This window comes from Methanoculleus sp. (assembly GCF_036677455.1).
GTDB lineage: Archaea > Halobacteriota > Methanomicrobia > Methanomicrobiales > Methanoculleaceae > Methanoculleus.
Map to the genome: position 1 here is coordinate 1 of NZ_JAVBWL010000044.1, position 47,567 is coordinate 47,567.

At 63.4% G+C, this 47,567-nt stretch carries 47 protein-coding genes; 16 read left to right on the forward strand and 31 right to left on the reverse strand.

Annotated elements, in window-relative coordinates; translation table 11 throughout:
- Together V6K60_RS10440 and V6K60_RS10445 are read right to left on the reverse strand one after the other, a co-directional pair.
- Positions 1 to 300: DUF7287 family protein (locus V6K60_RS10440; RefSeq protein WP_442919569.1), on the reverse strand; the 300-nt coding region annotated here is incomplete at its 3' end.
- A gap of 17 nt (positions 301 to 317) precedes the next feature.
- The gene (locus V6K60_RS10445; RefSeq protein WP_332450462.1) at positions 318 to 965 is read right to left on the reverse strand and encodes a hypothetical protein; all 648 of its coding nucleotides are present in this window, start codon (positions 963 to 965) and stop codon (positions 318 to 320) included.
- A gap of 299 nt (positions 966 to 1,264) precedes the next feature.
- Here V6K60_RS10445 and V6K60_RS10450 point away from each other — a divergent pair, with 299 nt between their 5' ends.
- Positions 1,265 to 1,906 (forward strand): FmdE family protein, encoded by a 642-nt coding sequence (locus V6K60_RS10450; RefSeq protein WP_332450463.1) that lies wholly within the window; start codon positions 1,265 to 1,267, stop codon positions 1,904 to 1,906.
- A gap of 11 nt (positions 1,907 to 1,917) precedes the next feature.
- On the opposite strand, the gene hisG is transcribed toward V6K60_RS10450, so the two are convergent.
- Together hisG and V6K60_RS10460 are read right to left on the reverse strand one after the other, a co-directional pair.
- Complete coding sequence (gene hisG / locus V6K60_RS10455; RefSeq protein ID WP_332450464.1) at positions 1,918 to 2,790, reverse strand: ATP phosphoribosyltransferase; 873 nt, start codon at positions 2,788 to 2,790, stop codon at positions 1,918 to 1,920.
- A 48-nt stretch (positions 2,791 to 2,838) separates the two neighbouring features.
- A complete protein-coding gene (locus V6K60_RS10460; RefSeq protein ID WP_332450465.1) occupies positions 2,839 to 4,101 on the reverse strand; it encodes a DUF1015 domain-containing protein in 1,263 nt (420 codons plus the stop codon).
- Positions 4,102 to 4,187: 86 nt separating this feature from the next.
- On the opposite strand from V6K60_RS10460, the gene rimI reads away from it, so the two are divergent.
- Positions 4,188 to 4,652 carry a ribosomal protein S18-alanine N-acetyltransferase gene (gene rimI, locus V6K60_RS10465; protein ID WP_332450466.1) on the forward strand — a complete coding sequence of 155 codons (465 nt, stop codon included), beginning with the start codon at positions 4,188 to 4,190 and terminating at the stop codon, positions 4,650 to 4,652.
- A gap of 22 nt (positions 4,653 to 4,674) precedes the next feature.
- On the opposite strand, the gene hmgA is transcribed toward rimI, so the two are convergent.
- Positions 4,675 to 5,883 carry a hydroxymethylglutaryl-CoA reductase (NADPH) gene (gene hmgA / locus V6K60_RS10470; protein WP_332450467.1) on the reverse strand — a complete coding sequence of 403 codons (1,209 nt, stop codon included), beginning with the start codon at positions 5,881 to 5,883 and terminating at the stop codon, positions 4,675 to 4,677.
- A gap of 43 nt (positions 5,884 to 5,926) precedes the next feature.
- Between hmgA and V6K60_RS10475 the strand changes: the two genes are divergently transcribed.
- Positions 5,927 to 6,850 carry a class I SAM-dependent methyltransferase gene (locus V6K60_RS10475; protein WP_332450507.1) on the forward strand — a complete coding sequence of 308 codons (924 nt, stop codon included), beginning with the start codon at positions 5,927 to 5,929 and terminating at the stop codon, positions 6,848 to 6,850.
- Between the two features lie 108 nt (positions 6,851 to 6,958).
- Here the strand turns inward: V6K60_RS10475 and V6K60_RS10480 are convergent, their stop codons facing one another.
- The 4 genes from V6K60_RS10480 to V6K60_RS10495 are packed head-to-tail and all read right to left on the reverse strand — an operon-like array spanning position 6,959 to position 10,267.
- Positions 6,959 to 7,351 carry a Zn-ribbon domain-containing OB-fold protein gene (locus V6K60_RS10480; RefSeq protein WP_332450468.1) on the reverse strand — a complete coding sequence of 131 codons (393 nt, stop codon included), beginning with the start codon at positions 7,349 to 7,351 and terminating at the stop codon, positions 6,959 to 6,961.
- Positions 7,352 to 7,353: 2 nt separating this feature from the next.
- Positions 7,354 to 8,514, reverse strand: a complete 1,161-nt coding sequence (locus V6K60_RS10485; protein ID WP_332450469.1) for a thiolase domain-containing protein — start codon at positions 8,512 to 8,514, stop codon at positions 7,354 to 7,356.
- Positions 8,511 to 9,563: a hydroxymethylglutaryl-CoA synthase gene (locus V6K60_RS10490; protein ID WP_332450470.1), complete on the reverse strand. Its 1,053-nt coding sequence runs from the start codon at positions 9,561 to 9,563 to the stop codon at positions 8,511 to 8,513. The genes V6K60_RS10485 and V6K60_RS10490 overlap by 4 nt, the downstream gene beginning before the upstream one ends.
- Positions 9,557 to 10,267, reverse strand: a complete 711-nt coding sequence (locus V6K60_RS10495) for a helix-turn-helix domain-containing protein (RefSeq protein ID WP_332450471.1) — start codon at positions 10,265 to 10,267, stop codon at positions 9,557 to 9,559. The genes V6K60_RS10490 and V6K60_RS10495 overlap by 7 nt, the downstream gene beginning before the upstream one ends.
- Before the next feature lie 122 nt (positions 10,268 to 10,389).
- Between V6K60_RS10495 and V6K60_RS10500 the strand changes: the two genes are divergently transcribed.
- From V6K60_RS10500 to V6K60_RS10510, 3 genes are all read left to right on the forward strand, one after another.
- Entirely contained in the window at positions 10,390 to 11,058 is a 669-nt protein-coding gene (locus V6K60_RS10500; protein ID WP_332450472.1) for a DUF120 domain-containing protein, read from the forward strand.
- Positions 11,051 to 11,728, forward strand: a complete 678-nt coding sequence (gene ribB / locus V6K60_RS10505) for a 3,4-dihydroxy-2-butanone-4-phosphate synthase (RefSeq protein WP_332450473.1) — start codon at positions 11,051 to 11,053, stop codon at positions 11,726 to 11,728. Before V6K60_RS10500 ends, ribB begins: the two co-directional genes overlap by 8 nt.
- 179 nt (positions 11,729 to 11,907) lie before the next feature.
- The gene (locus tag V6K60_RS10510; protein ID WP_332450474.1) at positions 11,908 to 12,558 is read left to right on the forward strand and encodes a recombinase family protein; all 651 of its coding nucleotides are present in this window, start codon (positions 11,908 to 11,910) and stop codon (positions 12,556 to 12,558) included.
- 109 nt (positions 12,559 to 12,667) lie between these two features.
- Here V6K60_RS10510 and V6K60_RS10515 read toward each other — a convergent pair whose 3' ends face one another.
- A complete protein-coding gene (locus tag V6K60_RS10515) occupies positions 12,668 to 13,234 on the reverse strand; it encodes an RPA family protein (protein WP_332450475.1) in 567 nt (188 codons plus the stop codon).
- On the reverse strand, positions 13,231 to 14,457 hold the full coding sequence (locus V6K60_RS10520; RefSeq protein ID WP_332450476.1) for a nucleotide-binding protein: 1,227 nt from the start codon (positions 14,455 to 14,457) through the stop codon (positions 13,231 to 13,233). Before V6K60_RS10520 ends, V6K60_RS10515 begins: the two co-directional genes overlap by 4 nt.
- A gap of 328 nt (positions 14,458 to 14,785) precedes the next feature.
- Between V6K60_RS10520 and V6K60_RS10525 the strand changes: the two genes are divergently transcribed.
- Positions 14,786 to 14,980 (forward strand): DUF1858 domain-containing protein, encoded by a 195-nt coding sequence (locus V6K60_RS10525; protein ID WP_332450477.1) that lies wholly within the window; start codon positions 14,786 to 14,788, stop codon positions 14,978 to 14,980.
- An 8-nt stretch (positions 14,981 to 14,988) separates the two neighbouring features.
- Here the strand turns inward: V6K60_RS10525 and V6K60_RS10530 are convergent, their stop codons facing one another.
- From V6K60_RS10530 to V6K60_RS10550, 5 genes are all read right to left on the reverse strand, one after another.
- Positions 14,989 to 15,963: an adenosylcobinamide amidohydrolase gene (locus V6K60_RS10530; RefSeq protein WP_332450478.1), complete on the reverse strand. Its 975-nt coding sequence runs from the start codon at positions 15,961 to 15,963 to the stop codon at positions 14,989 to 14,991.
- Positions 15,960 to 16,322 (reverse strand): anaerobic ribonucleoside-triphosphate reductase, encoded by a 363-nt coding sequence (gene nrdD / locus V6K60_RS10535; RefSeq protein WP_332450479.1) that lies wholly within the window; start codon positions 16,320 to 16,322, stop codon positions 15,960 to 15,962. Before nrdD ends, V6K60_RS10530 begins: the two co-directional genes overlap by 4 nt.
- Before the next feature lie 113 nt (positions 16,323 to 16,435).
- Positions 16,436 to 17,071 (reverse strand): orotidine-5'-phosphate decarboxylase, encoded by a 636-nt coding sequence (pyrF, locus tag V6K60_RS10540; RefSeq protein WP_332450480.1) that lies wholly within the window; start codon positions 17,069 to 17,071, stop codon positions 16,436 to 16,438.
- Complete coding sequence (locus V6K60_RS10545) at positions 17,068 to 18,003, reverse strand: deoxyhypusine synthase (RefSeq protein WP_332450481.1); 936 nt, start codon at positions 18,001 to 18,003, stop codon at positions 17,068 to 17,070. The genes pyrF and V6K60_RS10545 overlap by 4 nt, the downstream gene beginning before the upstream one ends.
- A gap of 460 nt (positions 18,004 to 18,463) precedes the next feature.
- Positions 18,464 to 19,738, reverse strand: coding sequence for a tRNA(Ile)(2)-agmatinylcytidine synthase (locus V6K60_RS10550; protein WP_332450482.1), 1,275 nt, complete (start codon positions 19,736 to 19,738; stop codon positions 18,464 to 18,466).
- Positions 19,739 to 19,785: 47 nt separating this feature from the next.
- Between V6K60_RS10550 and V6K60_RS10555 the strand changes: the two genes are divergently transcribed.
- From V6K60_RS10555 to V6K60_RS10575, 5 genes are all read left to right on the forward strand, one after another.
- Entirely contained in the window at positions 19,786 to 20,700 is a 915-nt protein-coding gene (locus tag V6K60_RS10555; RefSeq protein ID WP_332450483.1) for a transcriptional regulator, read from the forward strand.
- A gap of 57 nt (positions 20,701 to 20,757) precedes the next feature.
- On the forward strand, positions 20,758 to 22,425 hold the full coding sequence (gene thsA, locus V6K60_RS10560) for a thermosome subunit alpha (protein WP_332450484.1): 1,668 nt from the start codon (positions 20,758 to 20,760) through the stop codon (positions 22,423 to 22,425).
- Positions 22,426 to 22,685: 260 nt separating this feature from the next.
- Positions 22,686 to 24,566 carry a sensor histidine kinase gene (locus V6K60_RS10565; protein WP_332450485.1) on the forward strand — a complete coding sequence of 627 codons (1,881 nt, stop codon included), beginning with the start codon at positions 22,686 to 22,688 and terminating at the stop codon, positions 24,564 to 24,566.
- The gene (locus V6K60_RS10570; protein WP_332450486.1) at positions 24,563 to 26,437 is read left to right on the forward strand and encodes a sensor histidine kinase; all 1,875 of its coding nucleotides are present in this window, start codon (positions 24,563 to 24,565) and stop codon (positions 26,435 to 26,437) included. Before V6K60_RS10565 ends, V6K60_RS10570 begins: the two co-directional genes overlap by 4 nt.
- A 208-nt stretch (positions 26,438 to 26,645) precedes the next feature.
- A complete protein-coding gene (locus V6K60_RS10575) occupies positions 26,646 to 28,499 on the forward strand; it encodes a HAMP domain-containing sensor histidine kinase (RefSeq protein WP_332450487.1) in 1,854 nt (617 codons plus the stop codon).
- A 6-nt stretch (positions 28,500 to 28,505) separates the two neighbouring features.
- Here the strand turns inward: V6K60_RS10575 and V6K60_RS10580 are convergent, their stop codons facing one another.
- Positions 28,506 to 28,700, reverse strand: coding sequence for a YwbE family protein (locus V6K60_RS10580; RefSeq protein WP_332450488.1), 195 nt, complete (start codon positions 28,698 to 28,700; stop codon positions 28,506 to 28,508).
- A 16-nt stretch (positions 28,701 to 28,716) separates the two neighbouring features.
- On the reverse strand, positions 28,717 to 30,243 hold the full coding sequence (lysS, locus tag V6K60_RS10585; protein WP_332450489.1) for a lysine--tRNA ligase: 1,527 nt from the start codon (positions 30,241 to 30,243) through the stop codon (positions 28,717 to 28,719).
- Between the two features lie 348 nt (positions 30,244 to 30,591).
- Between lysS and udg the strand changes: the two genes are divergently transcribed.
- A complete protein-coding gene (gene udg, locus V6K60_RS10590) occupies positions 30,592 to 31,209 on the forward strand; it encodes a type-4 uracil-DNA glycosylase (RefSeq protein ID WP_332450490.1) in 618 nt (205 codons plus the stop codon).
- Between the two features lie 7 nt (positions 31,210 to 31,216).
- Positions 31,217 to 31,648, forward strand: a complete 432-nt coding sequence (locus V6K60_RS10595; RefSeq protein ID WP_332450491.1) for a bis(5'-nucleosyl)-tetraphosphatase — start codon at positions 31,217 to 31,219, stop codon at positions 31,646 to 31,648.
- A 9-nt stretch (positions 31,649 to 31,657) separates the two neighbouring features.
- Here the strand turns inward: V6K60_RS10595 and V6K60_RS10600 are convergent, their stop codons facing one another.
- The 4 genes from V6K60_RS10600 to V6K60_RS10615 all read right to left on the reverse strand — a co-directional run bounded on the left by V6K60_RS10600 (position 31,658) and on the right by V6K60_RS10615 (position 35,115).
- Positions 31,658 to 31,990, reverse strand: a complete 333-nt coding sequence (locus V6K60_RS10600; protein WP_332450492.1) for a DUF1622 domain-containing protein — start codon at positions 31,988 to 31,990, stop codon at positions 31,658 to 31,660.
- Positions 31,991 to 32,059: 69 nt separating this feature from the next.
- The gene (locus V6K60_RS10605) at positions 32,060 to 32,827 is read right to left on the reverse strand and encodes an ABC transporter ATP-binding protein (RefSeq protein ID WP_332450493.1); all 768 of its coding nucleotides are present in this window, start codon (positions 32,825 to 32,827) and stop codon (positions 32,060 to 32,062) included.
- Positions 32,824 to 33,936: a FecCD family ABC transporter permease gene (locus V6K60_RS10610; RefSeq protein ID WP_332450494.1), complete on the reverse strand. Its 1,113-nt coding sequence runs from the start codon at positions 33,934 to 33,936 to the stop codon at positions 32,824 to 32,826. The genes V6K60_RS10605 and V6K60_RS10610 overlap by 4 nt, the downstream gene beginning before the upstream one ends.
- A 30-nt stretch (positions 33,937 to 33,966) precedes the next feature.
- The gene (locus V6K60_RS10615; protein WP_332450495.1) at positions 33,967 to 35,115 is read right to left on the reverse strand and encodes an iron ABC transporter substrate-binding protein; all 1,149 of its coding nucleotides are present in this window, start codon (positions 35,113 to 35,115) and stop codon (positions 33,967 to 33,969) included.
- A 343-nt stretch (positions 35,116 to 35,458) separates the two neighbouring features.
- Between V6K60_RS10615 and V6K60_RS10620 the strand changes: the two genes are divergently transcribed.
- Together V6K60_RS10620 and V6K60_RS10625 are read left to right on the forward strand one after the other, a co-directional pair.
- Positions 35,459 to 37,555, forward strand: coding sequence for an acetate--CoA ligase family protein (locus tag V6K60_RS10620; RefSeq protein ID WP_332450496.1), 2,097 nt, complete (start codon positions 35,459 to 35,461; stop codon positions 37,553 to 37,555).
- Between the two features lie 99 nt (positions 37,556 to 37,654).
- Complete coding sequence (locus tag V6K60_RS10625; protein WP_332450497.1) at positions 37,655 to 39,055, forward strand: MBL fold metallo-hydrolase; 1,401 nt, start codon at positions 37,655 to 37,657, stop codon at positions 39,053 to 39,055.
- A 27-nt stretch (positions 39,056 to 39,082) separates the two neighbouring features.
- Here the strand turns inward: V6K60_RS10625 and V6K60_RS10630 are convergent, their stop codons facing one another.
- The 9 genes from V6K60_RS10630 to V6K60_RS10670 form a co-directional block, all read right to left on the reverse strand.
- Positions 39,083 to 39,655 carry an OsmC family protein gene (locus V6K60_RS10630; RefSeq protein ID WP_332450498.1) on the reverse strand — a complete coding sequence of 191 codons (573 nt, stop codon included), beginning with the start codon at positions 39,653 to 39,655 and terminating at the stop codon, positions 39,083 to 39,085.
- A gap of 30 nt (positions 39,656 to 39,685) precedes the next feature.
- Positions 39,686 to 41,851 (reverse strand): thioredoxin domain-containing protein, encoded by a 2,166-nt coding sequence (locus V6K60_RS10635; RefSeq protein ID WP_332450499.1) that lies wholly within the window; start codon positions 41,849 to 41,851, stop codon positions 39,686 to 39,688.
- Positions 41,852 to 42,007: 156 nt separating this feature from the next.
- A complete protein-coding gene (locus tag V6K60_RS10640; RefSeq protein ID WP_332450500.1) occupies positions 42,008 to 42,310 on the reverse strand; it encodes an Hsp20/alpha crystallin family protein in 303 nt (100 codons plus the stop codon).
- A gap of 154 nt (positions 42,311 to 42,464) precedes the next feature.
- Positions 42,465 to 42,710: a 4Fe-4S binding protein gene (locus V6K60_RS10645; RefSeq protein WP_332450501.1), complete on the reverse strand. Its 246-nt coding sequence runs from the start codon at positions 42,708 to 42,710 to the stop codon at positions 42,465 to 42,467.
- On the reverse strand, positions 42,707 to 43,234 hold the full coding sequence (locus V6K60_RS10650) for a 2-oxoacid:acceptor oxidoreductase family protein (RefSeq protein WP_332450502.1): 528 nt from the start codon (positions 43,232 to 43,234) through the stop codon (positions 42,707 to 42,709). The genes V6K60_RS10645 and V6K60_RS10650 overlap by 4 nt, the downstream gene beginning before the upstream one ends.
- On the reverse strand, positions 43,227 to 44,339 hold the full coding sequence (locus tag V6K60_RS10655) for a transketolase C-terminal domain-containing protein (protein WP_332450503.1): 1,113 nt from the start codon (positions 44,337 to 44,339) through the stop codon (positions 43,227 to 43,229). Before V6K60_RS10655 ends, V6K60_RS10650 begins: the two co-directional genes overlap by 8 nt.
- Positions 44,333 to 45,214, reverse strand: coding sequence for a thiamine pyrophosphate-dependent enzyme (locus V6K60_RS10660; protein ID WP_332450504.1), 882 nt, complete (start codon positions 45,212 to 45,214; stop codon positions 44,333 to 44,335). The genes V6K60_RS10655 and V6K60_RS10660 overlap by 7 nt, the downstream gene beginning before the upstream one ends.
- A 212-nt stretch (positions 45,215 to 45,426) precedes the next feature.
- A complete protein-coding gene (locus V6K60_RS10665; RefSeq protein ID WP_332450505.1) occupies positions 45,427 to 46,539 on the reverse strand; it encodes a CapA family protein in 1,113 nt (370 codons plus the stop codon).
- Positions 46,540 to 46,545: 6 nt separating this feature from the next.
- Positions 46,546 to 47,567, reverse strand: a 1,022-nt coding sequence (locus V6K60_RS10670; protein ID WP_332450506.1) for a phenylacetate--CoA ligase family protein, incomplete at its 5' end; no start/stop codon positions are given.

A 47,567-nucleotide genomic window follows, 5' to 3' on the forward strand; every position in this document is an offset into this window, starting at 1 on the left:
GAACGATCCATCAAAGAACTTCTCCACCTTCGTCGAGAGGAGGATGTTCGGGGTCTCCTTCGAGACCGCAAGGCCGATCCGTTCGATCTCATCCTTATGGCCCGGACCATTCATCTCCCAGGGCGGATAGACCGGCCAGCCGGGGTCCTCTACCAGGATCACCCCGGTCCGGTAGGCGACGGCGTCGTAGTCGATCCCGCTGCTCTCGAGGCCGGCAAGGAGCCCCGGCACCATGCTCACCACCATGATCAGGGCGAGCATGAAGATTGTGAACCCCACGAGAAAGTCAAGCGAGAGCACCCCGTCATCCGCTGTCCTTATACGACCACCTCCCCGGTATCCGCCCGGAACGCGAGGGTCTCCATCCCCGCATCCGAGCGGACGGTGACGGTGTAGACCCCCTCCGCGAGCGCGAGATCGACTGTATCGGCACCGAGTTCCGTCATCGCGGCCGAGAGGGTCTCATCCGCGAGAAGTTCCTCCGGGGCGAGAACCCCGGTGAGGTTCACCTCCTCCGCGGGCAGGGGAGCCCGGAGCGATATTTCCTTCCAGCCCGTGATACCGAACGTGACCCAGCGGATCTCCTCCCCGTCCCGGAGGCCGAGCGCCCAGGTGGCGGCCTGGCCGTCAGGACCAACGCCGGTCCCGAGAACCTGGTGCGTCGTGGTGCCGGTGAGGTTGAGGCCGCCTTCGGCCTCGAGGAGGTCCAGTTCCGCGAGAGCATCGGAGAGGGTGGAGGTCCCCGGCGGTTCCGGCAGGTCGACGGGGGTGATGCCGCCGCCCGACGGTGACGGGGACGCACCGAGGCAGCCGCAGACGGTGCAGAAGATGCAGAGTGCGGCAAGAAGGGCCAGAACGCCCCCCGGGGCCCGTATCGTCTCAAAGCAGGGGACCTCCCGACCGATACGGGCAAGGCTGATATCGCTGACCTTCGTGCGAACTGCATCGGACCATTGTGGGGACATCCAGGACTCCTTCATGCCACGAGCCGCCGGATTCAACCGACGGCTGTTGAGGTAGAGCAGTCATTATACACGATGGTGTATATATAACCATCTCACTTACCCCGTCAACGTTCTGCCGTTCGGGCCGGATATGGGAAACGTGCGGGTACCCGGCGGCAAAAACATTTCGCCCGGTGTGCGCTTTCTCGGCCCGGGACGCCCCGGTCTATATATACTGGAGAGGCCGGCCCGCGGCCTCCGCCGTGGTTTCGTAAGATTTAACCGCAAGTTCGTAACAACAGATTGTGCAGGATAAACATATGTGTACTACCACACCCCCCGGCACACCGGGAGAAGGACACAGGCGGTTCGCCGAAGCGGCCGCCTTCCACGGTCATGTCTGCCCCGGTCTCGCGCTGGGGTACCGGGCGGCCGAGACCGCCCTTGAGCGGCTCCGTTCCGGCCGGGCCGAGGACGAGGAACTCGTCACCATCGCCGAGACCGACGCCTGCGGCGTCGACGCCATCCAGGTCCTGACGGGATGCACCGTCGGGAAAGGAAACCTCTTCTTCAAGGACCACGGCAAGCACGCCTTTACGTTCATCAATCGCCAGACCGGCAAAGCGGTCCGCATCGCCGGACACCCGTCGTTTAACACCGACTCTCTCGACCCCGCCCTCGCCCCACTCCGGGCGCGGGTGATGCAGGGCCGGGTCCCCGACGAGGAGTGGGCCGAGTTCCGCAAGCGGACGGACCGGGTCGTCGAGGCGATCCTCGACCTGCCCGCCGAGCAACTCTTCACCATCCAGGCGGTCGACGTCGATATCCCGGAGCGGGCCCGGATCTTCCGGTCGGTGCCGTGCGCACGATGCGGCGAGCTGACCGCCGAGTCCCGTCTCCGGGTCGAAGACGGCGAACTCGTCTGTTACGCCTGCTCGACGGAGTACTCCCGGCGCTGCTGAGGGGCTCCTCCTCACCGCACTATTTTTGTGATCGGGATCTCAAGGATATCCTCGGCGCCTGCGGCCTTGAGCGACGGGATAAGGCCGTTGACGAGCCCTTTCTGGACCACCGTCTGGATGCTGAAGTAGTCGATGCCGTGCAGCCTGCTGACGGTGGGCTTCTTCATCGCGGGGAGGACCTCGATGACGCGGTCGAGCACGCTCGAGGGCACGTTCATCGTCAGGAGCACCTGGTGGCGTGCCTCGATCACCCCGAGGAGAAGGGTCGTGATCTCCTCGATCTCCCGGCGCTTCTCCGGGTCCCGGAGTGACTCATGGTTTGCGAGGAGCGCGGTATGGGACTCCATGATCTGCCCGATGATCTTCAACCCGTTCTTCCTGAGCGTGCTCCCGGTCTCGGTGAGATCGACGACGACGTCCATCAGGTCGGGAACCTTCGCTTCCGAGGCGCCGTAGGAGGGGAAGAGCCTGACCGGGACCCCGAGATCCCCAAAGAACCGTTCCGTGAGCCGGGGATACTCGGTCGTCACCCGGCTCCCCGGCCGGATGGCGGCGACGCCGTCGATCGGCTCGTCGCGGTGGACCGCCACCACGATCTTCACGTTCCCGTCGCCGGTCTTGCTGTAGGAGAGGTTCGCAACCTCGGCGACGTCGGCGCCGCTCTCCTGCACCCAGTCGAGCCCTGATATGCCGAGGTCGAAGTAGCCCATCTGGACGTAGAGCGGAATCTCCTGCGGCCGGAGGATCTTCACCTTCCCGAACCGGGGGTCGTTGATCCGGGGGTTGTAGTCGCGGTCGGTCCGCCGAACCTCGAGGTCCGCCTCCTTGAAGAGCTGGAGCGTCTGGGCTTCGAGACTCCCCTTCGGGAGAGCGATCGTTATCATGAAGAGGTGATCGGGCGGAAAAAGGGTTAAATGTGGTGATATAGTTTTTCAGTCGATGGTGTGGATGACGAGCCCCGAGAGGAGTTTCGGCTCGAACCAGGTTGATTTCGGGGGCATGACGCCGTTTGCATCGGCTATCGCGAGCACCGTCTCGACCCGGACCGGCTGCATGGCCACGGCAAAGGCGTACTTCCCGGAGTCCACGAGTCTCTCAAGGGCGGAGAGCGGTTTCGCCCCGCCCATGTAGTGGAGCCTCGGGTCGCCCCGGGGGTCGGCGATGCCGAGCATCCCCTCGAGGACGTCCTTCTGCAGCACCGAGACATCGAGCGACCCGATCAGGTCGGTGGGGTCGGCGACCGGCCGGGAGACCTCGTACCAGGTCCCTTGCAGGTAGAAATGCATGACGTGCATCGGTTCATCCCCGGTCGTGAGCGGCGTGATCTGGTACCCGGAAGCGTCGACCTTCCCGTACGGGCGGATCTCCCAGCCCGCCGTGAAGAGCGCGTCGACGAGGCCCGGGAGGGTGTAGTCGCCGAGGTCCGTGACGAGCCTGCTGTAGCCGTGGATGCGGACCCGGTCGTGGGCGAAGAGGACCACCATGAACTTCCCCGCCTCTTCGGAGAACCTTCCCTCGCTCTGCCGCCGTTCCGCCACGTTCACCGCCGACTTGGCCCGGTGGTGCCCGTCTGCGATGTAGGTCTCCGGAACGTTCGCAAAGAGGTCTTCGAGGCGGGAGAGGGCCGCATCGTCGGTGACCCGGTAGACCTGGTGGAGCACGCCCGAGGCGGTCGTGGTGCTCCCGTCCGGCCCCGCCCCGCCGATGAGGGAGTGGACGTAGGGGAAGATCTCGCCGGGGTCGCGGTAGAGCAGGAAGACGAGGCCGGTGTTGGCGCTGACCGCGTCGATATGCCGGGTCCGGTCCTCCTCCTTGTCGTACCGGGTGAGTTCATGCCGCCGGATCCGCCGGTTCTCGTAGTCCTCTGTTCCCACGCAACAGACCAGCCCCACGAACTCCTCGCCGTCCTGGACGGCCCGGTAGACGTACATCCCGGGCTCGGGATCCCGCTCCATCAGACCGTCTTCGAGCATGCCGTCGAAGACCTCCCGCGCCCGCTGGTAGACCCGGTCGTCGTGCGGGGGGAGGTCGGGGAGTTCGGCGTCGGGCCGGCTGACCCGCAGGAAACTCAGAGGGTTCTTCTCGATACACTCCCGGGCCTCCTCTGCCGTCACCACATCGTAGGGCACGGAAGGGATCTCTTCGGCGTATTGCTGCCCCGGACGGACCGCCGCAAAACGATATAGTTGAACCATAATATACCACCAGTCGTAGGTGCCTACTATTTTGTCTCTTGAGACTATATTAGATAAGGCACTCCATGAGGGAGCGATCGGTAACGATGATGCCGCTTCAACTCACCATTCACCGGGCGCAACCCGTAGATATTCCGCAGATAGTTGCCGTCGAGAAGGTGGCGTTCGTCGATCCCTGGGACGAACGGACGTTCCGGGAAGCGCTTGCATACTACCCGGAGACGTTCTTTGTGGCCAGAAATAACGGAGACCTGGCCGGGTTCGTCGCAGGAGGCATCGAGGACACCGGGGAAGAGGTCTACGGGCACATCATGAACCTCGCAGTCACCCCGGGATACCGGCGCCAGGGGATCGGGCAGCACCTCATCCACCGCCTGGAACAGGAGTATGCCGTCTTAGGCGCGAGCGCCGTCCAGCTCGAGGTCCGGGTCACCAACACCGGCGCCCAGGCGTTTTACTGCCGTCTCGGTTACCAGGCGGTCTTCCAGATCACCGGTTACTACGCAAACGAGGAGGATGCCATCGTCATGATGAAGTGGTTCCGGTTCTGACAACCGGAACCGCATTCTCTTCTTATCCCCTACCGTGCTCCTGGTGAGCCCGGGCCAGGTGCTGCGCCGCGAGGGCGCCGAGGAGGGAGAGTTCCCCGGCGAGCACCCCGGCGGCGACGATCTCCGCAAACTTCTTCGCATGGGCTCCCGGCGGGTCGCCGCCCCCGGCGACGCCGAGCATCGCAAGGCACTCGTGCTGGGTATCGACCCCCGTGCCGCCGCCGACCGTCCCGACCGGGAGCGACGGGAGGGTGACCGAGACGTAGACCCCGCCGTCGACCCGGTCGGCGGTGGTGATCGCGGAACTCCCCTCGACGACGTGCGCCGCGTCCTGCCCGCAGGCGATGAAGACAGCGGCGACGACGTTTGCCGCGTGGGCGTTGAACCCGAACGAGGCCGCCCGCGCCGAGCCCACCAGGTTCTTCCTGTAGTTGACCTCGATGAGGGTCGCCGCATCGGTCTTCAGGAGGTCGGCGATCATCGCGTCGGTGAGCCGGACGCCCGCGACCACGGTCTTCCCCCGGCCCCGGACCAGGTTGATCGCCGCCGGTTTCTTGTCCGCGCACATGTTCCCGGAGAGGGCGACGAGCCGGGCGCCGGTCTCCCGTTCGATCAGTTCGCCGACCTTCTGGCCTGCGATCGTCACCATGTTCATGCCCATGGCGTCCCCGGTCTCGAACTCGAGCCGGACGAAGACGCTGGTGCCCGCGACGTAGGTCCCGGCGTCGAGGAACCGCCCGTGTTTCGTGGTGCTCTCCGCGGCCGCCCGGATCTCTCTCGCGTGCTCCTCCACCCAGGCAGCCACATCATGGGCGTGGCCGACGTCGCGGGCGGCGAAGACCGGCGCCCGGGTCATCCCGTCCCGCATGATCCGCACATCCGCACCCCCTGCCCGGGTGATGAGCGAGCACCCGCGGTTCACCGAGGCGACGAGCGCCCCTTCGGTCGTGGCGAGCGGGAGGTAGTAGGACCCGGCGGCATACTCGCCCTTCACCTGGAGCGGCCCCGCGACACCGAGCGGCACCTGCACCGTGCCGATCATGTTCTCGATGTTGCGCTTCACGACCCGGTCGATATCGATAGAAAACGATCCGACCTTCGGGAGGGCGGCGCCGGTCTCGCCCTCGATGAACGTCCGCCGCACCCGGACCGCTTCTTCCGGCGGAAGTTCCTTCTCGAGCGCGTAGAGTTTGAGGGAGCCGTCGTTCAGCCTCCTGACGTAATCATCCATGAATAGTATGAGGACGCATACCTAAAGATGGCTGGTGGTCGATCTGGATGGGGAACAGTGGTGCCTTGCGGTGCCGAAGCGAGAGGCCGAAGCGAGACGGCGCCGGCTGCTTGAGGAGGGGCTCCTCGACCGGCGCTACAAGCCGCGCCCCGAGGGGGAGACCATCCTCTTCCCGGTGACCGAAGAGGTTCCCGGCGCCACACGGTGCGAGTTCGAGGCCGTGCCGGAGCGTGCAGAACTTCCCCGCCACGAGCTGGTGGGCGGGATCGCCATCATGCAGGAGAACGACCCGGGGGGCGCAGAGCGATTGCTCGCCTCCCGCCCCTCCCTCGAGACGGTCCTCTTCCCGGCAGGCCCGGTCGAGGGGGAGTACCGCACCCGCCGGTTCGCCGTCCTCGCCGGGGTTCCGTCCACCCGCACGCGGGTGACCGAATACGGGTTCTCCTTCGACGTGGACCTCGCCCTCGCCTACTTCTCGGCCCGGCTCTCGACCGAGCGGCAACGGGTCCTCGAGACGATGGCGGAAGGGGAGCGGGTGCTCGATATGTTCGCCGGCGTCGGGCCGTTCGCGATCACCCTCTCCCGCCGGGCGGGACTCGTCGTCGCCGCAGACCTCAACCCCGCCGCGGTCCACCTCCTGGTCCACAACATCGCGCTCAACCGGGCAACAAACGTCATCCCGGTGCTCGCGGACGCCGTCCACCTCGCCCGGCTCGGGTTTCGCCCCTTCGACCGGATCGTCATGAACCTCCCCCTGGCCGCGCCGCAGTTCCTCGCGACGGCAGCGGCGCTCTGCCGGGACGGCGGGACGATCCACCTTTACGCGCTCGAGGAACGAGAGGGCGAATTCCTCCCCCTGATCCGTGCGGTCACCGGCGGAAAGGTCGCCGAGCGGCGGGTCAGGACCTACTCGCCGGGGAAGTGGCACGCCGTGTATGATATTGTGGTGGAAAAAGAGGAGCGGTAAGGGGTTTTTGCTCCGGGGTTTTTATGTGACTCTTTTGGGTCCCCGGCTTTGCCTGATTCGGAGGGTATAGAGCGTGATCTCGCGCAAAGCCGGGGAAAGAATGAAGGGTTACTCCACCGGCACGAACTTCGTGCCGTAGTGGATGGTGCCGCTCTCGCCGTCCGCCGCCACCCGGCGGAAGACGCTTCTCACCCGCATCCCGATCCTCGCCTCTTCGGGGAGGCAGGCCACCTGGGTGGTGAGCCTCGGCCCCTCGTCGAGTTCGACGATCGCAAGGACGAAGGGGGTGGTGTGCTCGAACTGGTCGCTTGCCGACCGGATCACCGTGTAGGTGACGACCGTCCCCTCGCCGTTGAACCGGTGGTCGACGATCTTGCCGCTCCTCCGGCAGTCGGGGCAGAGCGACCGGGGCGGGAAGAAGTACCGCCCGCAGGTCGTGCACTCTGTCCCGACCAGGTTGTAGCGCTGTGGGATCTTTCTCCAGAACCGTGAAACCGACATCTTCAGGCCCCCAGGATGTGCACGACGACCGTCGCACCGGTGCCGCCGACGTTGTGGGTCATACCGACCTCCGCGTCAATCTGCCGGCCCGTGGCCTCGCCGCGGAGCTGGGTGACGACCTCGCAGATCTGCTTGATCCCCGTCGCACCGACCGGGTGGCCGCAGGCCTTCAGGCCGCCGCTCGTGTTCACCGGGATCTCCCCGCCGAGGGCTGTCGCTCCCTCTGCGGTGAGCCTCCCCGCCTCGCCCTTCTTGCAGAACCCGAGGTCCTCGATCGCGCAGATCTCGGCGATCGTGAAGCAGTCGTGGACCTCGACGAGGTCGATATCCTTGTGGACAAGGCCGGACTGGGCAAACGCCCGCTTCCCTGCCGCCACGGTGGCGTCCAGGGTCGAGATGTCCCGCCGGTCGTGGAGCGCGATGGTGTCGCTCGCCTGGGCGCTTGCAAGCACCCGCACCGGTGAGTCGGTGAACTCACGGGCGCGGTCGAGCGGCACCACGACGACAGCCGCCGCACCGTCGGTGATCGGCGAGCAGTCGAAGAGCCGCAGGGGATCGGCGACGAGCGAGGAGTTGAGGACCGTATCGACGGTGATGCGGTTCCGGAACTGGGCAATCGGGTTTCTCGCGCCGTTCTCGTGGTTCTTGACTGCAACCTGGGCAAGTTGCTCCCGGGTGAGCGGGTAACGGTGCATGTAATCGTTTGCGATCATCGCGTAGAGCCCGGGGAAGGTCGCCCCGGCGAACCCCTCCCACTCACGGTCGGCGGCGCTCGCGAGCATATCCACGCTCGCCCCGGTCCCGACATCGGTCATCTTCTCGACGCCCGCAGCGACCACGATATCTTCCATGCCGCTTGCGACCGCGATCACCGCCTGCCGGAAGGCAAGCCCGCCGGAGGCGCAGGCCGCCTCGACCCTCGTCGAAGCGGTGTGGTTCGTTGCAAGCCCCGCGTAATCCGCGATCAGTGCACCGATGTGCTCCTGCTCGACGAATCTTCCTGCGCTCATGTTCCCCACGTAGAGTGCGTCGAGGGTCTCGCCGGAGAGCCCGGCATCCTCAAGCGCCAGCGCCCCTGCCTTGACGAAGAGGTCGCGGAACGAGGTGCTCCAGTGCTCCCCGAACTCCGTGCACCCTACACCGATTACTGCTACATCTCTCATTTCTGCATCACGATCTTTCCCTTGTGTTTGGCATACAGTGCATAGTCGAGGTAGATCGGGTTCGCGAGGAGTTTCTCCACCGTCGGCGCCGCCGTCCGGTCGAACTCCGCGGAGTCGATGGTATCGTTGACCGTGATATCGAAGGCGTCGCTCCCGGCCCCCGAGCCGAAGGAGGTGACGAAGATCCGGTCGCCCGGCTTTGCCACATCCAGCGTCGCCGCAAGCCCGATCATCGATGCCCCCGAGTAGGTGTTCCCGAGCCGCGGGACGACGAGGCCGGGCCGGATCTGCTCGTCGGTAAAGCCGAGCATCTTTGCCACCCGTTGCGGGAACTTCGCGTTGGGCTGGTGGAAGACGGCGTAGTCGTAGTCCTTCGGGTCCGTCCCCACCTTCTCGAACATCAGCCGTGCGGCGCCCTGGACGTGCTTGAAGTAGCCCGGGTCACCGGTGAACCGACCGCCGTGGCGGGGGTAGTTCTGCCCTTCGCGCCGCCAGAAATCGGGTGTGTCGGTGGTGAAGGAGCAGGTCTCGTTGATATCGGCGATGGTGTTCTCGTCGCCGATGACGAACGCAGCCCCGCCGGCCGCCGCCGTGTACTCGAGCGCGTCCCCGGGAGCGCCCTGCGCCACGTCGGCGCCGATGGCGAGTCCGAACGGGATCATCCTGCTCTTGACCATGCCCATGCAGGTCTGGATGCCTGCAGTCCCCGCTTTGCACGCGAACTCGTAGTCCGCGGCGGTCATGTTCGGGGTCGCCCCGATCGCCTCGCCGACCGTGCAGGCCGTGGGCTTGACCGCGTAGGGGTGGGACTCGCTTCCCACGTAAACGGCCCCGATCGCCTCGGGGTCGATGGTCCTCCGGCGCATGGCGGCGCGGGCCGCCTCGACGGCGATCGTTGCGGTATCCTCATCGAGATCGGGGACGGACTTCTCAAAGACCCCGAGACCTCTCATGACGTCGTTTGCATTGCCGCCCCATACCCGCGTGATCTCCGGGATCTTTATCCGGTAGCGCGGGATGTAGACGCCGTATGAATAGATGCCTACCATAACTTTCCTCGTAGTGAACTGATGATCGTCTGGACATCCATCTGTGTGCAGAGGACGGTGATCCGGTCGCGCTCGGCAAGCCCCGGGATCAGTGGGTGGACCTCTCCCGGGCTGATGCCCTGCAGCACCACGCAGCGGGGTTTGAACGGTGTGACACGGATCGCCACCATGGGAGACTTCCCGGTTGAGACCTCGGTGAAGATGAGAGCACGTTCCGTGCTCCAGCCGTAGATGCGGTTGAACTCGCTCGAAGAGAGCTGGAGAATCGCATTGAGGCTGTTGATCACCGTATACCCATAGACCGTCTGGTCCATCGGGCCGCAGAGTGTCGTGGCGCCGATGGCCTCGGCAAACTCGGCAAGGCTCACGGGGGAGGCATACTCGTGGATGTCGTAGATGACATCTTCGTCGAATTCGCTGTACAGGATCTTTGCAAATTTGTTGATGAACCGACCACCGTTGTCCTCGTCGATCGCGAGGATCGTGTCGACAATCTTGCCGACGATGGCGGTTCCCGGACTTTTTCGTCGCCCACTTTCGTAATCGCTGATAACTGAAGGTGAGACCTCAAGGCGCTCGGCGAGCACTCCCGGAGGAATGTTGAAACTCTGCCGCCACTTCTTGAGGGCCTGACCCGGTGAGTCCGAGAGCGTGATCTCTCCTGCCATTTTCTCGGCGAGTTGATGCCGCACTCCGGATTTCATACTGGTAGTGTTACCACTCTGACTTAATAAATTAGCGTATACCGCTTCGACATTTCACGAAGTCGGTCCCGGCCGGGATCGTTGCACAACCCGTATATAGTATGCATCTCAATTATGGTATAATGGTTGAAGCGGAAGACCTGCAGTCCTTAAAGACGATCGCCCTGCTCGGCGGGTGCCGGGGCCCGATCTGGCTCTCATCGCAGTCGCTCGGAAACGAACTCGGCATCAGTCCACAGACCGCATCCCGGCGGTTGATCGCGCTTGAGCGGCAGCAGTTCATCATCCGGTCGATGAAACCCGACGGCCAGTATGTCGCCGTCACCCGGGAGGGTGAACAGGCGTTGAAACGGGAATACACGGATTATGTCAGGATATTCAACCCGGAGCAGAGGCAGTACGTCCTCACCGGGGCCGTGATCAGCGGCCTCGGCGAGGGGCGCTACTACATGAGCATCCCCCACTACAAGGAGCAGTTCGGCGGATGCCTCGGGTTCGAACCCTTCCCCGGCACCCTGAACATCCGGCTCGATGCGGCGAGCGTCCAGGCCCGGAAGCATCTCGACCACGCCGGGTGGATCGACGTTCCGGGTTTTACTGCCGATGAGCGGACGTTCGGCGGCGCAAGGGTCCTTCCCTGCCGTATCGACGGCCGGAGATGCGCGATCGTCGAGCCGTCCCGCACGCACTACCCGGAAGACATCATCGAGGTGATCGCCGGGTGCGAACTCCGTAAAGTCCTGAACCTCAACGATAACGATACGATCGAGGTGGAGATTAGCCATGATTGATGCAGCCATACAGGCCCTCGCGAGGGGCGAATTCGTCCTGTTATACGACTTTGACAACCGGGAGCGCGAGACCGATTTTGCTATCCGGTCGGATGCCGTCACCCCTGCCCACATCCGGCAGATGCGTAAAGACGGCGGCGGGCTGATCTGCACGGCGGTGCACCCCGAGGCGGCAAAAAGGCTCGGTCTGCCGTTTGCGCACGATGTCCTGCGGGCCTGCAGTCTCGTCGAGAAGGACGGCGAGGTCCCCTATGACCCGAAGAACCACTCGTCGTTCTCCCTCTGGGTGAACCACCGGGAGACCTATACGGGGGTCACGGACCGCGACCGTGCCCTGACGGTCACCGCCATCGCAGAAGAGGTGAGGAAGTCGCTCAACGGCGGAGGCCACGACTTTGCCGCGCACTTCCGGACGCCGGGCCATATGGCGCTCCTCCGGGCCGCCGACCGGCTGCTCGACGAGCGGCGGGGGCAGACCGAGCTCTCGATCGCGCTTGCGGCCATGGCGAACATCACTCCGGCAGTCACGATATGCGAGATGCTGGATGACGAGACGGGATTTGCCCTCAAGAAGGAGGATGCGGCTGAGTATGCACGCAGGCACGGGCTCGTCTTCGTCGAGGGGCAGGACGTCCTGGACCGCTGGGAGTCTCGAAAGCCAGAGATCTGACCCCCTTTTCCCACTCAAACCTCGTGGTTCCTCCCTCCCGAAATGTTTTGGGAGGGCCTTTTTTGCACATCCCCGGGATGGTGTCGAAATAAGCATGAGACTCCTCCGGGATGCCGTAAGACAGTGCCGTTCGTGCGTTTCCAAAAATACTATATACAATTATACGGCATCATAAACGGATGAAAAGAGATGCCGTGGCATACTTGAATACGAAAAAGAAGGGGGATTTCACAGCACAAAAGAGTGAAGTCGAGAATTATTGTAAATATCGATTTCAGATTCTCAATATCTTCCATGACCACCGGGCAAATGCAGCGCCTCCCGAGAAGCGGAAGGGCTTTGTCGAGATGCTGGAGTATTGCGCCGAAAATAACTGCCCTGAGATCGTCATCTACGACCTTGCGGATCTTGCGAGGGACATGGATCTCGGGCTTGCGGCCCTCAAAATCCTGAACGACCACTATACGGTTTACTGCGTGAACAACGATTTCTTCGGGTTCCGCGACGATCCGGAGCAGAGGAGGGAGGCCATCGGCAATTTTATTGGGTATATGGACCGGTACCGGGAGAGCGCCCGGAAGGCTGCCCCGCCGGTGGCAAAGAAGGCGGAGAAAGGGGGCGGGCGGCCAATAGGAAGACCGAGAGCCCTCAACGAGGGTCAGGTCGAGGCCCTCCTCACGGTACGGCAGGCCGGGACAAGCATCAGCCAGATCTGCCGGATGTTCGACGTCAGCAGGAGCACGGTCAGCAAGATCCTGGCAAACTATCCTGAACTGAAGGGCGAGTGGAAGGGGGGGCGGCAGGGGTCGGCGGAAGGACCGGTGGAGTAAGTCCCGGGATCAGACTGCAAGCAGGAATGTGCGGCTCCCGAATCGGGTAAAGCAGGCCTCTTTTTCGGATCGGCCCTATAAAAAAAGTTTTTGGAGTAAGAACGTGCCTCTACAGTTGCACCTGGGAGAGAGCGTCGTAGACGATCTTCCGGTAGACGTCGGGCTGCGTCCCGTACTCCTCCTGGGCCTTTCTTGAGTCGTCGGTGGTCCCGAAGGCGTCGAGCCGGTCCAGGGTCTCGCGTGCGGTATCGAGCACCCAGAGGTCGCGGGTCTCGTGGTCCACGACCGAGATCGACTCCGCACGGACCGAGACCAGGCAGGTCCCGTCGGGAGTCGTGTAGAGGTTCGGTTTCCCCACGACGGCGACGAAGGCGGGCGGCTCGATCCGGGCGAGCTGCTGCATCGCCTCAGGCTGGTAGGACCCGGCCATGATGAAGAACGTCCCCGTCGGGTCGACCACCCGTCCGCGGTAGAAGATGTTCTGGTCTCCCTGCCGCTGCTTCTCCGTGAGGGTCCCGACGATGAAGATGCGGTTGCTCCGGATGCCGCTCGGGAGGAGGACATAGGTCGGGCTTTTCTCGTCCTCGCCCTCCTTGAACTGGACACGGGTCTCCCGGAGTTCGTTTGCAAAGACCCGCCGGGCCGGCTCGCGTTCGAATGCGCTCTGGGGTTTCATGCCGCCTCACCCCCGGCGCGGTTCAGCAGGCCAGCCAGTTCCTCGGGCTTGAACGTGGCCGGGCTGCAGGAGTCGACGAGCAGCCTGCCGCCGAACTCGTTTCCGCTGCAGGTGTAGTAGCGTCCGAGCACCGCGTTCCTGATGCGATAGAAGATCTCGTCCATACCAAGCGGGTTCGTCTCTGCGATCCCGACGGCTTCGTCGAGGGTGATCCCCGCGAGCCGCTCGACGACCTCGCGCTGCATCAGGATGTTCTTCGCCTGTATGCCGTCGTCCAGGACCGCCTTCAGGCGGAGATCGTAGCGGAACTCGGGCTGGATCTCGTGCACCGGGCAGTAGTTCTGCCGGGAGAGGGTCCGGTTGCAGCCCTCGACGGGACAGCGCTTGATCAGGCCCGAGCCGGGAGCGATATGGACGAGCGCACCCTGGATCTCGGTCTCGTTTCGCCCGACCTCGATGTCCCCCTCGTCGGATATGTACATCGCGGTGTTCAGGGCGAGGGAGAGCCTGCCGTTGTACTCGTCGACGGTGGCGTAGAAGATATTGTACACCGTATCAAGTTCCAGTTTATCCTTCCCTTCTTCCTTCCAGATAACGAACTTGATGGTGCCGGTCTCGTCGCCGAGGAGCCCCGTCTGGAGCATCCGGTCGTGGGAGACCTCCCAGTTCTGGATGACCTTGGCCCGCACGCTCCCGACACCGGGCTTCAGTTCCGCGATCGGCGTGATCGAGGGGAGGAGCGGCGCATCCTTCTCCATCCGGGCGATGGTGGTCCCTGAGTGGATCTTCAGGTTCGGTGCACCTTTGTACTCGTCGACGACCGCGGACTCGATCCGGTACCAGTGGCCGTACTCCATTGCAGGGGGGTCCCCCCGGGCCCAGGCGACGAAGCGCATGGCGCCGCTCGAATCGGCGATGATCCCGTTCTGCGCGATCGAGGGTGAGAGTGACGGGGTCAGTGCAACAATCTTTCCCTCGATCGTCACCCACTCGCCGGGGACGATCTCGCTCATCTGCCGGAGCTCGGTGGAGGTGCTCCCAACCCCGGTGAGGTTATACTCGCGGGCGAGATCACCCGTCACCGTCCGTTCGGCCTCGGCGGTGTTGACGCCGAACTCCTCGACAAGACGGCGGAGGCGTGATTCGATCTTCTGCCGATCGGGCTGTGCGCCTTTCGCTTCAAGTTTCCGGGAGATTCTTTCAGTTACCTCTGATAGGCTCATACATACATCTCCAGCCTATACTCTGACGCGTTGGGGTATTAATCCTCGGCGCGCGGTGTGAAAGTGAAACCGTCTCCCTCTTGAAAAGCCCGCTGGCGCGGTTGATGGGCAAAGAGCGCGCCGCAGGCGTTCCAACTCCCACTTCCTCCTCGTGCGCACGGGGCAGAAGAACCAGGAGGCATCTCCTCGCCGAAGAGAGAGTGCTGTCCTGCCCGGTTGAGGGATCCACGCCCGGTCAGGCGCGTAGTTTCACGGTCTGCGTCAGGATCGTGCGCTCTGATCGCCCGCTCCTTCAACGTTAAATAGGGGCAGGGACAACATCAGCTGCATGGCAGTAACTGCGGACAGTACAATCGCGGACCTCCTTCGGGAGAAGCCCGAGTCAGCACAGGTTCTCTTCCGGTTCGGAATGGGTTGCCTTGGCTGTGCAATCGCAAACAACGAGACGATCCGTGAAGCCGCCCAGGCACACGGCGTCCCGCTCGAAGAGATGCTCTCCGCCCTCGGCATCGCCGAGGCGTGAACCGCACCCTACACCCGATCCCTGAGGCGCTTGAGCTCGACGAGAGTGGCCTCAGGATTTCTTTTTACGTAATCTGCAATCTCCGGGACGTGCAGGAGCGTACACCCCGTGCATGCCCAGACCCTGCCGCCGTTTGAACTCTCGACCCACTCTCCAAGTTCTTCGTCAACGCAGGGGTAGCAGGGGCAGTAGCAGTAATCGCACCGCTGGCCCGGAAAATGACAGGGGTAGTACGGGCAGCCCTCCTTCTGCCACTCCACCCAGTGTTCCCCGCCGTAGCGGCTGTAGATGAAGAACGACGGATCGCTCCGGCGGACCTTCCCCTGTTGCCGTGCGAGGGCCTCCGGGAGACCGTGCAGGACGGCCGCATGGACACGTCGTCCGACCTCGGTCAGGGGCCCGGCGTAAGTGTGTACCGGACGATGTCCTGAAAGGACGGAGTTCGAGCACCGAAGGTGCGAAGTTCGAAGGGCCGCAGGGCCTGAGCAAGAGCACCGAAGGTGCGAAGCGGGGGCGTCACGTTCGCAGGCGACGACGACCGCATCCGTGGTGGTGCCGGGGAAGTCGTAGCCGAGGGTGTGGAGCGCCTGGGCCTTCGCCCCGGTCGCGGTGACGATCGCTTCAAGAAGCGCCGCATCGGTCATCCCCTCCCGGCTGTGGACGATGATGTTGATGGTCCGCGGGGCGGTTGCAGCCCCGGTCGGGTTCGTCACCCCGGCGGTGATGAAGACCGTGATGAAGTCATACTGGAGGATGCAGAGGTGCCGCATATCGACGGCGGTTATAAGCCCGAAGTAGTCGCGGAAAAAACCGTGCCGGGCGACGAGCTGGTCAAGGTAGCGCGGCGGGTCGTCCTTGAAATCGTGCGGCACCGTGTGGTTCAGGATTGTCGTGACGTTGGAAAGGCCGCCGTTGATGCCGGTGCTCGCCGCCCGGAACCGGCCGCGCAGGAAAAGAGTAGTATCCCCGCCAAAATACCTCATACGACCGTGTAGTGAACCCGGTCTTTCAGCTCCTGCTGTTTGCCTGCGTTCCAGCCGGCAACATCCTGGAGGTATCCGGTGACCCTGCTGATCTGCACGACGTCGTGGCTCCCGCACTCCGGGCAGACGGGGTGGCCGCAAAGCGGGCAGTAGTCGATCGTCTCGACGATGGAGTGGTGGCAGTCGCAGTGGTCAAGCGGGCACATGATCTCAAGCGTTGTCTCACCGCAGTGGGGGCAGGGTGTCTCGTCCACGACGAAGTGGCAGGTGTGGCACTTGTACCGCCGCTCTTCCGTGGGGATTTCGTCGAGGCTCCGGTATTTCTCCGCCAGTTTCTGCTGTTCGTGGCTCCAGTTCATGATAGCAGTATCGTCAGGCGAACATATAACCCTTCAGATGCGGCTTACACCGCATCCGCCTCAGACCACTCATAGGGCTCGTCATCTCCCGGGGGATCGGAACGGAGAACTCATCACCGGCGGATGCGGGAGAACCGTTCGGCCTCAGCCGCCGGGTCTTCTGCTTCGTAGATGCTCCTGCCCACGATGACCCCGTCGACCAGACGGGCCACCGTATCGAGGTCGCCGCCCTGGGCCCCTACGCCCGGGGAGTAGATCGCCTTCTTGCCGACGATCTCGCGGAGCCGGACGATCCGGTCCGGGCGGGTGGCGGGGGCAATGATCCCGTCGGCCCGGCAGGCGACGGCAAGCGTCGCGAGGCGTTCGGCCACGCCGTCATGGAAGAACTCAGTCGCCCCGGGATGGCTCATCTCAGCGACGATGTAGGCGGCCCCGCCCTGGTTGTGCGCCGTCTCGACGCAGGTCCGGGCGGCATCCGCTCCCACGAACCCGTGGGCGATGACGGCGTCAAAGCCGGCGGAGAAGACCGCCTCGCAGATGAGGCGGTTGGTGTTCGGGATGTCCGCGACCTTGAAGTCGGCGATGAGCGGGAGGCCGAAGTCGGCGAGGTCGTTTGCGATGGAGAGGCCGGCCGAGAGGACGAGGGGGTAGCCGATCTTGATCGCGTCGATGAAGGGTGCACAGGACTCCGCGATCGCGCCCGCCTGCTTCCGGTCGAGGACGTCGAGGGCGAGGATGAGCTCGGTCATTCTTCCAGCCTCTCCAGGGTTGCGGCGACGAGGAGCGGCAGGTTGATCGTCGCGTCGCCGTAGACCGTCATGGCGGTCGCCTCGCCGGTGAGTTTGCCCCATGAGCGGGCTTCATCGAGCGTCGCGCCCGAGAGGCCGCCGAGGTCCGGCCGGTCGCCGGTGAGCTGCACCGCGTAGTCAAACCCGGTCTCGGTCATCAGTTTGCTCTGCAGGATGTAGTTCTTCGGGACACCGCCGCCGACGAGGATGGCCCCGGCCCGTTCTGCCTCGAAGCACCGGTCGAGGAGCCCGGGCATATCGGCAAACGCGCTGACCGTGACCTTGTGCGTCTGCGAAAAGAGCCAGTACTGCAGCCCGATCATGGAGTCCTGGATGGCGGGGCAGTAGACCGGCACCCCGGCCTTCGCCGCCTCGGCGAGGATCCCGGAGTCAAGCCTGCTCCCGAGCCGGTTGAGGAGGTCGGAGATCGAGACCGTCGAGCCTTCCGGGAGGGACGAGTAGACGTCCTGCATGAACTCCTCGAACCGGATGAACGCCTCATTGGGGAGGAAGATGTCGTAGATCCGGTTAACTCCTTCCTCACAGAGTTCGGCGTCAGAGACCTGACAGGTTCCGTGGTAGTGGTGGCAGCCGATCGCCTCGATGGTGTCGTGGGTGAGGTTCGCCCCCGTCGAGACCAGGATATCGATATGTCCCTGGCTGATGAGGTCGGCGACGATGCCGCCCATACCGCCGGGCACCATGGCCCCCGAGAGGCCGAAGAACTTCAACGCCTTCTCATCGCGGAGCATCCGCTCGTAGATGTTGACTGCCTGCCACAGGGACCCCCCGTTGTAGGCCCCGGCTTTCCCGAGTTCGTCGACGAGTTCGCCGACCGTCATACCGGGGCGCACCCGTGCCTGTTGTACCGCATCCCCATACTCGAAGGTCATGATACTGTTACACCAACTCTTGAGTGATGTATGGTCTTCATTGCACGTTAATGGATCGTCTTTTGAAAAGAGTCGCTATTGTGCGGGAACCCGGGGGTCGGGTCCCCGCTGCCAGACAGGGGATGACTGGTTATCCGACACGGGATGATCCCGCTCGTCCCGCCGTGTCGGGATCCGGATGCACCGGAGCATCTCTAGAGCGGACTTTCGGGTTGGGAGGTGGAAAGGGCATCTTTGATGCTGCCTTCGCCCCCGTTCCGTGCGTACTTACGGATCCGTACAGTCTCGTGCCGGGCCCTGCTCGCCCATGGGTGGCACCATTTGAGGCGAACAGGGTTCCGGCACGTACTCCTTCGCCGCTGATAGTCGGCACGGGATCACCAGAAAGAAGTTAACTCTACTATGTTATATATCTTTTTTAGTAAAGCCCATTTCATTGACGGGGTATCCTCCGGCCCCACTACCGGTATGGGTCTCTGGCGCACCCCCGATCCGGCCGGAGCATGGCCTCTTCCCACGCGGGGATCCCGCGCACCAGCGGCCGGGCGAGGTGCCGGCGGGCGGTGGGGGGGACCTCGTACCACCCGGGCCGGAGCAGCCGTTCCCGTCTCTCGACCTCCGGCTCCCGGCTGCGCCCGCCGCAGACCCGGCACTTGTAGCCCTTCTCTCTCCCCGCGCTTGTCATCCGTCTTCCACACGTCGGGCAGACCGGCGGGCGGATCCGGACCGCGTCCGCGAGGGAAACGACCCCGAGTTTCTCGAGGTTGAGGCTCCCGCCTTTGTAACTCCCGGTCGCGACCACCACGTCGCCCGGGATGAGGGCCCTTATGGCATCCCGGAACCCCTTGGTCGGCTCGTAGGCCATACAGCGGACCTCCTCCCCATCGTCTGCGAGGGCGAAGGAGACGTGGCCGCCGGCCCCGGTCGTCGGGGACCCGGCGACTGTCCCCCGCACCAGGTAGGACCGCCCCTCCCGGAGGGCCCCGACCATCCCCGGCACCAGGTGGGCGTCCGTCCCCTGGTTGGTGATGTAGACCTGTTCGCAGGCCGGTTCCTCGGAATCGACGTAAGAACCGGCTTTTCTGACCCATGCCGGGCTCTCCCCCCGGATACCAAAGAGGACCGGGTCGGGCGTATGGGGCACACAGACCACCACGCCGTTCTCTCGGTCCACCGTATCCCAGGTGTGGGGATAAGTCATCTCCTCGGCGTAAAAGAGGCTCCCCGCGTCCACCTGCCGGGGGGTGCCCCAGGACTCCCGCTTCCGGTAGGCGAGCAGTTCGTAGGTTTTATCGGAAAAATCGCTTGCTATCGCCGCCGTTGCGCCGATAAGCCCGCGCCGGTTCTTGTAGCCGCGGTAGCGGGCTCCGACCGACTCGAGCACCTCGACCGCTTCGTCCACGGTGCAGAACCCTTTGAGCGCCGCGTGGTAAAAATCCGGCGGTGGCCGTGCGCGGGAGACCACTACGCCCGGGTTGGTTGCAGCGGCGTCAAACGCTGCGAGCTCCTCGACACACGCAGAGGCGAGCGCAAACGCCGCCTCGATATCCCCCGCGACCTCGATGGAGACCGCTGCGTTTCCCCGGGTCTTGTGGATGACGTTCGGGTTCAGCCTGACCAGCCGGGTATCGAGGATACGCATGCCGGCCTGCGCGAGCCGCCGCACCAGGACCGCCCCGATGTAGGTGGTGCACATCCCCGCAGGGGAATCTGTATCATCGATCCCGATCCACATGAACCCATATTTTATATGTTCTCCGACTATATCGATTCTTACGGGTTATGACACAGGATCGCCTCACCCAGATGGTCATCAGCATCATGCTCCTTGCAGGCTACGACGTCTCGGAGCGGTGCAACATCCGTCCGAGGAGTTTCGACCTTATCGCGAAGAAAGGCGACACCCTGGTCATCATCAAAGTTGCTTCCCACATCGACGGCGTGAGCGCCGAGATCGCCCGCGACCTCAACCTGATCGCCCGGTACCTCCAGGCCACCCCGCTCATCGTCGGAGAGCGGGCGCGCGACACGGACCTGGAGCGGGGTGTTGTCTACATCCGCTACGGGCTCTTTGCCCTCAACCCCGAGACCCTCTACGACTACTTCGCCGAAGGACTCTCACCGATGGTCTACGCATCCCCCGGCGGCCTCTACGTGAAGATCAAGGGCGACCTCCTGCGGGAGGTCCGGGAGCACTCCCGGATGTCGCTCGGGGACCTCGCATCGCACCTCGGGGTCTCCCGCCGGACCATCAGCAAGTACGAGAGCGGGATGGGCACCACGCTCGATATCGCCATCAAACTTGAGGAACTCTTCAGCGCCCAGCTCGTCGAGACGATCGAGCTCGTCGGCTACCGCTCCCCGGAGCCCGAGGCTCCACCCGAATCCGCGGCCGGCGACGTCCTCGTCGATCTCGAGCGCATGGGAATGGAGATCCACGCGATGCGGCAGGCCCCGTTCCAGGCTCTGGCGCTCTTTGATAAGCATACGATCCTGACGGCATACGGCACCTCCCAGAAGGTCATCAAGCGCGCTTCCCTCATCGGCAACATATCCCAGATCACGAAGACGTTTGCCATGTGCGTCGTCACGGATTATAAGAAAAAGAAGAAGATCGGCAAAACCCTCCTTATCGGCGAAGAACACCTCCGCACCCTCGAAGACGGCTCAGAACTCATAGATATGATAAACGAGTGAGCATCTTTATATAGAACTACAAACCTACCTTTCTATCGCTTAACAACGGTGATACCTATGTCAGCAAATCTTGGAGGACAACCAATCTTTATTCTGAAAGAGGGTAGCCAGCGTACCCGCGGTCGTGACGCTCAGTCGGGCAACATTGCAGCCGCAAAGGCCGTCGCAAGCGCCGTAAGGACAACGCTCGGCCCCAAGGGCATGGACAAGATGCTCGTCGACACCATCGGCGACGTCGTCATCACGAACGATGGCGTGACGATCTTGAAAGAGATGGATATCGAGCACCCTGCCGCGAAGATGATGGTCGAGATCGCCAAGACCCAGGACGATGAGGTCGGCGACGGCACCACCACTGCAGTGGTGATCGCAGGCGAGCTCCTGAAGCGTGCCGAGGACCTCCTCGACCAGGACGTGCACCCCACCGTCATCGCTCACGGCTACCGGGTCGCCGCCGATAAGGCGCAGGAGATCCTCAACGATATCGCCGTCGATATCAGGCCCGACGACATGGTGATGCTCCGGAAGCTTGCCGACACCGCCATGACCGGCAAGGGCGCCGAGGCCGCAAAGGAGAAACTCACCGAGCTCGTCGTCAAGGCAATCACGATGGTCGCTGACGCTGACGGCACCGTCGACACCGACTTCGTGAAGGTCGAGAAGAAGGTCGGGGGGTCCATCGAGGACTCCGAGATCGTCGAAGGCATGATCATCGACAAAGAGCGTGTGCACCCCGCCATGCCCCGCCACGTCAAGGACGCGAAGATCCTGCTCCTGAACGCCGCCGTCGAGTTCAAGAAGACCGAAGTCGACGCCGAGATCAGCATCACGAGCCCCGACCAGCTCCAGATGTTCCTCGATGAAGAGGAGCGGATGATCAAGGGCATCGTCGACAAGGTCATCGCAAGCGGTGCGAACGTCCTCTTCTGCCAGAAGGGCATCGACGACATCGCCCAGCACTACCTCGCCAAGGCCGGTATCTTCGCTGTGCGGCGTGTCAAGAAGAGCGACATGGAGAAGCTCGCCCGCGCCACCAGCGGCGCTATCGTCAGCTCCATCGACGCCATCGCCGCCGAGGAACTCGGCAAGGCATGCGACGTCGAGGAGAAGAAGGTCTCCGGCGAAGAGATGATCTTCGTCACCGGCTGTGAGAACCCGAAGGCGGTCTCGATGATCATCCGCGGCGGCACCGAGCACGTCGTTGCCGAACTTGACCGTGCCATTGAGGATGCTCTCCGGGTTGTCAGCGTTGCCGTCGAGGACAAGAAGTTCGTCGCCGGCGGCGGTGCGCCCGAGATCGAGCTCTCGCTCCGGCTCCGTGAATACGCCGCAACCGTCGGCGGACGCGCCCAGCTCGCCATCGAGGCGTTCGCGAACGCGCTCGAGATCATCCCGAGGACGCTTGCCGAGAACGCGGGCCTTGACCCGATCGACATGCTCGTCGCGCTCCGTGCATCCCACGAGAAGGGCGGCAAGAACGCGAAGTACATGGGTCTTGACGTCTTCAACGCGGTATCGGGCGATATGCTTGAGACCGGCGTCGTCGAACCCCTGCGGGTGAAGACCCAGGCGGTCTCCAGCGCCGCCGAGGCCGCCGTTATGATCCTCCGGATCGACGACGTCATCGCCTCATCCAAGTCTGGCGGCCCATCTCCTGAAGAGATGGCCGCCATGGGCGGTGGCATGGGTGGCGGCATGGGCGGCATGGGCATGCCCCCGATGTAAGTTCACCGTACCGACCAACGATACAATCCGGGGGCCATCTCCGGCCCCAGAGCTCTCTTTTCCCCGTCCGGCAAAGTCCGGCAAAGACCGGATTTCGTTTCTACGAGCCACAATACCCTTTCGGGCATCTGAGAGAAGTGCTTTGCCAGAATGGACTCACCCGCTTTAAGATCGGTCAGGCTAAATACCTGCGGATAGACCATTCTTAAAGTAGTATCGGAGCGGGAGGCGGGCATACGAAGCGCGGAGGAGGTACTTGAATGGCGGTAAAAGGCCTGAATCGGCCCGTGATCCCGTTCATGGCCTATCTTCTGGCCGCTATTCTGCTCGCGATGACTCCCGCCATCTGCCTGATCCCGCTCGTTGATTCTGTTGAGGTCTGGCAGGGACTGGAGGCGAACACCAGGGACCTCCGGGCCCAGACTGAGTCCGGGATCCTCCTCTCGATGGGCCTGGTGGATACGGGGTTGAAACTCTTTGATAACACCTTGAACCACGAGATGGAGGAGGCGTTCGGTCCGGTCGTCGCCGAGTACGAACGGGCGGAAGGCAATCCCGGCGCTATGGATCTCTCCCGGGTCAGAGAGGAACTCGACGGCCGGATGGAGATCTACATCATCAACGAGAGCGGTGTTATCGAGTATACCACCTACCTTCCCGAACTGGGTTACGATTTCAGGGAGATCCCGTATTTTTATGATCGCATCACGGAGATCCGGCTCGGTGGCTTCTTCTCGGCCGACAGGGTCGTTGCCGGGATCCCCACCGGAGAGTTCCGGAAGTATGCGTATCTGCCCTCCCCCGACCACCGCTACCTCCTCGAGCTCGGCCTTGCACCGTCTGAGTTCCACGAGTCCCGTATGGCGTTGAAGTATGGGGATGCCGTCAGAGAACTGGTGAACCTGAACCCGGAGATCCTGAAGATCAGGATCTTCGACTGCCTGGGTACACGGATTGTGGGCGAGGAGTGTCCCGATGACGACCGCCGGCTCTCCCTGGTTCGGCAGGCTTACCGGGAGCGGACCACGCTCGAGGTGGAGAACGCCACTGCAAGGGAACTGACCCGGTACCTCTTTGTCGACCTATCAGACAACGATTACGCATCCGATATGAGCATGGTCGTCGAACTGACCTACACCACGAAGGCTGCAGAGGAGAAAGTCGCGGGAATGTTTGCCCGGCAGGGAGGGGTTCTGCTGTTTGGGTTTGCTCTCATCGGCTGCCTCTGTGCCGTTGCCATGCACTCTCTGATACGGCCTGTGCGAAACTTCGTCGAGGATGTCGATCTCATCGCTTCCGGCGACCTGGATCACCCTGTCCGGGTGGGCGGGAGCGAGGAGCTCGTACACCTTGGTGAGAGCGTATCGGCGATGGTTGGATCCCTGAAGGAGACGATACAGAGGGTTCGGGCGTCCGAGGAGGCGATCATCCGGCACAGCCACACCCTCGAAGAGCAGGTCCGTGAACGGACGGCTGATCTCGAGGAGTCCAACCGCATGACAACCCTCCTCCTCGACATCATGCGGCACGACATCAGCAACGCCAACAACGTTGCAAACTTATACGCAGACCTTCTCGCCACCGAGATCGAGGAGGAGGCCGAGGCCGAGTTGCTCCGGAGGGCGAAGGCCGGGCTCGCGAAGAGCATCGAGATCGCCCGGGACGTCAACACCATCCAGCATATAGAGGGAGGCCTGCCGTCGCCCGGCCCGGTCGACCTTGACCGGATCATCAGGGCCGAGATCGAACGTTCTCCCGGAGCCAGGATAACCTACACGGGCCGTCCGGTCGAGGTTCTCGCCGACGACCTCCTCTCCGAGGTTTTCACGAACCTCATCGGGAACGCCGTGAAGTTCGGGGGGCCGGAGGTCGGGATCACGATCCGGGTCGAGGAGCTCGGGGAGGAGGTCGTCGTCTCGGTCGAGGATGACGGCCCCGGCATCCCCGATGCCGTAAAACCGCGGCTCTTCGAACGCCTGAGCCGGGGGACCTACAAGGAGTCCGGAACCGGGCTCGGGCTCTACATCTGCCGGATGCTCATTACGCGCTACGGCGGGGAGATCCGGGTTGAGGACCGGCCGGAGGGTGGCACGGCCATCCGCTTCTCGCTCCGGCGAGCCGGGACCGGAGGGGAGCCATGACAGCGGGTGGTGGACCCCGCCGGTTTGGCGTGTATCTCGCGCTCATCATGATCCTGATCACGCTCCCGGTGATCGGGCTCATGGCGATCCTTGACTACCAGCAGGCCGAACAGGAGTTGATCTCCGGGGAAACCCTGCTCCGCGAGCAGACGGAGAAGAGTGTTGTTCAGTCGCTCTCGCTTGTGGATGCGGGCTTACGACTCTTTGACAGCACGCTGGATCACCGGATGGAGGAGGCGTTCCGGTCGGTTCTCGCCGAGTACGAGCGGGGGGGAGGTGATCCGGGCGCCATGGACCTCTCTCGCGTCCGGGAGGAGATCGGCGATGAGATGGATATCTACGTCATCAACCAAAGCGGCGTCATTGAGTATACCACCTACCTGCCGGACCTCGGGCTTGATTTCCGGGAGATTCCCTATTTTTACGAGCGGATCACGGAGATCCGGCAGGGAGATTCCTTTGAGGCGGATCGTGTCGTTGCCGAGCCGGCAGCCGGGATGCTGCGGAAGTACGCCTACCATCCCTCGTCCGACCACCGTTACCTCTTCGAGCTCGGGCTCGTCTGCAGTTCGGTCGGGGCCGACCGCTACGACCCCCGGTACCAGGTCCTGCAAGAGGACCTCATGCAGTTGAATCCGGCGCTCACCGGGATCCGGATCTTCGACGGTTATGGAAGGATCATCAATGTGACCGAGTCGGAGGGCCCGGTCGAGCCTGCGGCCATCAACCCGGTTGCCGTCGAGGTTTTTGAAGCAAAAGAAGGCAGGACACTGACGGATACCGTCGCCGGCACGCTCACCCGGTACATCCTCGTCGACCTCTCCGATCCCGGCTATCCGTCCGATACGAGTCGGATCGTTGAGCTGACCTACACCACCGCCCCCCTCGACGCCCGGCTCGCAGGGTTGCGGCTCAGTCATACCCTCATCGTGATCGGCGCGTCCCTGCTCGCCTGCTGCATCGCAATCCCGGTATCGCGGCGGATCACCCGGCCCGTCCGGGAGATCGTCGACGACGTCAACCGGATCGCCCGGGGGGATCTCGACCACAGGATCCGCATCTCCACGGGGACCGAGTTCGTCTATCTATCAACGAGCATCGGCGTCATGGCCGATTCCTTGAAGGAGAACATTCGGCGACTCCGTGAGTCGGAGGAGGTCTCACAGCAGTACCACGCCCGGCTTGAGGACCAGGTCCGGGAACGGACGGCCGAACTCGAGGAGTCCAACCGGGCAGCGGCGCTCTTCCTGGACATCATGACGCACGACATCAACAACGCGAACACCGTTTCTATCGGGTATACTCAGCTCCTCGTCGATCAGCTTGAGGGGGAGCGGCAGGAGATGGCGAGAAAGATGCTCTCCCGGCTCGAGCAGAGCTCCCGAATCATCGGCTCCGTCGGCACCCTCCGGAGAGCGAGAGAAGCCGGGGCGGCGCTGACACGGGTAGACCTTGACGGGGTGATCCGGGAACAGGCGGCAGGCCATCCCGCGGTCCGGTACGAGGGTCGCCCGGTCGACGTCATCGCTGACGACCTCCTCCCTGAGGTTCTTCTGAACCTGCTCGGGAACGCGGAGAAGTTCGGCGGGCCGGAGGTCGATATCGCTGTCCGGATCGAGGAACGTGGGGAGGAGGTCGTGGTCTCGATCGAGGATACCGGACCGGGTATTCCCGATGCGATGAAGGGAAACCTCTTCCTCCGCTTCCAGAAGGGGAAGGGATCGCTTTCCGGAGAAGGGCTCGGGCTCTACATCTGCCGGATGCTTGTTACGCGCTACGGCGGGAGGATCTGGGCGGAGGACCGGGTCGAAGGGCGGCCGGAGGAGGGCACGGTCATCAGGTTCACGCTCCGGAAGGCGCCGGAAGAGTAGCGGCCGCTTCCTGCGACCCTTCCCCATCGCGAAGGTTTACGTGGAGTGAAGTCTATGAGTGTTCGCCGATATGAAAACCCCGCTCTCCCGGGTGAAGATGGCCCGGTGCAGACGGCCTGGCCGGCGGATGCATGTCAGTCGATCGACCGCGCGCCTCGTTCCCTCGCATAGTTAATGATCTATGATAAAAGATCGCACACCCGCTCCGGTGGGACGGCCATTTGCGCCTACCCTGATCATAGCCATCCTTCTCATCGTCATCCCCGCCATCAGTCTCCTCTCGGCCTACGACTACCTGCAGACCAGAGAGAGGATGACTTCCGACCTCTCTGTTCTCCAGAACGTCACCGAGAAGAGCATCCGGGAGTCTGTTACGAACGTGGATACCGGGCTCAAGCTCTTTGATAGTTCCCTCAACGAGGAGTTACGGGACGGTTTTTCCCTTTTCCTGCAGGAGTACGATCGAGCGGGCGGGGACCCGTCGGAGATGGATCTTGCAGCGCTCAAAGAGCAGCTCGGGGGTGAGATGGACCTCTATATCATCAACGAATCGGGGGTTATCGAGTACACCACCTATCCGCCCGATCGGGGTCTCGATTTCAAGAAACTCCCGGATTTTTACGCAGAGATCACCCGGATACGTCTCGGGGAGAACTTCTCCCCCGATCGCGTGGTGTATGAGCCCGAGACCGGGCAGATCCGGAAGTATGCCTATATGCCCACCCCTGATCACCGTTACCTGCTTGAACTCGGGCTGGTGCCGGATGCGTTTGTAGAGGAGCGGAGCCAGTTCCGCTCGCAGGAGAGTACACAGGAGTTCGTCACCTTAAACCCGTACCTCGAATCGATCTATGTCTACGATATCTTTGGGAATCTCGTCGGCGAGAACGGGGAGCCCCCCAACACCGAGACCAGGGCGCTCGTCACCGGGACGATCATCCCCGCCCGGGCGGATTACGAGGTGCGGGATACGGTACACGGAGAGCAGATCCGGTATCTCTTCATCGACTTAAAAGACCCGGACTACCCATCCGATCCGAGCGTCGTCGTCGAGTTGACCTACAATACGGCGCTCATCCAGAGCCAGCTCGACCAGATGCTCTACTATCATGCTGTCGTTGCCTTCCTTACGATCGTCTTCTCGAGCGGGATCATCTTCCTCGTGGCCCGCCGCCTCACGCGCCCGATCGAGAGGATCATTGATGATGTCGACATCATCGCGCAGGGAGATCTCAACCATACGATCCGGGTCTCGGCAACCCGCGAGGTCATGCGGCTCGAACGGAGCATCAACACGATGGTCGGGAGCCTTAAACTGGCAATCCAGAATCTCCGGAGGTCGGAAGAGACGATCCGGGGGTACAGCGAGCACCTGGAGGAGCAGGTCGAGGCACGTACGGCCGATCTTGAGGAGTCGAACCGGATGGCGGCGCTCTTTCTGGATATCATGACGCACGACATCAACAACGCCAACAACACCGCGAACCTCTACACGGACCTCCTCATGGATGAACTTGAGGGAGAACCCCGAGGATATGCCGAGAAATTGCAGAAGAGCCTTCAGAAGAGTGTCGAGATCATCCGGGGCGTCAACACCATCCGGCAGATCCAGGAGGAAGAAGCCGTTCTCCGGCCGGTCGCTCTCGACCCCGTCATCCGGGGGGAGATCGCGCACTACCTGGACGTCTCGATAACCTACGCCGGGACCACGGCTACCGTCCTCGCCGACGATCTCCTCGCCGGGGTCTTCACGAACCTCATCGGCAACGCGGCGAAGTTCGGCGGGTCGGAGGTCGATATTGCCGTCCGGGTCGAGGAGCGTGAGGAGGGCGTGCTGGCCTCGGTCGAGGACAACGGTCCCGGGATCCCCGACGAGAAGAAGCCATACCTCTTTGCCCGCTTCAGCGGCGGTGACGGGGAAAAGAGCGGCCGAGGACTTGGGCTCTACATCTGCCGGATGCTTATTACGCGCTACGGCGGGAGGATCTGGGTGGATGACCGGGTGCCGGGCCGGCCGGAGGAGGGTGCGGCCATCAGGTTCACCCTCCAGAAGGCCCCCTGAAGCCCCTCACTCGACGATCTCCTGCACCCGCCCGACCTGGCCGTCCTGGAGCCGGACCTTGATCCCGTGGGGGTGGAAGGACGAGTTCGTCAGGATCTCGGCGACAACGCCCCGGGTGCGCTTTCCGGTCGGCTGGTCGCGCTTGAGCACGATATCCACCGTCATCCCGGGACGGATGGCGGCGCGGTTCTGTCCGTTCATGACCGGGAAGCGGGGGTCACTCCTCCCCGCCGTCCTGCTCTGGTTCCGATCCGTTCTGTCCGGGAAGAACGGTCCTCATCTGCGGGAAGAGGAGCACCTCCTTGATTGAATCCTTCCCGGTGAGGAGCATCACCAGACGGTCGATCCCGATCCCGACGCCGCCCGTCGGGGGCATCCCGTAGCCGAGCGCGTTGATGAAGTCGTAGTCGATCATCTGTGCTTCGAGGTCCCCCTTCCGGCGCTTCGCATCCTGCAGTTCGAGCCGGGCCTTCTGGTCAAGCGGGTCGTTTAACTCCGAGAAGCCGTTTGCCATTTCCATCCCGGCGATGAAGAGCTCGAACCGCTCCGTCAGCCCCTCCTTTGCGCGGTGCTTCTTTGCAAGCGGCGAGTTCTCGACGGGGAAGTCGTAGATGAACGTCGGCTGGATGAGGTGCTCCTCGCCGAAGTGCTCGAAGAAGAGCACCAGGTACTCGCCCCGGGTCGTGGCGCTCTCACAACCCTCCACGCAGTACTCAAGGCCGAACGCCCGGAGTTCTTCGAGGCTCATGGCCCGGACATCGATACCGGCGTACTCCCGCACCGCCTCCTCCATCGAGAGACGGCGCCAGGGCCGGGCGAAGTCCAGGTCCTGCCCGGCATACGAGATCGTGGTCTTCCCACAGACCTTCTCCGCGAGGTGCGCGAAGATCTCCTCGGTGAGGCCCATCATGTCGTTGTAGTCCCGGTAGGCCTCGTAGATCTCCACCATCGAGAACTCGGGGTTGTGGTTGGTGTCGATATCCTCGTTCCTGAAGTTCTTCGCGATCTCGAAGACCTTATCGAACCCGCCGACGATGAGGCGCTTGAGGTAGAGCTCCGGCGCGATCCGGAGGTAGAGTTTCTGGTCGAGGGCGTTGTGGTAGGTCGTGAACGGCCGGGCGTTTGCGCCGCCGTAGATCGGTTGCAGGGTGGGGGTCTCGAACTCCAGGAACTCCCGGTCGAAGAGGAACTGCCGCAGGAGCGATATGATCCTGCTCCGTGCCCGGAACGTCTCGCGGCTCTCGTCGTTCATGATCAGGTCGAGGTAGCGCTGCCGGTAGCGGGTCTCGACGTTCTTGAGCCCGTGGAACTTCTCCGGGAGCGGGCAGACCGACTTCGTCAGGAGTTCGAACCGGTCGACCCAGATGGTGATCTCTCCCATCTTCGTCCGGAAGACATGGCCGACGACGCCGATGATGTCCCCGGCATCGACGTACTGCCGGAAGAGGTCGAACTGCTCCTCCCCGAGGTCGTTCTTCCGGAGGTAGAGCTGTATCCTGCCGCACGAGTCGCCGAGGTCCGCAAAGATCGTCTTGCCGTGCTGGCGGACGATGTAGATGCGGCCCGCGGTGCTGACCTCTTCCTCGCTCTTCTCGTGCCCGATCGCTGAGAACCGTTCCCGGATCTCCTCGACGGTATCCTTGCGCTCGAAGGTGTAGGGGTATACCGTCACCCCGCGCTCGCGCAACTCCTGTATCTTATCGATCTTTGTCGTATCAAAACAGAGTTGATCCGTATCGGTCATAGTGTAAACAGCTCCATCTGTCCTGCAGCCCTCAAAACCCCGATCCCTCGCCGCCGTTCTCCGGGCCCAGGCCGTATGTTCGTGGATAAATTCTGTTATAATGTTCCACCCGGTGATATTAATGTTTGAGTGAACGACTGTCCGTAGGACAGGAGTTCGAGCACCGTCAGGTGCGAGTAACGATGGGCCGAAGGGCCGACGGGTGTTCCTGGCCAGGGGGCCGGAGTTCGAGCACCACCAGGCGCAAGAATCACCCTCCGACAGCAGATGACCGTTCCCGAAATCCCGCCGCCGGCGATGAGACGCAATGCGTAAAACGGTTATAGAGTTACCGTCTATAGTGTGAACATGGAGCGGGGGACGGAGAGGGCGGTGGCGATAGAGAGGCTTGCCGCCGTCATCAGCGAATGCCGGAAGTGCCCTCTCTGGGAGAACACCCATCACGCGGTCCCGGGAGAGGGGAACCCCGGCGCCGACCTCATGCTCATCGGCGAAGCGCCGGGGAAGCAGGAAGACCTCACCGGGCGGCCGTTCGTGGGGCGAGCGGGGAAACTCCTCGAAGGCCTCCTTTTAGGGATCGGTCTATCACGGGACGATGTCTTCATCGCGAACATCGTGAAGCACCGGCCGCCCGGGAACCGCGACCCCCGGGACGAGGAGATCCTGGCCTGCACCCCGTACCTCGAGGAGCAGATCCGTATCGTCGCGCCGAAGGTGATCGTGATGCTCGGCCGGCACTCGAGCCGGTACGTCCTCTCCTTCCTCCCCGTTGAGTTCGACCGGATCACGGAGATCCGGGGAACGGTCTACCCCGGCCTCCTCTTTGGCCACCCGGTCCGCCTCATCCCCACCCTCCACCCGGCCGCCGCGCTCTACAACCCGGCATACCTGGAGGCCCTGAAAGAGGATTTCCGGGTCATCGGGCACGAACTCAGGGGGGCGGGCGGATCTGCGATACAGGACTGATGGAACCATGGCAAAAGAGCGATCATGTGGGGCGGTCGTCGTCCGGCAGGGTACGGATCCCCAGTACCTCATCCTGCAGTATGGGGCCGGACACTGGGACCTGGTGAAAGGGCACGGCAAGCGCGGCGAGAGCGAGGAGGAGACCGTGCTCCGCGAACTGGAGGAGGAGACCGGGATCACCCGGGCCACGTTTGTCTCCGGGTTCCGCGAGGAGATCCACTACTTCTTCCAGCGCCGGAGCCGGACGGTCTACAAAGAGGTCGTCTACTTCTTGATCGAGACCCCGGAGGAGGAGGTGAGGCTCTCGGACGAGCATATTGCCTACCAGTGGCTCCCCTACGGCGAGGCGCTACATGCGATCACCTTCGAGAACTCAAAGCGGGTTGTCGCGAGAGCTCACGATTGCCTGGCCACGGTCAGGAACCAGAAGACCGGATGACTCACTTTCTCACATCTCTCTATCTTCCGGCAGATCCTGCACCTCCTTCCCGAGGAAATAACTCACGACGGTCCTGATGGCGACGAGCGACCCGAGGATGGCCAGGTCCTGAAGCGTCGGTTCGAGGATCGTCTTCAAGACATCGGCGGCGACGAAGAACTCAAGGCCGATCAGGATGCGGGTGGTGAACGCCCACCTGATGTCCCGGTAACTCCGCTCCCGTATGCGGGTCTCCCGCCCCACGAGTTCGACGATCGCGATCACCGCCCCATAGACGATGAAGAGCCCCCCGAACACCCCGAGGACCGTCTCCACAACCCCGATGAACGTCTCAAGCACCATGCCCGGCGGGGGTATCGGTGGCGGGGGGGTTATAGGTTATCGGGGACTCTCAAAGGACCCGGCTTTTGGTCAGGCGCTCTCCGGTGCCAGGGGGACGACGACGGAGAACCCGTTGTAGCGCTCGACCGTGACGGAGACACCGTAGACCGCCTCGATGGTCTCCGGGGTCACCACCCCGGTTCCCCCCGCGGCGTGGATGACGCCGTCTTTCAGGAGGATGAACCGGTCGGCATAGCGGAGCGCCATGTTCAGGTCGTGCATCGTCATCACCGCGGCGACGTCGTGATCCGTCGCCACGCGCCGGATGATCCCCAGGATATCGAGCTGGTTCTTGAGGTCAAGACTGCTCGTGGGTTCGTCCAGGAGGAGGACCCGGGGTTCCTGCACAAGCGCCCGGGCGATGCTCACCTTCTGGAGCTCCCCGCCGGAGAGCTCGTCGATGTATCGCAGCGTCAGGTCCTCAAGGTGGAGCATCCGGACCGCCGCCTCGACGATCCGGATGTCCGCATCGGTTATGTCCCAGCGGATGTGCGGTCGCCGGCCGAGGAGGACGGCATCGAAGACGGTCATCCGGCCGGCCTCGCATCGTTGCGGTACGTAGCCCACGGTTCGCGCGATCTCCATCCGGTCCGCCTTGAGGAGATCCGCCTCCCCGACCAGGACGGACCCGGCCTTCGGCCGCAGGATTGCGTTCATGCACTTCAAGAGCGTCGTCTTCCCGGCGCCGTTCGGGCCCAGGATCGCGAGAACCTGGTGCGGTGAGAGGTTGAACGTAATATCCCGGATGACCGGGTTGCTCCGATAGGTGAACGCTACACCGTTGACGTCGAGGATCATCGCCGGTACCCCCGTATGAGCAGGTAGATGAAGGCCGGTGCGCCGAGGAACGCCGTGAGCACGGCGACCGGGAGGATATACGGCGCCACGATGATCCGGGCGACGGTGTCCGAGGCGAGGAGGAGGATCCCGCCCATCACGCAGGAGCCGGGGATCAGGTAGCGCTGGTCGTCGCCGATGAGCCTCCTCACCATGTGCGGGCAGACGAGCCCCACGAACCCGATGACCCCGAGGAACGAGACGATCACGGCGGTCACGAGCGCTGCTACGACCATTCCGAGATCCCGGACCCGTTCGACGCTGACGCCGAGCCCCTTTGCCGTCTCGTCGCCGGCGTCGATCGCGTTGTAGTTCCAGCGGTTCGCGCCGAAGTAGACGGAGGCCGCCAGCACGACGAGGGCCATGATCCCGAGTTCCTGCCAGCTGGCCCGGCCGACGTCGCCGAAGGTCCAGAAGACGACGGCGGCGAGCTGGGTGTCGTCGGCGAAGTACTGGAGGAACATCGTCCCCGCCGTAAAGAGGGAGGAGAGGGCGACGCCGGCGAGCACCATCACTTCGGGAGTCGCCCCGCATATCCGGGATATGAGCAGGATCACCGCGGTTGCAAGGAGACAGAAGAAGAATGCCACCATCGTCGTCAGGTAGGGATTGTTGATGGTGACGGCGTCGGCGACCGTCGACTGCATCGTGCCGGCGCCGAGGAGGATGACCGAGACGGCCGCCCCAAAGGCACCGGCGTTCGATATGCCGAGCGTGAACGGCGACCCGAGCGGGTTACGGAGGATCGACTGCATGGCGACCCCGGCCACCGAGAGCCCGACTCCGGCGACGATCCCGGCAAGCGCCTGCGGGAGCCGGATGTTCCAGATGATCCGGTCGGTGTTGGAGATCTCGATGACGACGCCGGGGTGGAGGAACGCATTGATCCGGTCGGTGATGCCGTTTGCGAGGGAGAAAAAGACATCATACGGGGGGATACTGACCGCACCGACCGATATGGACACGATCAGGAGGAGGAAGAGGAGGACGATCCCCCCGAGGATCCAGAGGTTTTTACACCGCACGTACCCCAGATAACCCGTGGGGATGGTCCCGTCTGCAAAGTGCATCTCTTCAGACCCTCCTGATCGAGCCCGGCATCAGAGCGGGATCTCCGCGAATCCGAGGTTCTGATACTGGCTGTTCAGGTCGGAAAAGACCGGTTTCCCGATGAAGAAGGTGTAGATCTCATCTGCCTTCTCTTCCGGATCGATATCGGCGAACCGGTCGGGGTAGAGGGTCTTCCCGACGAAGTAGGCGTCGGCGAGGATGGTCTCGTAGTTTGCGCTGTAGAAGTTGTACGGGAGGACGCCGTAGATCCGGCCTTCCTTCGCGGCGGAGAGGCCCTGGAGCGCGGGATCGTTCTTCATCTCACCGATCGCTCCACCGCTCTCCATCTGGGTCGTCCCGGCGTCGATGAAGAGGTATTCGGGATCCCAATCGACGAGCGCCTCTTTTGCGACATCGGCGTGGTCCGTGCCGAGGCCGGTGGCGACGTTCTTCGCGTGCACCCAGGAGAACGGCGGGTAGGCGGGTTCGGTGGAGATGATGCCGTGGGCACCAGCCGAGGAGACGCCGCCGACGTAGGCGGCCTTCTGTTCGGCCTCGGGGATGTCGGCGGTCCTGCTCTCGAGGTCGGCTATCGTCGCCTCGATGTAGGCGATCACCTCTTCGGCGCGGCCTTCCTTTCCGAGCACCTCGCCCATCACCCGGAGACTGCCATACATCTCGGCCTTCTCGGCGTCGTTCCTGAGTGAGCCGTAAGGGAGCGCCACGACGGGGATGCCGGTCCGCTCCTGGAGCTTGTCGGCCTCGGCGATGCTTGTCCCATATGCCGTTCCGACACTGGCCTTGAAGACGACCGCCGGCCCGATCCCGATGATCTTCTCGGGGTCGTCCTTGCCCCGGAACTCACCGATCAGGGGGAGAACTTTGAACTGCGACCCGTAAGCGAGGGCATAGGGCCGCCCCTCTATCGTCTGTTCTTTCTTCTCGATGTCGTCGACACCGGCGACGAGATCCTGGCCCTGGAGGTAGACGAGGTAGCGGAGGCATCCTGAGCCCGAGCAGACGACGCTCTCCGGCGGCGATGGGACGGCGACCGTCCGGCCGACGCCATCGGTGATCGTGGCGGTCTGGCCGATGGTCGGGTCGGCCCCGGTGCCGGTACACCCGGCGGCGAGCGCGGCGAGAATCAGGGCCGCAAGCATCACGGCCGTGAGGAGTCCGGTGGATCGGAATGGAGGCATACAATTCCCAATTATTGTAACACTGTTTATTATATCTATCGGATTAACGCCTACCCGGTGTGACTTATTTTCGATTCGTATTACTCGTGGGGGATGGTTTTGGACATCCGGGCCGTAGTCTGCCCGACCACTCCTTCATCCACCCGGTCGGCCCCGGAGATGCGGGAGAAAAACCCCTGTGGTTGGGACCCCGGACCTCTCCGGGACGGTTCAGCAGCCCGTGCAGCAGCGATCCAGCCCCTTTTTGCCGGGCCGGAGAACTATTATGGGCGGCCGGACTAACCCCTGCACCAGGAGACCGGTCATGCACCCCGGCACGACCGGCATACCGTGAGGAGGAGAGATGCCGGAGAGGATGTTAAGCGAATCAGAAGGGTACCGCCTGTTGGAGGCGTGCGGGATACCCGTGCCGCCCCATCACCTTGCCACCAGCGCCTCTGATGCACAGGCAGCCGCGGAGCGGATCGGCTACCCGGTCGTCATGAAGATCGTCTCACCGCAGATCGTCCATAAGAGCGACGCCGGCGGGGTTATCACCGGGGTCGAGAGTCCCGAAGAGGCCGAAGAGGCCTACCACACGATCCTGAAAAACGCCGCCGCCCATGCCCCGGAGGCGACGATCGCCGGCATCATCGTGGAGAAGCAGATGCCCGCAGGACTCGAGGTGCTGATCGGCGGAAAGACCGACCCCTCGTTCGGGAAGGTCATCACGTTCGGCCTCGGGGGGAAATTGGTCGAACTCCTGGAGGACGTCTCCATCCGGGTGCTGCCCGTCGACGGCGACGACATCAGGGCGATGATCCGGGAGATCGAGGGCTACCGGCTCATCCAGGGATACCGGGGGGAGCCGCCGAAGGACGAGGAGGCGCTCGTCCGGATCATCGCGAAGATGGCGCGGCTCTTCATCGAAGACCCCCGGATCCGGGAGTTCGACCTGAACCCGGTCATCCTCTACGAAGAAGGCGCGAGCGTCGTCGATGCGCGGATCATCGTCGGAGACACCGCCGTGTCCGGCGCCGCCCGCCTCAGTCTCAGGGCACCCCCGGACCTCCTCTCTCCGTCATCCATCGCCGTGATCGGCGCATCCGCAAGCCCGAACAAGGTGGGCTATTCCGTCCTCCGGAACCTGCTCTCCTTCCCCGGAGACCTCTATCCGGTCAACCCGGCCCGGGCGGAACTCTTCGGGCGGAAGGCCTACCCCTCGGTGAAGGATATCCCGGCCCCGGTCGACTGGGCGGTCGTCGCCGTCCCCGCCCGCCTCGTCCCGGAGGTGATGGCAGAGTGCGGGGAGAAGGGCGTCCGGCTCGCCATCATCGTCACCGCCGGGTTCCGCGAGATCGGCGGTGCCGGCACGGCCCTCGAAGAGGAGGTCATGAGGGTTGCACGCAGGTATGGGGTCCGGGTCATCGGCCCGAACTGTCTCGGGGTCATGATGCCGCATATGGGGATCAACGCCACGTTCGACCCGGTCTCACCGAGGGCAGGGGATGTCGCCTTCATCTCACAGAGCGGCGCGGTCATCACCACCGTCGTCGACTGGAGCCTCCCGGAGGAGTTCGGGTTCTCCAGTGTCATCAGCGTCGGCAACCAGGCGGACCTCGGGTTTGAGGACTACCTCCGGTTCGCCGAGCAGGACGAGAAGACCCGGTCCATCACCCTCTACGTCGAGGAGATCCAGGACGGACGCGGATTCATGCAGATCGTACGAGATGTCGCCGGGAGAAAACCGGTGGTGGCGGTGAAGTCCGGGTCGTCCCGGAAGGGCAGGGCTGCGGCGTCATCCCATACCGGCTCGCTTGCCGGGAGTTATGATGTCTACGTTGCAGCGCTCCGGCAGGCGGGGGTGATCGTGGCCCGGAGCCTGCGGGACGCCTTCAACCTCGCGGAGCTCCTGGCGTCCGAAGGCTACCCGCAGGGGAAGCGGGCGATCGCTGTCACCAGTGCGGGCGGGTTCGCCGTCCTCGCCTCCGACTACGCTGAGGCGCACGGGGTCGATATGGTCGACCTCCCCGACGAGGTGCTCCGTGAACTCAATGCGTTCCTCCCCCCGTTCTGGAACCACGCAAACCCCATGGATATCCTCGGGGACGCCGACGCCACCCGGTTCGCCGCTCTCTTCGATGTGCTGATCCGGCACCAGGAGTTCTGGGACATCGTCTTCGTGATCGCCGTGCCGACCACGCTCGTGGATCCGGCGCATGTTGCAAACGAGATCGTCCGGCTCTCCCGGAACACGGAGAAGATGGTGGTGGGCTGCATGCTCGGCGGCGACAGCATCCGGAGCGGTCTGCACATCCTCCGGGGCTGCCGGATCCCGAACTTCGAGGAGCTTGAGGATGCGTTCAAGGCGGTGGGAAGCATCCTTGCTGTCAGGACCGCCCGGGCGGGCGAGCAATCCCGCCCGCCCCGCGATGGGGAGTGTCCGGGCGGCGGGCGGTAACGTCCGCGCTCTCTCCTGATTCCGGGAAACCTTTTTATATACTCCTTCCTTACTCCGGCGCATAGGAATGACGGAACACTACCGGGGAGACGAATACGGATGCAGTTTGAGAAGATAAAGTCCGAGATCCTCGCCCACAACTCCTATATCATCGGGGCGGGTGGGGAGGCGATGGTCATCGATCCCAGGCGCGACTGCCAGGTCTATACAACCCTCGCCCGGAGCTGGGATGTGAAGATCACCAGGGTCTTTGAGACGCACAAGAACGAGGACTACCTCAGCGGCTCCCGGGAACTTGCCCGCCCGACCGGGGCGGAGATACTCCACGGGACGCGAGAGGAGTTCGGGTTCGGCACCGGCGTCCGGGACGGCGATACCTTCGATATCGGTCCCCTCGAGATTGAGGTCATCGAGACCCCCGGCCACACCATAGAGAGCATATCGCTCCTGCTCCGCGACCGGTCCGTCTCCGACAACCCGCTGATGATCTTCTCCGGCGACGCGCTCTTTGCCGGGGATGTGGGCAGAACTGATCTTGCCGGCGAGGACCGACGGCGCGAGGCCTCGGAGATGCTGTATACAAGCCTGCACAAGAAGATTCTCCCGCTCCCGGGCGGCGTGATCGTCTGCCCCGCCCATGGAGCGGGGTCGGTCTGCGGCGGGAATATCAGCGACCGGGAGTACACGACCATCGGCTACGAGATGGCGACGAACCGGATCCTCTCGATGGGGAGAGAAGGTTTCGTCGAGTACAAGATGAACGAACGGCTTTATGCCCCGCCGTATTTTGCGACGATGCACCGGCTCAACCGGAAGGGCCCGCCCCTGATCTACAACCTTCCGCACCTTCGGCCCTACTCGGCTCGCGATATCCGCTCTCTCCTCGAGCAGGGTGCCCAGATCGTCGATATCCGGTCACCGACAAGTTTCGCCGGTGGGCATATCTCCGGGACCCTGAACATCTGGCGCGAGGGCCTTCCCCTCTACATGGGCTACTTCTTGAACTACAAGGACCCGATCGTCCTGGTGGACGACTTCAACCTGGATCTCGATTCCGTGGTGCGCCACTTCGTCCGGCTCGGTTACGACAACATCGCCGGTTACCTCGCCGGCGGGTTCGGCGCCTGGTTCAAGCAGGGCGAGGATGTCGAACGAGCTGGCACCTGGTCGCCCTCCGACCTTGCTGAGCACCTGGGCGACCCGTCGGTCTATATCCTCGACGTCAGGAATATCAACCACCGGGAGGAGGACGGCCACATCCGGGGCTCCCACCACATCTACGTCGGAGACCTCGAGGAGCACCTCGCGGAGGTCCCGGAGGACAAAAAGATCGTCGTCCACTGCGACGCCGGGTTCAAGGGGAGCGTCGCGACGAGCATCCTCGAAAAGAACGGGTTCTCAAACGTGGTCAACCTGCTCGGGGGCACCATCGGGTGGAAGGCGGCGAACTACCCGCTGGTCAAGGAGGAGGAACCCCTCCAAGCCGCTCCGGCGATCTAACCCTGGATGGAGCGTTATTGGGGGGGATCACTCCGCCCGCGTCTCCTCCCACCCAATGCAGACCCTGACCGGCACCGCGTGCATGAGTGCCGCCACGACCGGCGAGCGCTGGTAGGCACGGTCCACGAGTTCCTGGATCTTCTCCCGGGACGCGTCGGCATCCACCCGGACGGTCAACCGGACCTCGTCCAGCCCCGGCCGGGTATCCCCGATCTCGAAAACGCGATGCGTTTTCTCGTGCTCTGTTCCTGTGGAACGTCGCATACGGAAAAACCCCGCAAGGTCGAGATCGCCCTCGACGTCGATCTCGATCAGGTCGACCTCGATCCCCTCCTCTGCCGCGCTGTAGGCGATACCGACCGCGATGCAGGCCGAGAGCCCCGTGAGCACCAGTTCCGTCGGGCTCGGACCCCGGTTGGTCCCACCGATGACGACCGGTTCGTCGGCGGGAACGGCAAAGTTCCGGACGATCGTGGTCGAGTGCGCACCCCCGTTCCAGCTCGTGATGCCGGAGAGGGTCCGTCTGCCCACCGCTGGATCCTTCCGCATCGCGTCCGTAAGGGTCTTCACCCGCTCCATATCGACCCCGTTTCGCATCATAGCAACAACCTCCCGTGCGGGACCTCGCCGTCAGACGACCGGTTCCGGCGACCTCTCCCGCGACCGCATAAGCCGCAGCATCTCGTCGATATCGGTCGTCGGGATGTCGCAGGCGTAGTTGGTGCAGACGTACGCCGTCGCCCTCTCCTCGATCATCACGATATCCCGGGTGAACCCGGCTACCTCCACGATCTCCGGGCTCTCTACGCCCGCGGGGCGGAAGATGACGACGACATCAGGCGTATAGTGCGAACGGATGGCGCGGACCATCGCCGTTGTGTCCTCTCTACCCGGCACCCCGGTGACGATCACCTCGTAGTTCGGCCCCAGCATGAACTCGAGGCCCGTGAGGAAGTGGGCGTGGGCGGCAGGGGCCGCGTTGATGGTCCCGGCAAAGGTGCTCTTCATCCTGTCGGCCGTCTCCTCGAACTCGAGGTTCGCCGTCATCCGCCCGAGGACGAAGAGGGCATACATGGCCACGCTGTTCCCGGAAGGGATCGCCCCGTCATAGACCGGTTTCTGCCGGACAGGGGCGTCCCCATCGTCCGGCGCAAAGAAGAACCCCCCACCGTCGCAGTCCCGGTAGTGGGTGAAGAGGTCCCGGGCGAGTTCGGTGGCGGTAGCCAGGTAACCCGGGTCAAACGAAGCCTCGTAGACCTCGATGAGGGCCCAGAGCATGAACGCGTAATCGTCGAGCGTCGCCGGAAGGCCTGCCTCGCCGTGCCGGTAACGGTGGAGGAGCCTCCCGTCCGGGAGGCGGAGACTGGAGAGGACGAACGCGACCGCCTTCTTTGCCGCTTCCAGGTATGCCGGATCGTCGAAGACCCGGGCCGCTTTTGCGAGAGCAGCGATCATGAGAGCATTCCAATCGGTCAGGATCTTGTCGTCCTTTGCCGGGCGGATCCGCTCCTCCCGGGCTGCAAAGAGTCTCTGCCGGGCACTCTCCACGGACCATGCCAGGTCCTCCTCTGAGCTCGAGAACTCATGGGACCAGGATGCCAGCGGTCGGCGCATGCGGAGGATGTTCTTGCCCGTCCGCCTCCCGCCGGGCTGTTCCCGGTAGTTGCCGGGCTCCGTGACGCCGAAGATCCGGGAGAATCGCTCCCCCTCCTCCTCCCTGAGGAGATCGAGGATCTCGTTCTTCGTCCAGAGGTAGAACTTCCCCTCCTCACCCTCGCTGTCCGCGTCCTCCGCCGAGTAGAACCCGCCGGCAGGGTCGTTCATCTCCCGCAGGACATAGGCGATCGTCTCCCGGGCGGTCCTGGCAAACTCCTCCCGCCCCGTCGCGAGGTAGGCCTCCGTATACGCCATCACGAGGAGCGCCTGGTCGTAGAGCATCTTCTCGAAGTGCGGGACGAACCACTCCGCATCGGTCGAGTAGCGGTGAAACCCGAACCCGACCTGGTCGAAGAGCCCGCCCCGCCGCATGGCATGCAGCGTCTTCTCGACCATCATGTAGGCCGGCTCCTTGCCGGTCCGGTACCCGTACCGGAGCAGGAAGATGAGGTTGTGCGGGGTCGGGAACTTCGGTGCATCCCCGAACCCACCGTTTTCCCCGTCAAAGACCCGGAAGAACGTCTCGTAAGCCTCATCGAGGGCCCCCTCCCCGAGTTCGTTCTCGACCGGCGGGGTGCGGGCTGCGTTCCTCAACGCCTCCATCACCTGAGCGCCGGCGCTCTCGAGTTCCTGCCGCTGGCTCTGCCAGACCTTGCTGATCCGGGGGATGAGGTCCAGGAGGCCGGTCATCCCGTACCGGCTCTCTTTCGGGATGTAACTCGCTGCGAAGAACGGTTTTTTGTCCGGGGTCATGAAGATGGTGAGGGGCCATCCCCCGGTCCCCGTCAGCGCATGAGCGGCTGCCATGTAGACCTGGTCGATATCCGGCCGCTCCTCGCGGTCCACCTTGATGCAGACGAAGAGATCGTTCAGGAGTTTTGCAACCTGCGAGTCCGCAAACGACTCCCCCTCCATGACGTGACACCAGTGGCAGGCCGAGTAGCCGATCGAGAGGAAGATCGGTCTGCCCTCCTCCCGAGCCCGGAAAAACGCCTCGTCACCCCAGGGGTACCAGTCGACGGGGTTATGGGCGTGCTGGAGCAGGTATGGGCTCTGTTCGTGGATCAGCCGGTTCGGAGGCGATTCCTCCTGCACCGGTGCTTCTGGCGCTTTCGGGTCGTGTCCGCGTGCCGGGTTCATACTCCTGACGTGCGAATGCAGGCTAATAAAGGTGACTCTTCCGCGCGGCCGGGGCACTCCGGAACGTGAGATACCGCCCTCTCGCCGCCGGGGAGAAGATGACCCTGCGGCCCGCGTAATGAAAAAAGAGAGTGCTGGCCAGGACCGGCCACCAGCTCACTCTGCTATGGGGATCTCCTTGGTCTCCTCTGCGACCGGCTGTACGTAGGGGGCGTCCACGGCCAGAAGGCCGTTCCTGAAGGTCGCCTTCGCCCTGTCGGGATCGACGGGGCAGCCGATCGCGTAAGTCCCGACGTACCGGACGTCGCCGCGGGCTGCATCAATGGAAAAACTGGTCTCCTGCATCTTAAAGGTGATATCCTTCTTATCGACGCCCGGTAACTCGATCTCGATGTGAAGGTTCTCCTCATTCTCATCTGAGTAAGCACAGACATAGGGTGCGACTCTCAACGCTGCCATCTCATAACCTCCTTGACGGCAAGAGAGGTGCGGGTTTGCTATATAACGTTTGCCTCACATCGCGTTCCGGCCCGGTAGGGGCACGGCCGTCCCGCAGGGCGGGAGATCGCACGTCAAAACGAGTGGGTCTGCTCTCTTCGTAAAAAGGGGGGGGTCAGCGCTCCTCGCGGACCATAGCGATGGCCTGCTTCGGGCACTCGTTTGCGCAGATGCCGCACCCCTTGCAGTAGTCGAGGTCGACGTTGAGTTCCTCGTCGATGACCCCATCAGGGCAGTACTGGGCGCAGAGCCCGCAGGCGTTGCACGCCTCCCTGTCGACCACGGGCCGGAACGTTCTCCAGGACCCTGTCTTCCCCGAAGAGGCCTCCGTCGGCCTGCTGAGCGCAAGTCTCTCTCTCATACCTTCAGCTCCTTATACGCCGCTTCAGCAGCTTTCACGTTCCTCTCGTCGGTAAACATCTCCTGGATCGCCGTCCGTGCCGAGGGCAGGGTGATCACACCCATCTTCGCGAGCGCCCCGAGCACCGGGGTGTTGAGGATGGGGCTCCCGGCGACCACCAGGTTCTGTGCGAGCGCGATCCCCGTCAGGTCGACGTTCCGGCAGGTCCCGTTGCACCCGGGGAGCGGGTGGGCGCTGTTTAAGAGGACCGCCCCGCCGGGTTTCAGGCCCTCCAGGACGTCCACCACGTCCATGATGCTCGTATCGAGGACGATCACGAGGTCCGGTTCATGGATCTGGCTGTAGATCTTGATCGGTTCATCGTCGATCCGGACGAACGAGACGACCGGCGCCCCGCGTCGCTCCGCCCCGTAGAATGGGCAGGCCGTTGCATGTTTTCCGTCCCTGAACGCCGCGAGGGCGAGGAGTTTTGCGGCGGTGACACCTCCCTGCCCGCCCCGGGAGTGGATCCGTATCTCATACATGGTCGCTCACCCCGAACCAGGTCTCCTCACCCGGATGCCGGTTCCGGACAAAGTCTGCGATATCGTTGTAGGTGACCTCCTGGCCGCCGAGGCCGGCGATCACGCTGTAGGGCTCGATGCCGGTCTTCGACCGGATGGAGTGCGCCACCACGCCCCCGAAGCCGAAGGAGTAGTCGCGGTCGATGACGACGACCTCCCGGCCGGCAAGGTCGAGGTCCGGGAAGGGGCGGAACCAGCGCAGGCGCATGGACCCGGCCTTTATTCCCTCGTCGCGGAGGAGGTCGACCGCCACCTCCGCCTCTTTGCCGAGCGTCCCTATCGCGACGACGACGACGTCGGCATCCTCGCACCGGTAGTCCTCGGTGGGGCCGTAGGAACGGCCGAACCGTTCGCGGAACTCGCGCTCGACCTCCGTGATCACGCCCCGGGCATCACGCATCGACCGCTCGATGTCCCAGCGGAACTTGAAATAGTCGTTTGAGAAGGTCATGGGGCCGTAGACGCAGGGGTTCTCCGTATCGATCGCGTGTGGGAGGTGGTAGGGAGGCAGGAAGTCGCCGGGCTCCACGGTCTCAAGCGACTGCGTGATGTGGCTCAGCGAGAACCCGTCCAGGTTGACCATCACCGGCAGGATGACCCGCTCGTCCTCGGCGATCTTAAACGCCATCAAGGTGGTGTCGTAGGCTTCCTGGACCGTGCCCACGAAGACCTGCAGCCAGCCCGTGTCGCGCTGGGAGAAGGCATCGGTGTGTTCCGCCCAGGTGTTCCACCCGGGTCCGAGGGCGCGGTTGACGTTCGCCATGACGATCGGCAGGCGCGCGCCCGCGGCCCAGTGGACCATCTCGTGCATGTAGAGGAGGCCGTGCGAACTCGTCGCGGTGAAGGTGCGGACGCCCCCGGCGCTTGCTCCGATGCAGGCGGCCATCGCCGAGTGCTCGCTCTCCACCGGGATGTACCGGCTCTCAAGGGCGCCGGAGGCGACGTACTCGGCGATCTGCTCGACGATCTCGGTCTGGGGGGTGATCGGGTATGCGGCGATGACGCCCGGCTTTGCGGCCTTCACCGCATCGGCCACCGCCTTGTTGCCGGTCGCGATCGTCAGCATGTGCCGGCCTCCTCACGGGCGAAGCGCTGGATGTTCCGTTCAACCTGCTGGCGCATCTCGTCCAGGACCTCCGGGCTCGTGTTCTTGAACCGGCCCTGGCCCTTGAGGTAGTCCTCGAGAGGCGCAGGTTTCCTCATCGCAGTCTTCGACGGGCCGTTGATCGTGAGTTTCCCGAACTCACGCTCATACAGGATCCAGGTTCCGGTCTTCACCGCCAGTTTCCCCATCTCGACCGTCTTCTCCGTGGGGTAGCGCCAGCCGGGCGGGCACGGTGCGAGGATGTGGATGAACTTGGGCCCTTCGATCGAGAGCGCCTTCTTCACCTTCTTGTAGAGGTCGAGCGGGTAGGCGCTGCAGGCGGTCGCCATGTAGGGCGGGTTGTGCGCCTCGATGATCCGGTCGAGGTCCTTCTTTGCCGTGGGCTTGCCGCCGGGCGTGGTGGTGGTGCGCGCACCGAGCGGTGTTGCGCCCGACCGCTGCATGCCGGTGTTGCCGTATGCCTCGTTGTCGTAGCAGATGTACAGGAAGTTGGTCCCGCGCTCGAACGCCCCGGAGAGCGACTGGATCCCGATATCGACCGTGCCGCCGTCGCCCGCGTAGACGATGACGTTGGTCTTCTTCCCGAGCGTGCTAAAAGCGTTGCTCATGCCGGAGGCGCAGGCAGCGGCCGCGGCAAATGCTATATTATAGACAGGCACGTTCATCGCCGTGCCGGGGTAGGCCCCCTGGATGACGCTGGTGCAACAGGCGGGCACGACCAGAACGGTATCGGGGCCGGCCGCTTTCAGCACGTAACGCAGACAGAGGGAAGAGCTGCACCCCGCACAGGCGGACGTACACTTGTAGAGATACTCTTCCTTTGGAATAGCTGACAATTGTTTACACTCCTCTCACTACAATATCTGTCATCATTTGTAATGAGAGTTTTGCGATCTCAAACCCGGACTCTCAACGGTCGTTCGAAGGAAGGACCGGGAAAATGAGTCGGCATAACCGGGCCGGAGCCGGGGCGCGAGAAGGCCGCCGGGCCGGGATCATCATCGCCCGGCCAGGTCTGGCGGGGAATTCCCCCCTCATCACCTCCGTTTCAGTTTCCTGCATTCCCGCCGGGTGCTTGCCTCTTCTGCACCGGCCCCTGCCGGAGGGAGCGGCGGATCATGCCGGCGTAGCACTGCAGGCAGAAGGGCGTGAAGAACCAGACGCCCATCTCCAGGATGGGGAGGAGACCGTTGTTGCGTATCCGGTAGCGGTAACTCTCGTAGTTCATCCTCATGTAGACCGGCGCGATCTCTTCAAACCACCAGGCCCGGGTGAGCCCGCCCTCAGCGACCGGCCGCGAGACCTCGGCGACGAGGGCCCGAATCTCCTCACCCCGGTCTCCCTCAACGAGGCGAGGCCGGAAATCATCGTCGATGATGAGCGGTGTCACCTCGTACTCACCGACAACGCCGTCTTTCTGCAGGTCGACCGTGAGGATGATCGCCTCCCGCGAGAGGTTGTGGGGCCACTGCGGTTCGAACTGGAACATGCCAAGCGAGTAGGCGATGAGCCCACCGTGGTAGCGTTCAATCGCCTGCACCGTATGGGGGTGGTGCCCGAGGATCAGCGTGACCCCCGCATCGATGAGCCGGTGAGCAAGATCGATCTGCGCGGGGGACGGGTAGTAAGCCATCTCCGTCCCCCAATGAAGCGATATGACGATATGATCGCACCGACCCACAAGAGAGGCGATATCCTTAAAGATATCATCTTCGATCAACCGGTTGACCGAGACGTCGCGGGATATGGCCAGTTTGCCGATCGTGTAGCCGGCAAACCCGATCGAGAGGCCGTCCTTCTCGAAGATGACCGGCTCCTGTCGGTCTCGCGTCGCCGATCCCCCGACCGCGAGCATGCCCCGGCTCTCGAGGGCATCCAGGGTATTTTTGAACCCTTCCGCTCCGCGATCGCTGGAGTGGTTGTTTGCAACACTCAGAACGTCGAACCCGGCGTCCACGAGGTAACGCGCTGCATCGGGAGCCGTGAAGATCACGTGGTGCTTCTCCGCCTGCTCCCCCGTCTCCGAGAGGGTAGTCTCCAGATTCCCAAAGAGGATGTCCTTCTTCTTGAGGAGGTGCATGACCTCCCCGAACGGGTGCTGGTCGTTCGCCGCCCTGACCCAGAGATCTCCTACTGCCATGAGTCTGATTGGTTTCTGCATCTCTTCTCACACCGAAAGGCCCCACTGTTCCAGCGGCAGGTCCTGTATCAGGAACCGGTACTTGCCGCGCCGGGTGCGGGGGATCTTCCCGACGAAGCGGACGGTCAGGTCCACGTCGCCTTCAAACTTCTTTCCGAGTTCCTGGAGAATACGTTCCGTATCCTGGTCGGTATACCCCGGTTTCTTTACGATCCGCATCAGGACCTCCCCCTCCCTCATCTGGTAGAACTGGAACTGCGCAACGTTGTCGAAGACGTCGGAGTGCATGTTCACCGCCGTCATCGATATGAGCCGGTGATTCCTCGTCACGATGAACTCGTGCAGGCGCCCTTCCACGCTCTCGAGGAGGGGGTAGGCCCGGCCGCAGGAGCACTGCCCCTCTGCGGCGACCGCGACGTCCATGGTCCGGTAGCGGATGAGGGGGCAGATGGGGTTCATGAGGCCCGTCGTGACCACCTCCCCCATCGCGCCCGGCCCCTCGACGGGCCGGCCGTCCCGTCCGATCAGTTCGACGATGCCGTATTCGGGGAAGATGTGGTAACGGGTGTTCTCCTCGCACTCCCCGGCGAGCACCGTCTGTTCGGAGTTCCCGTACCAGGAGAAGACCCGGCACCCGAACGCCCCGGCGAGCAGGTCCCGCTGCCAGGGGTAGAGGTTCTCGGACCCGCAGAGGACTGCCTTCACCGTTGGGAACGGCGCGATATTGTGCTCGCGCATGTAGCGGGCCAGGATCACGGCGATCGACGGGTAGGCCTGGATGAACCGGGGCCGGAACCTCCGGATCCGGTCGATGTAGGCCGGCAGGGTCTCCTCGGTCATCTGGTGGGAGGACATCAGCAGCCACCGGCCGAAGAGCGCCTTCTTCCAGAACGTCCCCTCCTTCGGGGTTCCGACGATGTAGCCCCGGAGGACGACACACCGGTCGGTGAACCGGTAGCCGACGCGGTCCCACTGGGTCTTCATGAACGCCCATTCGCGGGCGCGGGAGGCGCCCCGCTCGTAGTAGAATCCGACCGGGATGCCGGTGG

Excerpts from the sequence above, each read along its gene's own strand:
- V6K60_RS10510 (WP_332450474.1), top strand. The coding sequence starts at position 11,908 with ATGAAAAGAGATGCCGTGGCATACTTGAATACGAAAAAGAAGGGGGAT.
- V6K60_RS10625 (WP_332450497.1), top strand. The coding sequence starts at position 37,655 with ATGCAGTTTGAGAAGATAAAGTCCGAGATCCTCGCCCACAACTCCTAT.
- V6K60_RS10450 (WP_332450463.1), top strand. The coding sequence starts at position 1,265 with ATGTGTACTACCACACCCCCCGGCACACCGGGAGAAGGACACAGGCGG.
- V6K60_RS10570 (WP_332450486.1), top strand. The coding sequence starts at position 24,563 with ATGACAGCGGGTGGTGGACCCCGCCGGTTTGGCGTGTATCTCGCGCTC.
- V6K60_RS10460 (WP_332450465.1), bottom strand. The coding sequence starts at position 4,101 with ATGGTTCAACTATATCGTTTTGCGGCGGTCCGTCCGGGGCAGCAATAC.
- V6K60_RS10530 (WP_332450478.1), bottom strand. The coding sequence starts at position 15,963 with ATGAGGTATTTTGGCGGGGATACTACTCTTTTCCTGCGCGGCCGGTTC.
- V6K60_RS10525 (WP_332450477.1), top strand. The coding sequence starts at position 14,786 with ATGGCAGTAACTGCGGACAGTACAATCGCGGACCTCCTTCGGGAGAAG.
- V6K60_RS10650 (WP_332450502.1), bottom strand. The coding sequence starts at position 43,234 with ATGTATGAGATACGGATCCACTCCCGGGGCGGGCAGGGAGGTGTCACC.
- ribB (WP_332450473.1), top strand. The coding sequence starts at position 11,051 with ATGATTGATGCAGCCATACAGGCCCTCGCGAGGGGCGAATTCGTCCTG.
- V6K60_RS10545 (WP_332450481.1), bottom strand. The coding sequence starts at position 18,003 with ATGACCTTCGAGTATGGGGATGCGGTACAACAGGCACGGGTGCGCCCC.
- lysS (WP_332450489.1), bottom strand. The coding sequence starts at position 30,243 with ATGACCGATACGGATCAACTCTGTTTTGATACGACAAAGATCGATAAG.
- V6K60_RS10485 (WP_332450469.1), bottom strand. The coding sequence starts at position 8,514 with ATGAGAGATGTAGCAGTAATCGGTGTAGGGTGCACGGAGTTCGGGGAG.
- thsA (WP_332450484.1), top strand. The coding sequence starts at position 20,758 with ATGTCAGCAAATCTTGGAGGACAACCAATCTTTATTCTGAAAGAGGGT.
- V6K60_RS10490 (WP_332450470.1), bottom strand. The coding sequence starts at position 9,563 with ATGGTAGGCATCTATTCATACGGCGTCTACATCCCGCGCTACCGGATA.
- V6K60_RS10495 (WP_332450471.1), bottom strand. The coding sequence starts at position 10,267 with ATGAAATCCGGAGTGCGGCATCAACTCGCCGAGAAAATGGCAGGAGAG.
- V6K60_RS10640 (WP_332450500.1), bottom strand. The coding sequence starts at position 42,310 with ATGGCAGCGTTGAGAGTCGCACCCTATGTCTGTGCTTACTCAGATGAG.
- V6K60_RS10630 (WP_332450498.1), bottom strand. The coding sequence starts at position 39,655 with ATGATGCGAAACGGGGTCGATATGGAGCGGGTGAAGACCCTTACGGAC.
- rimI (WP_332450466.1), top strand. The coding sequence starts at position 4,188 with ATGATGCCGCTTCAACTCACCATTCACCGGGCGCAACCCGTAGATATT.
- V6K60_RS10480 (WP_332450468.1), bottom strand. The coding sequence starts at position 7,351 with ATGTCGGTTTCACGGTTCTGGAGAAAGATCCCACAGCGCTACAACCTG.
- V6K60_RS10565 (WP_332450485.1), top strand. The coding sequence starts at position 22,686 with ATGGCGGTAAAAGGCCTGAATCGGCCCGTGATCCCGTTCATGGCCTAT.
- V6K60_RS10520 (WP_332450476.1), bottom strand. The coding sequence starts at position 14,457 with ATGAGCCTATCAGAGGTAACTGAAAGAATCTCCCGGAAACTTGAAGCG.
- V6K60_RS10515 (WP_332450475.1), bottom strand. The coding sequence starts at position 13,234 with ATGAAACCCCAGAGCGCATTCGAACGCGAGCCGGCCCGGCGGGTCTTT.
- V6K60_RS10605 (WP_332450493.1), bottom strand. The coding sequence starts at position 32,827 with ATGATCCTCGACGTCAACGGTGTAGCGTTCACCTATCGGAGCAACCCG.
- V6K60_RS10555 (WP_332450483.1), top strand. The coding sequence starts at position 19,786 with ATGACACAGGATCGCCTCACCCAGATGGTCATCAGCATCATGCTCCTT.
- V6K60_RS10655 (WP_332450503.1), bottom strand. The coding sequence starts at position 44,339 with ATGCTGACGATCGCGACCGGCAACAAGGCGGTGGCCGATGCGGTGAAG.
- V6K60_RS10615 (WP_332450495.1), bottom strand. The coding sequence starts at position 35,115 with ATGCCTCCATTCCGATCCACCGGACTCCTCACGGCCGTGATGCTTGCG.
- udg (WP_332450490.1), top strand. The coding sequence starts at position 30,592 with ATGGAGCGGGGGACGGAGAGGGCGGTGGCGATAGAGAGGCTTGCCGCC.
- V6K60_RS10595 (WP_332450491.1), top strand. The coding sequence starts at position 31,217 with ATGGCAAAAGAGCGATCATGTGGGGCGGTCGTCGTCCGGCAGGGTACG.
- V6K60_RS10445 (WP_332450462.1), bottom strand. The coding sequence starts at position 965 with ATGTCCCCACAATGGTCCGATGCAGTTCGCACGAAGGTCAGCGATATC.
- V6K60_RS10550 (WP_332450482.1), bottom strand. The coding sequence starts at position 19,738 with ATGTGGATCGGGATCGATGATACAGATTCCCCTGCGGGGATGTGCACC.
- pyrF (WP_332450480.1), bottom strand. The coding sequence starts at position 17,071 with ATGACCGAGCTCATCCTCGCCCTCGACGTCCTCGACCGGAAGCAGGCG.
- V6K60_RS10610 (WP_332450494.1), bottom strand. The coding sequence starts at position 33,936 with ATGCACTTTGCAGACGGGACCATCCCCACGGGTTATCTGGGGTACGTG.
- V6K60_RS10635 (WP_332450499.1), bottom strand. The coding sequence starts at position 41,851 with ATGAACCCGGCACGCGGACACGACCCGAAAGCGCCAGAAGCACCGGTG.
- V6K60_RS10580 (WP_332450488.1), bottom strand. The coding sequence starts at position 28,700 with ATGAACGGACAGAACCGCGCCGCCATCCGTCCCGGGATGACGGTGGAT.
- V6K60_RS10645 (WP_332450501.1), bottom strand. The coding sequence starts at position 42,710 with ATGAGAGAGAGACTTGCGCTCAGCAGGCCGACGGAGGCCTCTTCGGGG.
- hisG (WP_332450464.1), bottom strand. The coding sequence starts at position 2,790 with ATGATAACGATCGCTCTCCCGAAGGGGAGTCTCGAAGCCCAGACGCTC.
- nrdD (WP_332450479.1), bottom strand. The coding sequence starts at position 16,322 with ATGAACTGGAGCCACGAACAGCAGAAACTGGCGGAGAAATACCGGAGC.
- hmgA (WP_332450467.1), bottom strand. The coding sequence starts at position 5,883 with ATGGATGATTACGTCAGGAGGCTGAACGACGGCTCCCTCAAACTCTAC.
- V6K60_RS10620 (WP_332450496.1), top strand. The coding sequence starts at position 35,459 with ATGCCGGAGAGGATGTTAAGCGAATCAGAAGGGTACCGCCTGTTGGAG.
- V6K60_RS10665 (WP_332450505.1), bottom strand. The coding sequence starts at position 46,539 with ATGCAGAAACCAATCAGACTCATGGCAGTAGGAGATCTCTGGGTCAGG.
- V6K60_RS10600 (WP_332450492.1), bottom strand. The coding sequence starts at position 31,990 with ATGGTGCTTGAGACGTTCATCGGGGTTGTGGAGACGGTCCTCGGGGTG.
- V6K60_RS10500 (WP_332450472.1), top strand. The coding sequence starts at position 10,390 with ATGGTTGAAGCGGAAGACCTGCAGTCCTTAAAGACGATCGCCCTGCTC.